This window comes from Pantoea sp. PvP021 (genome assembly GCF_054056055.1).
The window spans coordinates 57,210-114,565 of sequence record NZ_JBSRXX010000013.1 but is presented as its reverse complement, the minus strand read 5'-3'; the positions used below and the strand labels follow the sequence as shown (position 1 = coordinate 114,565).

The following is a 57,356-nucleotide window of genomic DNA, read 5'->3' as shown; positions in this document are numbered from 1 at the left end:
TTCGACATTTAATTAAATGTCTCCGATGGATTTCTATTGAGCATTAACTAATTTAAGGAAGATTAAAATGAAAGAACTAACTGTTGCTGAAACAGAATTAGTATCAGGTGCCGCCTCTACTGGGATCTTAGACAGCATCGGTGGTGCAGTTATCGGAATGTTTGCTGGCGGAATGGGCGTTGCATGGGCGGGCTGGAACATCTCTGCTAATACTAATGGCGTAACCAGTGGAATCCTGGCTCCAGCACAGGGTGTTTTAGGCGGCCTGTTTGGTGGCATTTGGGGCGTTGTTTTTGGTCTGGTAGTCGGTGCTGCGGAAGGTACTGCTGATTCAATGGCACGCGCAGATTCAGTCTGGACAAATATTTTGAACGCTGGCTGATAATGCTCTGATCGTCCGGGGCATCACCTGCCATTTTAAATATCAGGCGTGCTGCCCCTTTTTTCTCTATCCCTGTCTGAAGCTATTTTACTGGTAATCAGTCATCCGATGTTGCAATGGCTGAGAATGCTCAGCGACTCTTATTCCACGAATAACTGTAGCCATCGTCATCCAGAGATAAAAAAGCTCTTTTTTTTGCAAAAATAAGGACGTCCCGTTAATTGTTACTATCGGGCTGGATCTTCTGCTACTGGACTTTACATTATGCTGGCTGACGACCATTTCCGTCCGGCATATTGCCGGCAGGATAGTCCCTAAGGTCATCAGCCGTATTCACATTCAGGAATAGCGATTCATCATCATCCAGCAGCACCGCATGTCCACCCTGATCGCGCAGGAACTGCATCAGGCGACGCTCACCAGCCTGCAGGTATTCACCGAGTGGCGTACCGAGATCGCGATGAATAAGCGCCAGAGTAGGATGATCCCGGGTTTGTGAGCGCACCCACACTGCGGGGGCATCGCCTCGTTGTTGCATCAGCCGCTCCACGAAGTTGAGCGGGATAGCGGGGGTGTCGCAGGCGCTGAATACCGCCCATTCCCCTTCAATCTCACGCAATCCACTGTAGATACCGGCCAGCGGACCGGGATAATCATCAAAAACATCCTGAATAACCCGACATCCGCTTAACTGATAGCGATCAATATTACGATTCGCATTAATCATGACAATGTCGACTTGTGGCCTGAGCCGTTCAAGGACATGCTGATAAAGCGGCCTGCCATCCAGCTGTACTAACCCTTTGTCCTGACCACCCATACGGCGGCCCTGACCACCGGCCAGAATGATGCCGGTTAATATTGTCATGACTGTGCCCTCGCTGATGACGCACTGTGAAAGGAGAAATCTGAATGAAATGCCATCGTTTAAACGAGTTAATCGCGTTGCTGCAACCCGCCTGGCAAAAAGAGCCTGATCTTAATCTGGTCACATTTTTGCAGAAACTGGCTCAGGAATCTGGTTTCCGTGGCCCGTTAAGTGAATTAACCGATGATGTATTAATTTACCATCTCAAGATGCGTGACTCAGCCAGCGATGATGAGATCCCAGGCCTGAAAAAAGATTATGAAGTTGATTTCAAAACAGCACTGCTCCGCGCACGGGGTGTCATTAAACAGGACGAGTAGTGTTATCCTTGGCTGCTATTTGCAAGGGCAACTACAGGTAACATGATGAGCGACGCTGCTTTTAACTTCCAGACATTGAATCCCGACGTGTTGCTTGATGCGCTCTGGGAAACAGGAATTCGCGTCGAATCGGGTCTGACAGCCCTGAACAGCTACGAGAACAGGGTTTATCAATTCAGCGACGACGAAAAACGCCGCTATGTTGCGAAGTTTTATCGCCCACAGCGCTGGCGTGCCGAACAGATTGCTGAAGAACATCAGTACGCACTTGATCTGCTGGCTGACGAAGTGCCCATCGCGGCGCCACTGCGGTTAAAGGGTGAGACACTGCATTGTCACGCTGGCTTCTTCTTTGCCGTATTCCCCAGCCTGGGCGGACGGCAATATGAGACAGATAACGAAGATCAGATGGAGTGGGTAGGCCGCTTCCTGGGCCGCATTCATCAGACCGGGCGTAAAGCGCTGTTCAGGCATCGGCCTGCCATCGGTCTGGATGAATATCTGCATGAACCCCGGCAGGTGCTGGAGCACTCTCTGTTAGTGCCTGCATCGCTTAAAGTCGCACTGCTACAGGCTATCGATAAGCTGGGAAACACGCTGCAACAACAGTGGCACACCACGTGGCAGCCGCTACGATTACATGGCGACTGCCATCCGGGTAATATCCTGTGGCGTGACGGACCGCTGTTTGTCGATCTGGATGATGCCCGTAATGGCCCGGCCGTGCAGGATCTCTGGATGCTGATCAGCGGCGATCGTCAGGAACAGCGTATTCAATGGGATATACTGCTGGAGGCGTACAGTGAGTTCAGTGATTTTGATATTAATGAATTGTCACTGATTGAACCTTTACGCGCCATGCGCATGGTTTATTATCTGGCCTGGGTTGTCCGACGCTGGCAGGATCCCGCTTTTCCGCGCGCTTTCCCCTGGATGACAGATGAAGATTTCTGGCGCAGGCAAATTTCACTCTTTACCGAGCAGGAGAAGCTGTTGCAGGAACCTCCTCTGCAGCTGACACCGCAATATTAATGACGTAGTCAGGAGAATTTTTCACGATGAAAAAAATTTGGTTTGCACTGATGGGTTTAGTGCTGGCATTCAGCGCATCTGCTGCCCAGTTCACTGAAGGTAAACAATATGTGAGTCTGCCTAAACCTGTGGCCGGCGAACCTCAGGTGATGGAGTTCTTCTCCTTCTTCTGCCCGCACTGCTATCAGTTTGAACGTATTTATCACGTCAATGACGCGGTGAAAAAGAATCTGCCTGCTGACACTAAGATGGTGAAATACCACGTCGATTTTCTCGGTGGAGAGCTGGGGCCGGTCGTGACCCAGGCCTGGGCTGTCGCGATGGCGCTGGGCGTTGAAGATAAAGTGACAGCACCGATCTTCGATGGCATTCAGAAAACGCAGACCATCACCGATCCTGCCAGTCTGAAAGAGACCTTTGTCAAAGCGGCCGGTATCTCTGCGGCGGACTATGATGCAGCCTGGAACAGCTTCGCCGTAAAAGCGCTGGTTGCGCAGCAGCAAAAAGCCGCTGCTGATGTTGATCTGCGTGGTGTGCCTGCTATTTTCGTGAATGGCAAATACATGGTTAACAACGGCGGTCTTGATACCAGCTCTATGGATAATTTCGTCGCAGACTATGCGAACGTGGTTAAATTCCTGGTAAGCCAGAAGTAATCAGCCTCACACCCCCGTTAAACGCCAGCTCTGCTGGCGTTTTTTTTATGCCTTTGAACAACGGGCCAATTTTTGTCCATCTCCAGGGCATAAATTTAATATCCACACAAGGGATCGCGCTATTAAAAATAGCGATCGGGTCACGGAAATTAAATAAGCCAATGAAATTTATGGTTTTTATTCAAGTGCCGATTATTTATTTTCCTGAAAAACAGCGCGTTATAATTTTTACGCACAAAGTTATCCACAGAACGATCGTTGCGATCCTGTCCCCAAAAGCGTGAAAAACTCCAGACGTGGCACGCCTTAGTTCACCATTTCTGCCTGGTTGTGGCATCCTTATAGCCCAACTCATAGCAACGAAGACTACACAGACTTATGGCGCAAATAGCAGAAAATCCCCTGATTCTGGTCGATGGCTCATCCTATCTTTATCGCGCGTATCACGCGTTTCCGCCGCTGACCAACAGTGCAGGTGAACCCACTGGTGCCATGTACGGCGTGCTCAACATGCTGAAAAGCCTGCTGGCGCAATACAATCCGAGTCACGTTGCTGTGGTGTTCGATGCCAAAGGCAAAACCTTCAGGGACGAGCTGTTTGAGCATTACAAATCTCACCGTCCCCCGATGCCTGACGAGCTCCGTGCACAAATTGAGCCGCTGCATGAGATGGTGCGGGCAATGGGGCTGCCGTTGCTGGCTGTGAGCGGCGTCGAGGCTGATGATGTCATCGGTACGCTGGCGCTGGAAGCGGAGAAAAAGGGTCTCTCAGTACTGATCAGCACCGGCGACAAAGATATGGCGCAGCTGGTCACGCCCGCCATCACGCTGATTAACACTATGAGCAACACCATTCTGGGACCAGAAGAGGTTGAGCAGAAATATGGTGTTCCACCCGCATTGATCATCGATTTCCTTGCCATGATGGGTGATAGCTCCGATAACATTCCTGGCGTGCCAGGCGTCGGTGAGAAAACGGCACAGGCGTTGCTGCAGGGGCTGGGCAGCATGCAGACGATCTATGACAATCTGGACAAAGTGGCCGATCTCGGCTTTCGTGGTGCCAAAACCATGGCGACCAAACTTGAGCAGAATCGTGATGTGGCGTTTCTCTCTTATCAGCTGGCGACCATTAAGACAGACGTTGAGCTGGCGCTGCCCTGTGAAGAGCTCACAGTCACTGAGCCCGATACAGAGGCATTGCAGGCCCTGTTCAATCGTTACGAGTTCAAACGCTGGCTGAGTGACCTGCAGGACGGTAAATGGCTGCAGGGTAAAAAGAGCACTACGCAGGCGCAAAAAGCGCAGGCCGATGAACCGGCCCCGGTGGCTGAAACCAGCAGCGTGTTACCGACCGAGGGTTATGTCACCATTCTGGATCAGGATCTCTTTGATAGCTGGCTGGAGAAGCTGAAAAACAGCGAAGTCTTTGCGTTTGATCTGGAGACCGACGCGCTGGATACCCTGAGCGCTAATATCGTCGGCATCAGCTTCGCGGTGGCGCCCGGTGAAGCCGCCTATCTGCCGGTTGCCCATGACTATCTTGATGCGCCTGATCAACTGGATCGCGCTACCGTTCTGGCACAGCTCAAGCCCTTGCTGGAAGATGAGAGCGCATGGAAAGTTGGCCAGAACCTGAAATACGATCGCGGCGTGCTGAAAAACTACGACATTGAACTGGCCGGTATCAAATTCGACACCATGCTTGAGTCCTATATCCTCAACAGCGTGGTGGGCAAACATGACATGGATAGCCTGGCCGCTCGCTGGCTTAACCATAAAACCGTGACCTTCCAGGAGATCGCCGGTAAAGGCAAAAATCAGCTGACGTTCAATCAAATCGCGTTAGAGCAGGCATCCCATTACGCTGCCGAAGATGCAGATGTGACCCTGCAGTTGCATCTGAAGATGTGGCCAGAGCTGGAGAAAGAAGCGGGCCCGAAAAAAGTCTTTGAGCAGATTGAGATGCCGTTACTGACGGTGATTTCGCGCATAGAGCGCAACGGTGTGCTGATCGATCAGTCTATTCTGGCGCAGCATTCGAAAGAGCTGACGGCCCGACTGGCTGAGCTTGAGTTGAAAGCGCATGAGCTGGCGGGGGAACCCTTCAACCTCTCATCCACCAAGCAGCTTCAGGTGATCCTGTTTGAAAAACAGGGCATCAAGCCCACAAAGAAAACACCAGGCGGCGCGCCGTCAACCAGCGAAGAGGTGTTAGCCGAGCTGGCACTTGATTATCCGTTACCCAAAGTGATTCTGGAGCATCGCGGCTTATCCAAACTTAAGTCTACTTATACGGATAAATTACCGCTGATGATCAATCCGATCAGTGGCAGGGTACATACCTCTTATCATCAGGCCGTCACCGCAACCGGACGCTTATCCTCTGCCGATCCGAATCTGCAAAACATTCCGGTGCGTAATGATGAAGGACGCCGAATCCGTCAGGCATTTGTAGCGGCCAAAGGCCATCGCATTGTGGCGGCAGACTATTCACAAATCGAACTGCGTATCATGGCGCATCTCTCTCAGGACAAAGGATTACTGGACGCTTTTGCCCAGGGCGAAGATATCCACCGCGCGACGGCATCGGAAGTGTTTGGCGTGGCGCTGGATAAGGTCAGCGGCGAACAGCGTCGCAGCGCCAAAGCGATCAACTTTGGTCTGATTTATGGCATGAGCGCCTTTGGCCTGTCGCGTCAGCTGAATATCGGCGCGGGTGAAGCGAAAAAGTATATGGATCTCTACTTTGAACGCTATCCGGGCGTCCTGCGCTATATGGAGAACACACGCCAGCTGGCGGCGAGTAAAGGCTATGTCGAAACGCTGGAAGGCCGTCGGCTGTGGCTGCCCGATATTAAATCCGGTAACGCCATTCGCCGGAAAGCCGCTGAACGTGCCGCGATCAATGCGCCGATGCAGGGAACGGCAGCGGATATCATTAAGCGGGCAATGATTGCCGTGGATACCTGGCTGGAACAGCAAAACGACAATGCCGTCAGAATGATCATGCAGGTTCACGATGAACTGGTGTTCGAAGTCAAAGCCGGGGCGGTTGAAGAGGCGAGCCAGAAAATCCGTGCGCTGATGGAAGGTAGCGTGCAGCTCGACGTACCTTTACTGGTTGAAGTCGGTGTGGGTGACAACTGGGATGAAGCCCACTGATTCGATGCGTGTGGTCGGTTCTGAAGAACAGAACCGGCCCTGAATCAGGTATAAGAAAATCGTTTAGTTGACCGGTTTAGCGTGGTCAACGCTGGCACTGAGAGAAAACGCTTTTCTAACTGCTTATGGTCTAAACACTTTTTTCGTCATTAAACTACATCGCAACGCTATTTTTGTGACGTGCATGGTAAAAAAAGTCCTGTTTCATGTAAGTAAGCAACAAAAAAGCCTTTGTCACGCACAGAAAATCAGGTAAAGTTCGTCGCGTAGGGTACAGAGGTAAGATGTTCTATCTTTCAGACCTTTTACTTCACGTAATCGGATTTGGCTGAATTTAGCCGCCCCAGTCATTCTGTGACTGGGGCGTTTTTTATTGGGCTTTTTGTACCGTCAGCATCACCGGCACAAGGTTGCCACTCACTCTTCCGCGTCCTGATCTTCAACCGCAGGTTCAAGCGTATTAAACCAGCTGTCCAGCTTCTGACGAACCTTATCCACGCCGATTTTCTTCAGCGATGAGAAGAGCTCTACCTGCACATCACCAACAAATTCGAGTGCGGCTTCACGCACGACATTGAGCTGCGCTTTACGGGCACCTGAGGCCAGTTTGTCTGCTTTAGTGAGAAGCAACAGCACCGGAATGCCACTTTCCACTGACCACTGAATCATCTGCCGGTCGAGATCTTTCAGCGGATGACGGATATCCATCAGGATAACCAGTCCTTTCAGCGCCTGACGTTTTTGCAGATATTCACCTAACGCGCGCTGCCACTTCAGCTTCATCTCTTCCGGGACTTCGGCATAACCGTAACCGGGCAGGTCGACCAGACGCTTACCTTCTTTCACTTCAAACAGGTTAATCAGCTGCGTACGTCCCGGCGTTTTACTGGTACGCGCCAGACCCTTCTGATTGGTTAACGTATTCAGCGCACTCGATTTTCCCGCGTTCGAGCGGCCAGCGAAAGCCACCTCAATTCCGGTATCGGCAGGCAGATGGCGGATATCCGGCGCGCTCATGACAAAGTGGGTAACGTGGTAATTCAATTCAGACAAGGTGACACTCCAGAAAACGCATTAAGGCAATGCGGGCGATTATACGCGTTATGACGCGAAAGTGCTCAATCGCATCTCGGTAACAAACTTTGTAAGAGATTTGCCATTCACGGTGCGGGTTATTTCGCTTTTTACTTTAATTACTAAAAATAAAAAAATATGTAATTCAAACCCTTATCTTAAAACGTTCTTTTTTTGAACTAACTATTTTCGACACTGACTTGAGGCTTTTACCAGTTGGTCTACATTAGTGTGCAGTGCACGGCAGCACACATCAGGATGATGCGCTCAGGGATACCAGGAGGGTTATGAGCGATGGAATGGAACAGGGTCAGGGATGCGGCCAGACAGGGATAAGGAATAGCTCAGGAGTTGAGCAGGCGCGGGATTAACCGGGATGTTACGAGCCGAAAAGGATTTAAAACATGATTCCTTCTTATGAAGGTATGAAATAAGGCGACAGCTTGAGCTGTCGCCTTTTTTCTTTGTCTACTTTCTGCTAGATTTCGCCGCAATTCTATACTGAATAAAAAAAGCCGGGACCGAATACTATGAAGCAACCTGCACGAGCTGCTAACGGCAAACCTGCCGTCAAAGCCAAACGCAAATCGCGTGACGATATCAACCATGAAGCACGCGATCGCAAACGTGATAAAAAGCATCGCGGACATGCATCTGGCAGCCGTGCTAATCCGGCTGCGTCCGAAAACAATGGCGGACGTCAGGCGGACAGCGTCAAAGATCCGCGCATCGGGAGTAAAAAACCGGTGGTCCTGATCGCTGAAGGAAAAACCGCCGCCGTTAAACCAAAGAAAAGCGCAGAAAAACCGGCAGCAGAGAAGAAAGTGCGTCTGACACCAGAAGAAGAGCTGGCGAAGCTGGAAAATGACGAACGTCTGGATGCGCTGCTGGATCGGCTGGAAAATGGCGAAACACTGTCAGCTGAAGATCAGGGCTGGCTGGATGCCTCGCTGGATCGTATCGACGAACTGATGGAGCAGTTAGGCATTGTGATGGATGATGCCGAAGATGAGCAGGCTGAAGAAGATATGTACCGTCTGCTGAAAGGCAACTAAGCAAATTTGATCGGCATGCGTTACCCGCATGCCGCGCTTAACAGGTAAACGACAATGTTTTGGCCTGGATCAATTTTCGCGCTGCTGGCGACATGTTATCTGCTGTGGTTATTGTTTAAACTACGACGCCTGTCGCGTCTGAAGCAACGTTTACGTCGGGTCTCATCCCGCTCACCTTTTATCTCCTCTTCTTCGCGACCTTCTCTCAGACGACGTCACCGGAAGGAGTGAGCATGCCATCGCAGCAGATTGAGTGGGATCAGGCGTTAATTGAAAAGTACAATTATGCCGGCCCGCGTTACACCTCCTATCCCACTGCGCTGGAGTTCAGCGAGCAGTACGCGGAAAACGACTTCCAGCGTGCCGTGGCGCGTTACCCCGATCGTCCGCTGTCGCTCTATGTCCATATTCCCTTCTGCCATCGTCTCTGCTACTTCTGCGGCTGCAATAAGATAGTGACGCGTCAGCGCCACAAAGCGGACCGCTATCTGGATGTGCTTGAGCAGGAGATTATTCAGCGTGCGCCGCTGTTTCGTCAGCGTCAGGTCACGCAGCTTCACTGGGGCGGCGGCACGCCAACCTTCCTCGACAATGCGCAGATTTCCCGGCTGGTGGCTTTACTGAAGCAGCATTTCAGCGTGGCCGATGATGCCGAAATGTCGATCGAAGTGGATCCCCGGGAAATTGCGCTGGATGTGATTGATCACCTGCGATCGCTGGGATTCAATCGTCTGAGCATGGGGGTGCAGGACTTCAACAAATCGGTGCAGGAGCGGGTTAACCGGGTACAGGATGAAGAGGTGATTTTCGGGCTGATGGCGCGTGCCCGTGAACAGGGGTTCAGCTCGACCAGCATTGACCTGATCTATGGTTTACCCCTGCAGACGCCCGCCAGCTTCGCTTGGACGCTGGAGCGGGTACTGGCGCTGAGCCCGGATCGTCTTAGCGTCTTTAACTATGCGCATCTGCCGGCGATGTTCGCGGCACAGCGTAAAATCAAAGAGGGTGAACTGCCATCGGCTCAGCAAAAGCTGGATATTTTACAGCAGACCATCGCAACTCTGACTCAGCAGGGCTACCAGTTCATTGGAATGGATCACTTTGCGAAGCCGCAGGATGAACTGGCTATCGCGCAGCGCAAAGGCCAGCTGCATCGCAATTTCCAGGGATACACGACGCAGGGCGACAGCGATTTGCTGGGGCTTGGCGTCTCTGCCATCAGCATGATTGGCGACAGTTATGCGCAGAACCAGAAAGACCTTAATACCTGGTACAATTGTGTGGAACAGCAGGGAAATGGCCTGTGGCGTGGCATCGCCTTAACCGACGATGATTGCTTGCGTCGGGACGTGATAAAAACGCTGATTTGTAACTTCTCGCTGAATTTTGCCGCGACAGAAGCGCAATGGGGCATTCGCTTCAGCGACTATTTTGCTGAGGACCTGGCGCTGCTGAAGCCGTTGATAGCTGATGGGCTGGTGGAACAAACCGCTACGGGGCTGGAGGTGACGGGAATTGGCCGGTTACTGATCCGCAATATCTGCATGTGCTTTGATCGCTATCTGCGTCAGAAAGCGCGTCAGCAGCAGTTCTCCCGCGTTATCTGAAGAAACGGGCTGGCAGACTTCACCACCAGCCCGTACTGAACCGCTTATTCCATGCCCAGCTCTTTGAGCTTGCGCGTCAGCGTGTTTCGTCCCCAGCCCAGCAAACGTGCCGCTTCCTGTTTGTGGCCCTGCGTATGACGCAGCGCAGTGGTGAGCAGCGTGCGCTCCATCTCCGGCTGGGCTTCTGACAGCAGATTCTGATGACCGGAACGCAGAGCGCGATCGGCCCACTGTGCCAGCAGCGTTGCCCAGCTGTCAGGCAGCGACTGCACCGGATTCTCCGGCGTACTGGATTCAAACAGTTCTCCGGGCAGGTCCTGAATCAGGACTTCCTGACCCGCAGCCATCACGGTCAGCCAGCGACAGGTGTTCTCCAGCTGACGCACATTACCTGACCAGTGCAGTCGGGTTAACGCTGTCTCGGTTTCCGGATGCAGAATCTTCGCTTCCACACCCAGCTCACGCGCCGCTACCTGGAGGAAATAACGCGCCAGACGCGGGATATCCTCACGACGCTCACGCAGCGGTGGCAGATGCACACGAATCACATTCAGGCGGTGAAACAGATCCTCACGGAACTTGCCTTCCTGTACGCGTAATTCCAGATTCTGATGGGTCGCCGCGATAATACGTACATCCACTTTGACCGGCGCATAGCCACCAACGCGATAGAACTGGCCATCGGCCAGCACGCGCAGCAGACGGGTCTGCACATCCAGCGGCATATCACCGATCTCATCCAGAAACAGCGTGCCGCCATCCGCCTGCTCAAAACGGCCCTGACGGATCTGGTTCGCCCCGGTAAAGGCGCCTTTTTCGTGACCAAACAGTTCTGATTCAATTAAATCTTTGGGGATCGCCGCCATGTTGAGCGCGATAAAGGGCGCTTTGGTGCGTGGGCTGTGGCGATGCAGCGCATGGGCCACCAGCTCTTTACCGGTACCGGACTCGCCGTTGATCAGCACACTGATCGACGAGCGCGATAATCGCCCGATGATGCGGAACACATCCTGCATCGCGGGCGCTTCACCGATGATATCGGTGGTGGGTCCGCTGACCGGCTGATTACGTGGCTGCTGCTGCTCCTGATAATGGCTGATAGCACGCTCGACCAGCGCAACCGCTTCATCGATATCAAACGGCTTAGGCAGGTAATCAAAGGCACCCTGCTGATAGGCGCTGACGGCAGCGTCCAGATCAGAATGCGCCGTCATTATGATGACCGGAAGCATCGGATGACGCTGTTTAATCTGTTTCAGCAGCGCCAGGCCATCCATACCGGGCATGCGAATGTCTGACAGTAAAACGTCCGGGGTCTTGGTTGAGAGGGCATCCAGCACCTCGCTTGCGCTGTCAAAAGTCGCACAGCTCAAACCGGCTCCAGTGAGCGCGCGTTCAAGCACCCAGCGGATGGAGCTATCGTCATCGACGATCCAGACTATCCCTCGTTGCATAGAAACCTCACTGGCGAATAGGCAGGTAAACCGAGAATTCGGTGTGTCCCGGCCAACTGTTAAATTCTATTTTTCCTGAATGTTGATCAATCAGGCTACGGGCGATGGAGAGGCCTAAACCGGTACCGCCTTCGCGTCCGCTGACCATCGGATAAAACAGCGTATCCTGCAGCTGGGCCGGAATGCCGGGGCCATCATCTTCAATATCAATACGTGCCACCAGGCGATAACGCGTGCCGTGCAGCGTCAGCTGGAAAGCCGTGCGGGTGCGGATAATAATGGTGCCGCCATCGTCGCCCAGCGCCTGAAGCGCATTGCGCACCACGTTAAGCAGCACCTGTTCAATCTGATCGGGATCGTGCGGCAGTTCCGGCAGGCTGGGATCATAATCCCGTACCAGCGAGACATTCTCCGGCAGCTCCATCGACACCAGATTGACCACCCGTTCGGCCACCTGATGAATGCTCTGCGTGATGTGCATGCCCGGCTGCTGCGGCCCCAGCAGACGATCAACCAGATTCCGCAACCGGTCGGCCTGTTCAATAATCACTTTGGTATATTCATTCAGCGAGGGATCGGGCAGGGCGCGGGATAAAAGCTGTGCCGCGCCGCGCAATCCTCCCAGCGGATTTTTAATCTCATGGGCCAGGCCGCGAACCAGATCGCGAGCGGCCACCTGCTGGGCGTGCTGTAACTGCTCCTGACTGAGACGACGCTGATTATCCATCGGCGCCATTTCCATCAGGATTAAGCCATCGGGTAACCGCTGGGCGGTCAGCGACATAATGTGCGCGCGACCATCTACCACCAGCGTGACCTCACTGTCAGTAAATCCCTGGCCAGCCTCAAGACTCTCGCGCATCACCTCGATATTCAGCGAAAAGTAGCCGGTTAATTCCGGTAACGGCGTGCCGAACAATTTGCGTGAGCTTTGCGCCAGTAATTGCTGCGCCGCCGGGTTGGCGTAATGAATAACCAGATCGTTATCCACCAACAAAATACTGTTAATTAACGCGTTGAGAATCTGCCCTGCATCGGGCAGAGAGCCAGTTGCCATACAACGTTCCTCTGCACTAAAGAGGTGCATTTTAGTCTTTAAGCCGAAAAGAGGGCGAATGAACGGTGAATTCGCGGAGAAAAAAGCCCATCCGAAGATGGGCTAAAAGTTTCCACGGCAACAAAAAACGTCTGACCAGTTAAACGCTGTAGTAGAGCTCGAACTCAACCGGGTGTGGCGTCATGCGAACGCGATCCATCTCTGCTTTACGCAGTTCGATGTAAGCATCGATCGATTCGTCAGTGAATACTCCGCCGCGGGTCAGGAACTCGCGATCTTCGTTCAGTGCATTCAGCGCTTCTTCCAGAGAGCCTGCAACTTTTGGAATCTCAGCTTCTTCTTCCGGTGGCAGGTCATACAGGTTCTTGTCCATCGCATCGCCAGGATGGATTTTGTTGATGATGCCATCCAGGCCAGCCATCAGCAGTGCGGTGAACGCCAGGTATGGGTTAGCCGCTGGATCCGGGAAGCGCGCTTCGATACGACGCGCTTTCGGGCTGGCAACAACCGGGATACGGATTGAGGCTGAACGGTTACGGGCAGAGTAAGCCAGCATAACCGGTGCTTCGTAACCCGGGACCAGACGCTTGTAAGAGTTGGTGGTCGGGTTCGCCAGGGCGTTGATCGCTTTAGCGTGCTTGATGATACCGCCGATGTAGAACAGCGCCATTTCAGACAGGCCGCCGTACTTATCGCCGGCAAACAGGTTCTGGCCACCTTTGGAGAGTGACATATGGCAGTGCATGCCTGAACCGTTGTCGCCAAACATAGGCTTCGGCATAAAGGTCGCGGTTTTGCCGTAAGCGTGCGCAACGTTGTGAACCACATATTTGTAAATCTGAATTTCGTCCGCTTTTTTGGTCATGGTATTGAAGCGGGTTGCCACTTCGTTCTGACCCGCGGTCGCCACTTCGTGGTGATGCGCTTCAACAACCAGGCCCATCTGCTCCATGGTCAGACACATAGCAGAACGAATGTCCTGTGATGAGTCAACCGGTGGAACCGGGAAGTAGCCGCCTTTCAGACCTGGACGGTGACCTTTGTTACCGCCTTCGTACTCTTTACCGGTGTTCCATGCCGCTTCGATATCGTCGATAGCAACGTGTGAACCGGACGTCGATGAGCCGAAACGGATGTCATCGAACAGGAAGAATTCTGGTTCTGGTCCAAACAGTACGGTATCAGCGATGCCGGAAGAGCGCAGGAAATCTTCAGCGCGCTTAGCGATAGAGCGTGGATCGCGGTCGTAGCCCTGCATGGTGCCTGGCTCGAGGATGTCACAACGGATGATCAGCGTAGAATCTTCGAAGAAAGGATCCATGACCGCCGTGGTGGCGTCAGGCATCAGCACCATGTCTGATTCGTTAATGCCTTTCCAGCCGCCGATAGACGAACCATCGAACATTTTGCCTTCTTCGAAGAAGTCAGCGTTAACCTGGTGAGCAGGGATCGTAACGTGCTGTTCTTTACCTTTGGTATCGGTAAAACGCAGGTCAACAAACTTAACTTCATGCTCGTTCATCATCGAGAGAACGTGTTCAGCGGACATACTCAACTCTCCTGGAAATGGTCTTTCATTATCTACATGGCGAGGAAACGTCGTTTCCGGAATACGTTGCGGGAAAACAACTCCCTGACCAACCTCTTCCGGCACGCTCTTCAACCGACATCTGTCTGGCGTTTACGCTTGATTTAGATAAAGCGAATTCTGTGCCAACTTTTTTGATGATGCTTAAATCGCCTTGTGGTGCACCTTTTTGTCATAAAGCGGCTGCACCACGATCGTTTTATTGCACCAGTGTGGTGCTTAACGGTCGCCTGATGGCACTATTTTGGTGCATCAGACCAACTTAGTGCATTTTCTGCACCGGTAACAGGGCAAATTGGCCTCCATGCAATAAACTTTCAGTGAAAAGTGTGATCGTGTTCAGTCTTCCGCTTAATCAGTGTACAATAACGCGCTATTTCTAATGCCTGAGGCAAAGCTGTGATCGAAAATTTGCGTAACATCGCCATCATCGCGCACGTTGACCATGGAAAGACCACCCTGGTTGACAAACTGCTGCAACAATCCGGTACTTTTGATGCCCGTACCGAAGCAACAGAGCGCGTGATGGACTCCAATGATTTGGAGAAAGAGCGTGGGATTACCATCCTCGCAAAAAACACCGCCATTAAGTGGAATGACTACCGTATCAACATCGTTGATACCCCGGGACACGCCGACTTCGGTGGTGAAGTTGAGCGCGTCATGTCCATGGTGGACTCGGTGCTGCTGGTTGTAGATGCGATGGATGGCCCTATGCCGCAAACCCGCTTCGTGACCAAAAAAGCGTTCGCGCATGGTCTGAAGCCGATTGTGGTTATCAACAAAGTAGACCGCCCTGGTGCGCGTCCGGATTGGGTTGTTGATCAGGTCTTTGACCTGTTCGTTAACCTGGATGCTACTGATGAGCAGCTCGACTTCCCTATCATTTTCGCCTCTGCGCTGAATGGTATTGCTGGTCTTGAGCACACCGACATGGCTGACGATATGACCCCGCTGTATCAGGCGATCGTCGACCACGTTGCACCTCCGCAGGTTGAGGCTGACGCCCCACTGCAGATGCAAATCTCTCAGCTGGACTACAACAACTACCTGGGCGTGATCGGCATCGGCCGTATCAAGCGCGGTAAAGTTAAGCCTAACCAGCAAGTCACTATCATCGATAGCGAAGGCAAAACCCGTAACGGTAAAGTCGGTAAAGTCCTGACTCACCTGGGTCTTGAGCGTATCGACAGCGACCTGGCAGAAGCGGGCGATATCATTGCTATCACCGGTCTGGGCGAGCTGAACATCTCTGACACCATCTGTGATCCACAGAACGTGCAGGCGCTGCCAGCACTGAGTGTCGATGAGCCAACAGTTACCATGTTCTTTAACGTCAACACCTCACCGTTCTGCGGTAAAGAAGGTAAGTACGTGACTTCACGTCAGATCCTTGAGCGTCTGAACAAAGAACTGGTTCACAACGTGGCACTGCGCGTTGAAGAAACCGAAGATGCTGACGCGTTCCGCGTATCAGGTCGTGGTGAGCTTCACCTGTCAGTTCTGATCGAAAACATGCGTCGTGAAGGTTTCGAACTGGCGGTATCCCGTCCGAAAGTTATCTTCCGCGAAATCGATGGCCGTAAACAGGAGCCATTCGAGAACGTTACGCTGGATATCGAAGAGAACAACCAGGGTTCAGTCATGCAAGCCATGGGTGAGCGTAAGGGCGATCTGAAAAACATGGATCCGGATGGCAAAGGCCGCGTACGTCTCGACTACGTGATCCCAAGCCGTGGCCTGATCGGCTTCCGTAACGAATTCATGACCATGACTTCCGGTACCGGTCTGCTCTACTCTACCTTCAGCCACTACGATGACATTCGTGCGGGCGAAGTGGGCCAGCGTCAGAACGGCGTACTGATCTCCAACGGTCAGGGTAAAGCAGTTGCGTTTGCACTGTTCAGCCTGCAGGACCGCGGTAAGCTGTTCCTGGGTCACGGTGCAGAAGTCTATGAAGGCCAGATCATCGGTATTCACAGCCGTTCTAACGACCTGACAGTTAACTGCCTGACCGGTAAGAAACTGACCAACATGCGTGCTTCAGGTACTGATGAAGCCACGACGCTGGTTCCGCCAATCAAGATGACCCTTGAACAGGCGATTGAGTTCATCGATGATGACGAACTGGTAGAAGTTACACCACAGTCAGTGCGTATCCGTAAACGTCACCTGACTGAAAACGACCGTAAACGTGCATCACGTGGTCCTAAAGACGCATAATTGCGCCTTTAACTGATAAAGAGCCCCGCCTGCGGGGCTTTTTTTTTGCCTGAAATTCCTGCCTCTTCAGCCGGGCCAGCGAATATTTGTGGGATATGTCGCGCTTTTTACCTGCCCGCTGCCGTTTACGCTTTTCTCTCCGCGAGTGCCTGTTCAGCCTGCCCTTTTGCCGCTAGAGTGAATACTCCAGGGAACAGAAGGAGACACACCATGCTGTATATCTTTGATTTAGGCAATGTGATTATCGATATCGACTTTAACCGCGTGCTGGGTGTCTGGAGTGACCTTAGTCGTGTGCCGCTGGCCTCGCTGCAAAGCCATTTCCAGATGGATGAGGCGTTTGAACAACACGAACGTGGCGAGATCAGCGATGAAGATTTCGCGCTGGCGCTGTGTGAAAAGCTGGAAATCGCGCTGAGCTATGAACAGTTTGCCGCTGGCTGGCAGGCGGTATTCGTTGACGTACGTCCGGAAATCCTGGCGCTGATGAACCGGCTGCGGCTGGAAGGTCATCGGGTGGTGATCCTCTCTAACACCAACAAACTGCATTGCGAATTCTGGCCAACACAGTATCCGGACGTGCAGCAGGCAGCCGACAAGCTCTATCTCTCCCAGGAGCTGGGCATGCGTAAACCGGAAGCCCGGATATACCAGCATGTGCTGGACGCAGAAGGTGTGGCTGCCGATCAGGCGGTATTTTTTGACGATAATACACAAAACATTGAGGCGGCCCGCGCCCTGGGTATTGAAAGTGTACTGGTTACTGACAGTAAAACGGTACCCAACTGGTTTGCAGGTCAACAGTAATTCATGATGTCACGTAAATTTCGTCCCGGGCTGCATGCATTCTGGTTGTGGCTCAAACTGTTGTGGAAACGCATTGATGAGGATGGCATGACGACCCAGGCCGGTAATCTGGCTTATGTCTCATTGCTGGCGCTGGTGCCGCTGATTGCGGTGGTGTTTGCCCTGTTTGCGGCGTTTCCGGTCTTTTCAGATATCAGCGTGCAGTTGAAGCACTTTGTCTTTACCAATCTGATGCCGGCTGCAGGTAACACGCTGCAACGCTATCTTGAGCAGTTTGTGGCTAACGTAAACCGGATGACGGCGGTCGGAGCGGTCGGCCTGATTGTTACCGCCTTACTGCTGATGCATTCCGTCGATACCGCGTTAAACACCATCTGGCGCAGCAACAAGAAGCGGCCGATGGTCTATTCCTTTGCGGTCTACTGGATGATCCTGACACTAGGCCCGTTACTGGCCGGAGCCAGTCTGGCGATCAGCTCTTATCTGCTGTCGCTGCGCTGGATTAACGCGACAGGCGTCACCAGCCTGGTCGATCAGATGCTGCGAATTTTCCCGCTCCTGCTGTCGTGGCTCGCCTTCTGGTTGCTCTACAGCATCGTTCCTACCCAGCGAGTGCCGCCGCGCGATGCGCTGATTGGCGCGCTGGTTGCCGGTGCGCTGTTTGAGCTGGGCAAAAAGGGCTTTGCGCTCTATGTTACTATGTTCCCCTCTTATCAGCTGATCTACGGCGTACTGGCCGTGATCCCCATTCTGTTTCTCTGGGTCTACTGGACCTGGTGTATTGTGTTGTTAGGCGCTGAAATCACCGTTGCGTTAGCCGACTATCGGCAGTTAAAGCAGCAACACAAAGAGGAGCAACGCGAGGAAACATGATTGCATTGATTCAACGCGTACAGCGCGCCAGCGTCAGCGTCAATCAGGAAGTGGTCGGTGAAATCGATGCCGGTTTACTGGTTTTGCTGGGCGTGGAAAAGGACGATGACAACGCGCGTGCGGAACGTCTCGCAGAACGCGTATTGGGCTATCGCATCTTTAGTGATGAGCAGGGCAAAATGAACCTGAGTGTTCGCCAGGCGGGCGGAAGTGTGCTGGTGGTGTCACAGTTTACGCTGGCCGCAGATACCCAAAAAGGGATGCGTCCCTCCTTTTCGGGTGGCGCCGAGCCCGCTGAAGCCGAGCGGCTGTATGAATATTTCAGCGACTGCTGTCGCAAGCAGGGCATCACCACGGCTAATGGCCGTTTTGCTGCGGATATGCAGGTCTCGCTGGTGAATGATGGTCCTGTGACGTTCTGGTTACAGGTGTGAGAGCGTCAGCTGAGCGGCAGGGAACTGGCCACACATCCGAGCGGGAGAAACATTACATGTATCACCTTCGCGTGCCACAGACGGCGGAAGAGCTGGATATCTATTATCAGTTCCGCTGGGAGATGTTGCGTAAACCTCTGCGTCAGCCGCAGGGGTCGGAACGTGACGCCTGGGATGCGCTGGCGCATCATCAGATGGTGGTTGATGAGCAGGGAAATCCGGTCGCCATCGGCCGTCTCTATATTAATGCCGACAATGAGGCCGCTATCCGCTTCATGGCCGTTCATCCTTCGGTTCAGGGCAAGGGACTGGGTACTCTGGTGGCGATGACGCTGGAATCCGTGGCGCGTCAGGAAGGGGCTAAGCGGGTAACCTGCAGCGCCCGCGAAGATGCTGTCGCTTTCTTCGCTAAACTCGGCTACATCAATCAGGGCGAGATTACCGCGCCGCAGACGACGCCGGTGCGTCACTTTTTGATGATCAAACCGGTCGTCACGCTTGACGATATCCTGCATCGCGCCGACTGGTGCGGTCAGCTGCAACAGGCCTGGTATGATCATATCCCGCTCAGCGAAAAGATGGGCGTCCGTATTCTGCAGTTTACCGGGCAAAAATTTATCACCACCATGCCGGAAGCGGGCAACCAGAATCCACACCAGACGCTGTTCGCTGGCAGCCTGTTTTCGCTGGCAACGCTGACCGGCTGGGGATTGATCTGGCTGCTGCTGCGCGAGCGTCATCTGGGTGGCACCATTATTCTGGCGGATGCGCACATTCGCTACAGTCACCCCATCAGCGGACGGCCTGGCGCGATTGCCGATCTGGGCTCATTAAGCGGCGATCTCGACCGCCTGGCGCGCGGACGTAAAGCGCGTGTGCAGCTCGAAGTTGAGCTTTTTGGCAATGATGAGTGTGGCGCTGTGTTTGAAGGGGTCTATATCGTCCTGCCCGCCGATCCTGATGGGCCGCTGGAAGAGGGAGGTTCCGGCGCGCGTATCAACTAATCATCAGGGCCGCTTCAGCGGCCCAGATCTGTTGTTAACGTACCTCGCCAGCCTGCATGGTCTGCTGCAGTTGCTGACTGTCGGTTGTCACCGACAAACTGCCATTGATCGTCGGGCGAAGCGGCTGATTTGCGGTTAATGCACCGTTCAGCTGCAGCTGCATATTACTGTCACCGGTTAACGGCAACGCGGGCCATCCCCAGTTCTGTAACACATTCACAGGTACAGCACGACCCGTCAGTTGCAGCGTCAGCGGACGGGCTGGCTGCTGGCCTACGGTGGCCGTCCCTTCGAGCAGGCCCTTATTACTGAACGCACTCAGCTCCGTAACCTGAATCTGCTGCTGGTCAGCGCTCAGCGCAATCGACGGATGACGCAGGTCGGTGCGATTAAAGGTTGATTCTGCCGCGTTCAGGCTGAGCTTACCCGACCAGATCCCCCACTGGTGCTGCTGCGCCAGCAGCAGGTTTTCACCGGATCCATCCAGTGAGGTCAGCTGGAAGGGAAAAGCCGGATTGATGTCGATAATCAGGTTTCGGTTAGAGGTGAAGCGCGTCACCTCTACGCTATCCAGCCACGCGGGCAGTGTCGCCTGCCAGCGATCGCGCCAGTCCTGCGGCAGAGTGTATTCCAGTCCCGCCACCGCCAGGTTTTTCAGTGTCAGGCGTTTATCGCTACGCGACCAGTCACCGTCAGCCCGAATTACCCCATTTGCCCAGCGTGAACTGAACTGCGTCAGTGCCACGCCCTGCGGTGAGAAGTCCAGGTTAACGATGGGGTCATTTAGTTCGAATCCACCGTTGATAAAATTGCTGGCATTCAGCGCCAGCGAACCATCGTTACTCTGCCAGTCATCACCCTGCCAGTTAACGTTTCTCAGCGTCAGATCCAGATCCGTTACCGCCCAGTCAGGCCCCTGCAGGCGGGCATCGGTCATGTCGAGTCGCGTAATAGCAATCGAGGGGACAACCTGCAGGCTATGCAGGAAATCTTTCAGGCTGCTGGTGGTCTGCAGACGGATGTCGTTCAGGCGCAGCTGATTAATTTTCCAGTTGCCCTGGGCATCGCGCTCACCGTTGCCGGTCATGGAGCCACGCGCCAGGTCGGCACCAATATTGTCAAAGCGCATCCGACCCTGGGAGACACTGCCCTGGATCAGTACGTTTTCACCCGGCACATTATTCAGTGTCATGCTGCCTGCGCTCATCTGGAAGCGGGCATCGCGGCCCAGCATATCAAGGGCAGTGGGTTTCCACGGCAGAATGCCGCCATTAACCTGCTGAGCAAACAGCGGTAACGCGCTGTTGGGGCTGTCGATACGCATATTGTTGAGTTGCAGGCGATCGGCCTGAATCGGTAGCGCGCTGCCTGGCGCCAGATTGGCCAGATTCACTTCTCCGTCGCGCAGCTCAAGGCTGCTGAAATGCAGCGGATCGCTGAACTGAATCAGTGCCAGACCGAGATCGACCCGTTTCGCCACCAGAACTGCAGGCTGTCCATCGTGACCAAAGCTGAAGTCATCCAGAATGATGTGAGAGGGAGAGGAGAAATTGTGTTCAATTTTACTCAGGGAGAGATGCCATTCGGTTTTGTCACTCACCCAACGGCTAAACCAGCCTGCACCCCACTGTGTCTGCAACAGAACATAGATCACGACCAGGGTGAAAAGCAGCAGCAAAAGTAAGGTGAGGAAAAACTTTCCAATAAATTTCATAGCATCCTTCCCGAGTTAAATCCGGTGAGAGGTTGTTATGCCTGAATTACCGTTACAGCTCAACAGCCTGGATGTAAATCCGAATAATTAGCAGGCAGGCCGAAGCCTGCCTCTGGCCTTACTTCTCTGGCGGAAAAATCAGGTTGAGTGCGATAGCGGTAATACCGCCCGCCGCAATACCGGAAGAGAGCAGGGTTTTCAGCCAGTCAGGCGCAAACTGCAGGATCAGCGGCTGCTGGGAAACGCCCAGGCCCACCGCCAGCGACAGCGCAATAATCATGATGGCGCGGCGGTTAAGCGGCTCGCGTGACACAATGCGAACACCCGAGGCGGCGATGGTGCCGAACATCACAATGGTGGCGCCGCCGAGTACCGGTTCAGGGATCATCTGCACCAGTCCGCTGACCGCCGGGAACAGCCCCAGCACAATCAGCATCAGCGCGACAACAAAGCCGACGTAGCGGCTGGCAACACCGGTCAACTGGATCACGCCATTGTTCTGACCGAAGCAGGAGTTCGGGAAAGTATTAAACAGCGCGGAGACAAAGGAGTTGAGGCCATTCGCCAGCACGCCGCCTTTCAGGCGTTTCATATAGAGGGGCCCGCTGACCGGCTGCTCTGACACATCCGAGGTGGCGGTGATATCGCCGATAGTCTCCAGAGAGGTCACCATAAACACCAGCATCAGCGGGATGAGCAGATTCCAGTCGAAGCCCAGCCCGTAATAGAGCGGGGTCGGCACCACGATCAGCGGCTGATCGGTGGGGATGCCGGCGGCAGGCAGCATGCCCATCGCCCAGGCCAGCAGATAGCCCACCGCCATGGCAATGACCAGGGAGGCAACGCGCAGGTAGGGGTTCTTCTGCCGGTTAAGTAGCACGATCACCAGCAGCACAGCCCCTGCCAGCATCAGGTTTTTCGGCGCACCAAAAGTATGGTCGTTAATCGCGCTGAAACCGCCGCCAATGGAGGTCAGCCCCACCTGAATCAGCGACAGGCCGATAATCATCACCACGATACCGGAAACCAGCGGCGTGATGATCCGGCGCGCCAGGTGCAATACGCGTGACAGCACCATTTCGGTACAGGAGGCGACCATCAGCGTGCCAAACAGCGCCGCCATCATGGTAGGCACGTCAGCGCCGCCATTTTTTAGCGCCATGCCGCCCATAATCAAGGGCGTAACGAAGTTGAAGCTGGTGCCCTGAATCGACAGCAGGCCCGAACCCACCGGTCCCCATGTTTTGATTTGCAGCAGTGATGCCACACCCGATGCAAACAGCGACATGCTGATCACGTGCCGGGTATCCTCTGCGGGCAGCCCTAACGCCTGACAAATCAGAATCGCGGGGGTAATGACCGCGACAAACATCGCCAGCAGATGCTGACCGGCGGCAAACAGCGTTTGCGGCAGGGGAGGACGATCTTCAAGACGATAAATCAGTTCGCTTTGCGTGGCGGAAGGCTGTTCTGGCTGCGGATTAGTGGACATCTTCTGTTCTTCCCGAAAAATAATGTGGCGATTGTAATCATCCGCAGGCTAAAAGCAATCGTTTGCCCGGCAGGGATAAAAAAGCCGAATCAGAGGGGGGCGTTCAGACGTTGGTATAACGGGTGTTCTCTGGCAGCCAGCGTTCAATCAATGCGCTGGCCTGCTCGGGATAGTGCTGGTGGATGTGGCGCGCCACACGCTGAACTTCGGGCACCATCGCCGCATCGCGCAGCAGGTCGGCCACTTTAAATTCGGCATTGCCGGTCTGACGCGTGCCCAGCAGTTCACCCGGCCCGCGAATCTCCAGATCGAACTGGGCAATGACGAAGCCGTCATTGCTGTCGCGCAGCACCTGTAAACGCTTCTGCGCCGTCTTGCTCAGCGGCGCTTTGTAGAGCAGTACACAGTGTGATGCCACGGCACCACGGCCCACACGGCCCCGCAGCTGATGCAGCTGCGCCAGCCCTAACCGCTCCGGGTTTTCGATGATCATCAGGCTGGCATTCGGCACGTCCACACCAACCTCAATCACGGTCGTCGCCACCAGCAGCTGCAGTTCATTCGCTTTAAACGCCTGCATCACCGCCTGTTTTTCCGCAGGCTTCATCCGGCCATGCACCAGCCCGATGTTTAAGTCGGGCAGCGCCGTTTTCAGGGATTCCCAGCTGGCTTCTGCCGCCTGTGCTTCCAGCAATTCTGACTCTTCAATCAGGGTACAGACCCAGTAGGCCTGACGCCCTTCGCGGCAGGCATGCTCAACCCGCGCCACAATCTCATCGCGTCGGGTATCGGGGATAGCCACGGTGGTCACCGGTGTACGTCCCGGCGGCAGCTCATCGATGGTTGAGGTATCGAGATCGGCATAAGCGGTCATCGCCAGGGTGCGCGGAATTGGTGTGGCGGTCATGATCAGCTGATGCGGATGGAAGCCCTGCTCCTCACCTTTCTCCCACAGCGCCAGTCGCTGGTGGACGCCGAACCGGTGCTGCTCATCAATAATGACCAGTGCCAGACCGTTGAACTGCACCTGCTCCTGAAACAGGGCATGTGTGCCCACCACCATCGCCACCTGACCGCTGGCTATCGCTTCCTGCTGTGCCTGGCGGGCTTTGCCTTTCTGTTTTCCGGCCAGCCAGCCCACTTCAATGCCCAGCGGCGCAAACCACTGGCGGAAGTTACTGGCGTGCTGTTCAGCCAGCAGTTCGGTCGGCGCCATCAGGGCAACCTGCTTACCATGTGCGATAACGTTCAGCGCAGAGAGGGCGGCGACCAGTGTCTTACCCGAGCCGACGTCACCCTGCACCAGCCGCATCATCGGAAAGTCATTTGCCAGATCTTTCTCTATCTCCGCCACCACGCGTTTCTGCGCATTGGTCGGTGAAAAGGGCAGCGCAGCCAGCAGCTGGTCGCTAAGGTTGTGCCGGGGAAGCATCGGTAAAGCGTAATAGCGCTGAGCACCGGCGCGTACCGCCAGCATGCTGAGGTTGTGTGCCAGCAGCTCTTCCAGAATCAATCTGCGTTGTGCCGGATGACGACCACTCTCCAGCTCGCTGAGTTTTAGATCGGGTGGTGGACGATGCAGCGTGCGGAGCGCATCTGGCAGGCTGATTAAACCGCCGCTCAGTTCCTGCGGCAGCAGTTCGGCAATCGGGCAGCTCTCCAGCAGCGTCAGTGCCTGATCGGTGAGATTACGCAGCGTGGCCTGCCGAATACCTTCGGTGGTGGGATAAACCGGCGTTAAGGTCTCTTCCAGCGTCACATTGCTCTGTTCGCCCTGGATCCGGTATTCGGGATGGATAATCTCAGCGCCACGCTGACCGCGTTTAATTTCACCATACGCGGTGACGCGCCGGCCCGGCGACAGGTTGTTCTTCATCCCGGCATTGAAATTAAAGAAGCGCATCGTCAGTACGCCGCTGCCATCGCTAATCTGGCACACCATCATCCGGCGGCGACCAAAGGTGATATCTGTGTGCAGCACTTCGCCTTCTACTGTGGCCCAGATACCGGGCAGCAGATCATCAATGGCATAGAGTTGGGTACGATCTTCGTAGCGTAGCGGGAGATGAAGCAGGAGATCCTGAATGGTATGCAGGTCAATTTTGGCCAGCTTTGCCGCCTGGCTGGCACCGACGCCGGTCAGGGTACTGAGCGGGATGGCATCCAGCAGACGGCCTTTCATCTTCTTTTACCGGTCGATTGCATGGTTGCCCACCAGCTGGGATCGGCGTCGACTTCGCCCTGCGCATTGATGCGCGGATAGGGTAAACCTTTCTGTTTTGCGACCCGCGCCAGTACCGGGAATCCGCCTTCGAACAACAGGCGTTGCTGTTCATCTTCGTCCAGCAGGCTGTAGTCGCGCAGGTACAGACCCGCGTTCTGCCGCTGCCGCTGTGCTTCATACAGGATCAGCGCGCAGGCGACCGAGACATTCAGCGACTGCACCATGCCCACCATCGGAATCACAATCTGCCGATCGGCCAGCGCCAGCGCTTCTTCGGTGATGCCGGTTTTTTCCTGGCCCATCAGGATGCAGGTCGGAAGGGTATAATCGATCTCACGGAAATCCACGGCATCGGCAGAGAGATGGGTCGCTAAAACCTGCATCTTCTGTTGTTTGAGCTTTTTTACAGCATCGCCGATGGTGGGATGGGTGACCACTTTCACCCAACTGTTGCTTCCGGCAGATGCGGAAGCCTGAGTGCGCATCCGCTGGCTCGGCCAGACGGCGTGCACTTCGTGGATGCCGACGGCGTCCGCCGTGCGGATCACTGCGGAAACATTGTGCGGCTTATGCACCTGCTCCATACAGACCGTGAGATCGTGCTGGCGTAGTGCCAGCATCGCCTGAATCCGGGCAAATCGTTGATCGTTCATGCCTAATTACGGTTACGATGGACTTTGATCACATCCGGCATCACGCGAATTTTACGCATGATATTCGCCAGATGGACGCGATCACGTGCGGTCAGGCGGATAAAGGCGCTGTAAACGCGGCCATCACGCTCTTCGGTATTCAGGCTCTGAATATTGGAACCGGCCGTGTTGATTGCCGCCGTCAGGTTAGCCAGTGCGCCCTGATGGTTAAACATGTCGACTTTGATTTCCGCCACGAACTCCTGCTCGGTGACTTTATCCCACTCGACCGGCATGAATTTTTCGGGCTCTTTCTGGTAGCCGCGAATATTTCGACAGGATTCATGATGCACCACCAGCCCTTTGCCGGGACTGACATGGGCAACAATCGGGTCACCGGGAATCGGACGGCAGCATTTGGCGAAGGTAATCAACACGCCATCTGCACCTTTGATCGGCAGCTTACCGCGCTTGCTGTTGCTGCTGATGGCGTTGCTGTCAGCCTGCAACAGGTTCTTCGCCACCACCACGCTCATCGCATTGCCCAGACCGATTTCTGCCAGCAGATCGTCAAGCGAGGTCAGCTTCATACGATCCAGCTCCTGCCTGATATTCTCAGGCGGAATCTCAGCCAGTTTACGGCTGCCGCCCAGCGCATGGCTGAGCAGGCGGCGACCCAGATTGACGGAGTCTTCGCGCTTGAGGTTTTTCAGCAGCTGACGAATTTTTGCGCGGGCTTTGGAGCTGACGACAAAGTTGAGCCAGGCGGCGTTAGGACGGGCGCCTGGCGCGGTGATGATTTCAATCGTCTGACCGCTGGTCAGGGTTTGCGACAGCGGATAAGGCTGGCGGTCAACGCGTGCGCCAACGCAGGCATGGCCGATATCGGTGTGGACCGCATAAGCGAAATCCACCGGCGTCGCACCGGTTGGCAGCTCAACAATGCGGCCTTCAGGTGTAAAGACGTAGATCTCATCGGGAAAGAGATCGGACTTCACGCTTTCAATAAATTCAAACGAACTGCCCGCACTCTGTTGCAGCTCCAGCAGGCTTTGCAGCCAGCGCTGAGCGCGAATCTGTGCGGTGGTGCCACTTTCGCCCGCCTGTTTATAAGCCCAGTGCGCAGCGACCCCCATTTCCGCCATCTGATCCATATCCTCGGTGCGAATCTGTACTTCGACCGGCACGCCATGCGGACCAATCATTGAGGTATGGAGCGATTGATAGCCGTTCGCTTTGGGGATGGCGATATAATCTTTGACGCGGCCCGGACGCGGTTTATACAAACTGTGCATCTGGCCCAGAACGCGATAGCAGGTATCCAGATCTTTCACGATGACGCGAAAGGCATAGATATCCATGATCGAGTGAAAACGCTGCTCTTTCAGCGTCATTTTGCGGTAAATCGAGTAAAGATGCTTTTCACGCCCGCTGACGCGGCAGGGAATGCCCGCTTCCTGCAAACGGCCGTCGATCTCAGAAAGAATCTTCTGGATCATCTCTTTACGATTACCGCGCGCGGCTTTCACCACCTCTTTAATGACCCGATAACGGTTCGGATAGAGGGCCTCAAAACCGAGCTCTTCCAGCTCTGTTTTAAGATGATGAATACCCAGGCGGTGCGCCAGCGGACTGTAAATCTCTAACGTTTCCAGCGCGATGCGGCGACGTTTGTCCGGGCGTAATGAGCCGAGAGTGCGCATATTGTGGGTGCGGTCAGCCAGCTTGATGAGAATGACGCGGATATCCTGCACCATCGCCATAATCATCTTGCGGAAGTTCTCTGCCTGCGCTTCTTTCTTGTCGCGGAATTTCAGCTTATCCAGCTTGGAAACGCCTTCGACCAGTTCCGCCACGCTTTTACCGAACAGTTGTTCCATGTCCTGGTAAGTGGCAGGCGTATCTTCGATCACGTCATGCAGCAGCGCGGCCATGAGAGTTTCATGGTCGAGCTTCATTTCCGCCAGAATACAGGCCACGGCAACCGGGTGGGTGATATAAGGCTCACCGCTGGAGCGTGTCTGTCCCTCGTGGGCATCACGTGCGACAAGGTAGGCTTGCTGGAGGCGCTTGATCTGCTCCTCTGGCAAGTATTTTTCAATCAGTTGATTGAGACTTTCAAACAGATACAAGGGCGACCTGCAGGTGGCTGTTAACGACGACCTTCAGCGATAGCGGTAACGGCCTGTAACTCAGCGGCTTCCTGCTCTTGCTGTTCCTGACGATCACGCACATCTAAAATCTGATTGGTGACCAAACCTTCTTCGATTTCGCGCAGGGCGATAACGGTAGGTTTATCGTTCTCTTCCGGAACCAGTGGATCTTTGCCGCCTACCTGCATCTGACGTGCACGACGTGCAGCGACCAACACCAGGTCAAAACGATTACCAACTTTTTCTACTGCGTCCTGAACGGTTACGCGTGCCATAGGTGTGCTACTCCACAGATGAAGAAATGACTGCGCATCATACTGAAACTGTATTCAGACTGCCAACAGTTTGCTGATTAAAGCATCGTGACGCGCCTTCTGACGCGCCATACGCAGACGTTCTGCGCGAATAATGGTTTTCAGATCGGACAGCGCCAGATCGAAATCATCATTCACAATTAAATAGTCATACTCGGCGTAGTGGCTCATTTCCGCTACCGCCTGAGCCATGCGACGCGTGATCACCTCTTCGCTGTCCTGGCCACGACCGCGCAGACGGCGATCGAGCTCTTCTTTCGAAGGCGGCAAAACAAAGATGCTGCGTGCGCCAGGCATTTTGGTGCGAATTTGCTGCGCACCCTGCCAGTCGATGTCGAGAAATACGTCAACGCCGGTTGCCAGCACCTGCTCAATAGCATGGCGCGAGGTACCGTAATAGTTGTCGAAAACTTTGGCATGTTCGAGGAAAGCTTCTTCCGCGATCATCTGCTCAAATTCATGCTTCTCAACAAAAAAGTAATGTTCGCCATGGGTTTCACCCGGACGCATACCGCGCGTCGTGTGCGAAACAGAGACCTGCGTATCATACAACGGCTGGGTCTTTAACAGCGCCTGAATCAGGCTGGATTTACCTGCGCCGCTGGGAGCAGAAACAATATAGAGCGTGCCTTGAGCCATGGTTTTCTTGAATTGATTAAAAGCGGAGTCGATTTCCTGCACAGTATACACAGCTTCCCGCCGCCACGCAGCGTTTGCACAGCGGCAACACCCAACTTTTGCGCATCTTCGCGCAAATCTCTGTCGGACGACTGTAATTATCCCCTGATTGCGACGGCATTCCTTCCATAGCTGAACATCACCTCTGGCTGACGCTGAAGCACCGGTATTGAATGCTGCAAAACGTCAGGAGAGAGTTCATGAAAGGATTCGGCTGGCCGCTGTTTGCGGCTGCTCTGTGGATCGTCCTATGGCCTGCGCATAGCGCCCTTTGTCCGGTCTGGACACCCACCCGGGCGTCAGAAGAGATCCGTCGTCTGCAACAGCAGCTGCAGCACTGGGATGATGCTTACTATCGTCAGGGGCAGAGTCCGGTGGCTGATGCCGATTATGACAGTCTGCAGCAGCGACTGAATCACTGGCAGCACTGCTTTAACCTTCTGCAGCCCGCTTACGCACCGCAACTGCCGGGTGAGGGTGAGCACCTGCATCCGGTCGCCCACACGGGCGTAAAAAAGATGCGCGACAAGCTGGCCCTGGCTTACTGGATGCAGGGGCGGCACGACCTCTGGGTGCAGCCGAAAGTGGATGGCATTGCCGTTTCCCTGGTTTATCGCCACGGCAGACTGGTTTCACTGTTAAGTCGTGGTGATGGATTACGCGGTGAAGAGTGGCTGGCTAAAGCCGCCTGGATCCCTGCGATTCCGCTGCAGATCGAGACCGGACTTGAAGAGGTTGTGCTGCAGGGTGAGCTGTTTCTGTCGATGACCGGTCATCAGCAGGCGGTTGATGGCGGCAGGAATGCGCGCTCACAGGTCGCTGGTGCCATGATGAGAAAGCAGCGGGTTCCTCTGCTGGACTCGCTCGATATTTTTATCTGGGCCTGGCCAGATGGCCCCGCCACGATGACGGAACGCCTTCAGCAACTCAGCCGCTGGGGACTGGGCGTTGCCGCAAAATGGAGCCACAGCGTTAAAGACGAAGAGGAGGTTGCAGCGTGGCGGGAGCGCTGGTTTCATGCTGCGCTGCCCTTTGTCACTGACGGTGTCGTCGTTCATCAGAGCCTGCGACCTGCGGGCAAAAACTGGCTGCCTGGAGAGGGAACATGGGCCGTTGCCTGGAAATATCAGCCTCCGGAAGTCAGCGCTGAAGTGCTCTCCGTCGATTTTCCAGTCGGCCGAACCGGGAAGATAGCCGCGGTACTTAATCTGCAGCCGGTACAGCTGGATGATAAGACGGTCAGGCGGGTCAATGTTGGATCGCTGCGTCGCTGGCAGGAGAGCGATATCGTGGCGGGAGATGTCATCACACTGAGTCTGGCAGGCCAGGGCATTCCCCGGCTGGAGCGGGTGATCTGGCGCGTGGCAGAGCGGCACTATCCTCAGCCTCCCGACGCGTCGCGCTACACGCCGCTGAGTTGTTACACCTTCAGCGCTGAATGCCAGAAGCAGCTACTGGCAAAATTACGCTGGCTCAGTCAGAAAACGGTGCTGAATATTCCTGGCGTTGAGCGCAGCACCTGGCTGCACTTACTGGAAACCGGCAGTATGACGCACCTGTTCGGCTGGCTGACGTTAACACCGGAACAGATCGCCGCCGCAACGGGCCTCTCTCGGGAGCGGGCGGGTCAGCTCTGGCACCGTTTTAATCTCACCCGTCAGCAGCCGCTTCGTCGCTGGGTGGATGCCTTAGGTGTTTCACTGCCGCGGAAGGCCCTCAATGCGCTGCCCGATCAGCAGTGGGAGAGCTTAACGCAGCGGGATGTCAGGGACTGGCAAGCTTTACCGGGTGTCGGTGCGGCGCTGGCAAAACGCCTGGTTGCGCAGTTCCATGATGCCCGCCTGCAGGCGCTGATCGCTTTTCTGAGACAGCAGGGAATTCCCGCATCCTCAATGCTCGGGATGGGGATAGTTGAAAATCGGCAAACCAAGACGGAAGCGCAGCGCCAGTAAACGGGCGAAGAATCCGAACAGCAGGGTAATGATAATCACCGCTTCATGCGCCAGTGTGGTTTTCAGCAGCAGGATATACATCCAGCCAGAGGCGAAAGCGATACCGGCGTAGAGTTCCTTCTGAAACACCAGCGGAATGCGATTACAGAACATGTCACGCAGTACGCCGCCAAAGACGCCGGTAATGACCGCACTTATCGCGGCAATAATCATGGCGTGTCCTGAATCGAGCGCAACCTGCGCGCCGATAATAGAAAAGACCACCAGTCCTAACGCATCGAGCACCAGAAACACTTTGCGCAGATGCGTCATCAGAGGTGCCAGGAAAGTGGTCACTACCGCCGCCGCTGCAACAATCATGATGTATTCGGGATGTTTCACCCAGCCCAGCGGATAGTGACCCAGCAGGATGTCGCGCACCGAACCGCCACCAATGGCGGTCACGGACGCGATAATGATGACACCGAACAGATCCATTTTGCGACGCCCCGCCGCCAGCGCACCCGTCATGGCTTCAGCAGTAATACCAATAATGTAGAGAACGGTCAGTAACATAGCAGACTCCAGTAAGACGGCGGCAAGACTACGGCATTGCTTGAGAGACGGCGCCGAAGATTTTCTGGCAATCGGCGTCCGGGATGAGCGCAGTTTATACCAGCCAGCGCTGGCGTCATCATAGAAAGACTTTTTTGCGAAGGGACTGCGGCAGGTGATTGAAAAAGTTGAGAGGAAACAACGTACAGAGGGTTTGCGCGTTCCGGCGCGGGGTTTTCCGACCCAGGGCGGGCGGTGAACTGAAGACGATCGCCAGATAGCCGCTGGTCGAAAACCAGTTTATACAGGAGATAAAAAAGGGCTGGATGTTGCGGGAAAAGAATCGATCAGGTAAATATTGTGACAGACTAAATAAAAAGAAAAGGCGTGCTGGTTAACAGCACGCCAACGCATCGTTTCGGATGCTCAGAGCCCACCATACAGACTTATTTTATTATTTGTTTCTTGCACGAATTTTAGAAAATGCATTCAGGCTAAAACGGTATTCCGGCTGGAACCATGAACGACCGTAGTAGCAGTAAATCAGCATACGAATCGATGCCATGGCCAGATAACCCCAGATCGCACACAATACTGAAGGGGTCAGCCAGACGGTAAATAAGGTGACGGCAAGTCCGGCTAATACCGAGGAGGTTTCAGCAAAAGCGATACGGGTATATTGTTTTTCGCGCTGTAATATCGCACGGTAATGCTGACCCTGTGGGATGATAATAAACACCACTGAGACCATCTGCAGCATTAATGCCAGTTCAGGCTGATCAAAAAGGCTGGTCAGCAGATGGCTGCCAGTAAATAACAGACCAAACACCGCGACCCCCATCAACATATTACCCCAGTAGATCGTGGAGAGGTCATTGATAGAGAGAATCGAGCGGCGGATCAGCGTATTTGAGAAGCCCCGATCGGCCAGAGTATCGATAGCCAGTAAAGCTATCACGGCGATCGCCAGCAGATTGAGCTCATTCGCCTGCAGAATCTGCGCCAGCAACGAGAGTTGTAATACGCCGATGCCAATAATTTTGATTGAAGAGAGCAGAGACCATTTTGCGCCATTCAGACTGCTTTCACGTATTGCCATAATATACTCGTTAGAGTCCATCGACTCTGTGAGAATTAAATAGTTGTGTAACGGCAAGGAGAGGTTGCTGTAACACCGTTAGTTAGTGCAATTTTTCCGGCCGAAGTCCTGAAAACGCTTTACAGGCTTGCCATGTTATTATGGATTCAATCAAATGATGCCTGGATAAAAAAGATATCCCTGGTAAAATCGCTGTTTCGTGTCATGGCGGAATTCCCTTCAGCGAATAAGAATTCCGCCAGATCACGAATAAATCCTGTTGTAGTTTTATATTCTCCTGCCAGCATCCTTGCGGCAATCTCAACGCATTCTTTTTCTGATAACAAAGGATACGTTGAGCGGTCCATGACTTTTTTCCTGCTTTATCATTATGGGTATTGCTGTGTGTGGAATGATTTATACATTGTTTTATTTAATTTAACACCATAAGAAAAGTCTGATTACGCGACCGCAGAAATAAATGGTTTCACTTTATGCATGATAAATATTAAATCCCCAGCAGATTGCTAATAAACGATTGTTAATGATTAATGTATGGGTCAGTCAGAAATTGTTTGTGCGGCAAACAAGGAGGCCCGAAATCAGAGGGGGGCGCCTGCCTTTCAGAGGATTTTGCCAGGATTTTTCCTGGCAGCGATGCTTAAGCAGGGTTGGTGATAAATGCGTAAGGATGATGAGTAATCAGATAAGCGCTTTATGCTTTATCGTCGAAAGTTTTTCTATTTTTTTTCATTAACGGCCAGTGATAAATGCAGAGAAAAAGGCGCGCTAAGTCATTGATTTATTGTGTAAGAAGCTGGTTGAGTTTCTCAAGATCGTTGCTAACCCATTCAATATCCTGCTTAAATTTCTCATCTGAAGTAAATGGCTGGCGATAAACCGTTACCATCACCTCGGCGCCCTGTTCGTTTGCTATCACGCGCATCGGTACGTAGATCTCCTTTCCTGAGCCGCTATCAATCCAGTGATCCATTACCCCAAACGGATTATGTGGCGAGAACCGGATCTTCACATTGCCCTGGGGGCCTTTAGCACGCCAGCGATTGCCATCGGGTTCTAACGCGCTGTGCGTCAGCCCGGAAGCCCACTTTGGGAAAAACTCTGGCTTCCAGATGGTTTCATAAAGATCTAACCAGTGACGTGGAATCGTCAGGCTCAGAGTGCGAGAGGAGAGCATGTAACCTCCAGTGAATAAGCTAAAAAAGCATTAAAGCATGAGGCCAGGCTTGTTAAAACGTTGTAACAGCAGAAGTGTGGTGTTGAAAGGGTTTCGTACAAATGGCAGACAACGGATGATGCTGTCTGCCACTGACTCAGATGAAATTGCCGCGCGCAGAAACCACATGATCTTCGCTATGGCCGTTAGCGTGCCGCAGAACAAAGCCGTCCGACTGCGCCATCACGGCACAACTGTGATTAGGGAAAATACGCAGCAGCGTGCCGACTTCAGGGCGGCGATCCTGATAAAGCAGAAAACCGTGCTCCTCAGATAATTTTGTCACTTCATAAGTCTGACCCGCTTCGTCGGCTGCCACACCAAAGCCGCTGGCATTGGTGCCGTGTGGCCCTTTATCCGAACTCAGCATTTTTGACCCGGCATCTACAATCGCGAAATGATCGTTCACCGCCACGACACGGGTAATGACACTCATTGCCAGCTGATCGACGTGACTTAATCCGAGACGGCAGGCGGTAAGGTCCAGTAGTGCATAGTTTCCGGGCCGGATTTCATTAATGCAGGGTGCAATCTCTGCTGCCAGCGCCGTAGGCGTTGAACCTACAGAGAGAGGGCAGTCGGTAAAACCAGCCGCCTGCAGTTTTGCCTGTACTCGCTGCATCAATGCCGTTTCCTGCCGGGCGACATCCGCAATGGCCGCGGAATTACCGGCACCATAAGCGTGGCCAGCATGTGACACTAATCCGGCAAAGCGTAACCCTTTGTCCTGCAGCGCCTGAGCAATCAGCACCGCTTCATCTGTATCAGGATTGACACCTATCCGATGTAATCCAACATCCACCTTAATCGCTACCGCCAGGTCGCATTCCGGTTGCTGCTGGCAGGCATCAGCAATAGCCGCCACGCCCTGCAGCCTGTCCGCAATCAGGGTGAGCTTTGCCTGATGAAGCACGGCGTGGCGCAGCAATTCAGCCACGCTTTGCGGTTGCACAATCGGGTAGGCTAATAGCAGATCACGAACACCGCCCTGAATAAAGCTGATGCCTTCGCTGGGCTTAGAGACGGTAACACCCTGGGCACCGGACGCGATCTGACGCTGCGCAATCCAGACGCTTTTATGCGTTTTGATATGGGGTCGCAACGCGACGCCTGCCGCACTGGCTTTGCGCTGCATATGCTGCAGGTTCTGCTCCAGGCGCTCTGCATCCACTTCAATATAGGGCGTAAGGCGATCATCAATCAGCGGACGCTGCCACTGCTGTGTATCGTTGATATCCATAAGATTGTCCGGCATTGACGAGGTAAGAGGATTCATCATTCCTTAATTATCTCTTTGATACCAGCCTGCCGGACGCAGACAGGTGTGCTGAACAGCAGAAACTGTAGAGGTAGCTATAACGGCAGAGGCAGTATAAGAGCATAGCAAACGAGAATGAGAGAGTGGACGTAAAGCAGATGTCGTTCAGCAGATTAAAACAACAAAGCAGGCACGAGGCCTGCTTTATCAGTTAACTCAGACGTAGAGCGACTTTTCACCCGGTGGCCGGGTTTTGAAGCGACGATGCAGCCAAAGGTACTGTTCGGGTGCGCGAAGGATCTGATTTTCGATCACTTTGTTCATATAAGCTGCAGCAGCAGCCTCGTCCGTATGAGGATAATTTTCCAGCATCGGTTCGATGATCAAATGGTAGCCATCATTTCCTGGATTACGAATCAGCATAATCGGCACCATCGCTGGCTTCGCCAGACGCGACAAAACAAAAGTCCCGTTAGTCGTGGCGGCTTTTTCCACCGCAAACAGCGGCGCAAAGGTGCTGCCTTTAGGGCCGTAATCCTGGTCAGGCGCAAACCAGACCGATTCACCCTGTTTCAGGGCATTAACCATACCGCGTAGATCACGACGGTCGATCATCGCTTTATTTGAGCGCATCCGCCCTTTGGTCTGCACATACTCCATCGCCTGGTTATTGTGTGGGCGATACATCGCCATCATTGGCTGACAGAGTCCGCTGATGCGGCCGCCCAGCTCCAGTGACATGAAATGCACACCAATCAGCATCACGCCTCGCTTTTCTTTCTGCGCGGCATGCAGGTTTTCCATTCCCGACACTTTAAACAGACGTCTTACCGCACGGTCAGACCAGAACCAGGCAACACCGGTTTCAGCCAGCGCCATCCCGAGCGACGCAAAATTGCCGGCAATCATATGTTCTGTTTTTTCTTCGCTGATGCCCGGAAAGCAGAGTTCGATGTTACGACGGGTAATACGCTCGCGGCGCTGCAGGAAATGGCGAGAGATTTTGCCGGCACCGGCACCGAGACGCATAAGAACAGGATAGGGGAGCTGGACCAGCAGCCAGAGTACGCCAAGGCCAAACCAGGTAAACCAATAACGCGGATGCAGCAGCGAACTGCTAAATTTTCCGGTGTTTTTCATTAACAACCTTCATGGGATAGAGGGATGCATCGCACAAAGAGCACTTCCATGAGTCTTAAGGCGGTACAGCTGTACTGATTTCGACCAACATTTTATCAAAAAGTGCCTTCAAAGAAAGGGAAACTCCGGCATCTACAGGATTGACCTGTTTCATGGAGAGGAGTTAATACCGGCTATAAAAGTACATTAATCATATAAAATCATTATTTTTCAACTGCTTAATCTAAGCCTGAAAGCAGCTTTAATTGTAAGCGAGGCCGTTTCAGGAACAGTCTGGAAATGATTATTTATTTATCTTTACCTGATTCTGATGCTGGCCGCGCTGAAAAAGCGATCAATTCGCGGAAGGAGCTAACTCTTTAAGTGCTGACAGCGCCTGACAGGGGAACAAAGCGCTACTGCGAGCGCTTTGTTGAGTGGAAATTACTCGATATTCTGAATCTGCTCGCGCATCTGCTCAATCAGCACCTTCAGTTCAATAGCTGACGTAGTGATTTCGGCGTTGATCGACTTCGAAGCCAGCGTGTTCGACTCACGATTGAACTCCTGCATCATAAAATCGAGACGGCGGCCAACTGCTTCTTTCTTTTTCAGGATGTTGTAAGTCTCTTTAACGTGCGCATCCAGACGATCCAGCTCTTCAGAAACGTCAACACGCTGCGCCATCATCACCAGTTCTTGCTCAAGGCGATTGTTTTCCAGCTGGACTTCAGCATCTTCCAGTTTGGCGACCAGCCGCTCACGCTGCCATTTGATCACCTCAGGCATCTGCGCGCGCACTTTGCTGACTTCCTGCGAGACGCCTTCCAGACGCTGCTCAATCATCGCTTTCAGGGCGGTACCTTCGCTTTCACGTGCCGCAATAAAGTCATCAAGCGCACCATCCAGTGCCTGCAACAACTGGGTGTTGATGGCATCCAGATCCTGTTCCTGCGCAGACATCACACCCGGCCAGCGCAGAATATCCAGCGGATTAATCGCGCCTTCGTCGCTCTGCATTTTTACCCAGTTGGCAGCCTGCACCAGCTGTTTCGCCAGCGTTTCGTTGAGCATCAGTTCGCCCTGCGCGCTGGGATCGGCATCATAACGGAGGTTGCACTCAATTTTACCGCGCGTCAGACGCTGGCGAATGCGCTCGCGGATAACCGGCTCCAGCCCACGAAACTGTTCCGGCAGGCGGATGTAGGTTTCCAGATAACGCTGGTTCACGGAACGCAGCTCCCAGGCGGCGCTGCCCCATTCGCCTTTGGCTTCGCTGCGGGCATAAGCGGTCATACTGCGGATCATAAGCGGTACTCATTTGCGGAAAGATGGGTGAAGTATAGCGAGGCGAGCCACGGCATAACAGGCATAAGCGTCGCACAGGAAAATAACGAACCATTTCCGCTTTCAGCGACAGCCACTTATGATGACCATTGACCCTTTGTGAGGATGACTGATCTATGTCTCGCGTTATTGCCCTTCCTGTTGTGATGGCTCTGCTGCTGGCAGGTTGCCAGGCACGCCACTCGCCGCCCACTAAACCGCAACCTATCTGTGCGGGTGGCGACATGATGATGCAGACCACGTTGTGGTTTGGACTGAGCAAGCCTGATGGCGGCAGGGTGAGTTCACTCGACTGGATGAACTTCGTGGATAATGAGGTCACGCCACGGTTTAAAGCGGGCCTGTCGGTCTATGATGCCAAAGGGCAATGGCTGGGCGAGAACGGTCAGCTGGCACGGGAGAACAGTAAGGCGTTGATGCTGATCCACGGGATCGACCCCGCCACCAACGTTGATATTGAGGCGTTACGCAGCCTCTATAAAAAACGGTTTGGTCAGGAGTCGGTTATGCGGGTGGATGCACCCGTCTGCGTCGGATTCTAAGGCGAAAGCGGGCGGCAGAATTGCCGCCCGTTGAATAATCAGATAAACAGACCGGCAAAGGCTGCGGAGAGCAGACTGACCAGCGTGGAGCCATAGACCAGCTTCCAGCCAAAACGGGAAACCACATTTCCCTGTTTCTCATTCAGGCCTTTTATTGCGCCCGCCACAATGCCGATAGAGGCAAAGTTAGCGAACGAGACCAGGAACACCGACAGAATACCCAGTCCACGCGCACTCATGCCTGCCGCGACTTTCTGCAGTTCAATCATCGCCACAAACTCATTCGCCACCAGTTTGGTTGCCATGATGCTGGCCGCCTGCAGGGCATCGGCTTTGGGAATGCCAATCAGCCAGGCCAGAGGATAGAACAGGTAGCCGAGCAGTTGCTGGAAGCTGTAGCCGAACACCGCCGCAAACAGCGCGTTGACGGCAGCAATCAGGGCAATAAAGCCAATCAGCATGGCCAGAATAATCATCGCGACTTTGAAGCCTGCCAGGATGTACTCACCCAGCATCTCAAAGAAGCTCTGCTCTTCATGCAGTTTATCCAGCGCGATAGGCTGCTCATCCTGGCTTTTCATCGGGTTGATGATCGACAGGATAATAAAGGTGCTGAACATGTTAAGCAGCAGTGCCGCAACCACATATTTCGGTTCGATCATCGACATATAAGCACCGACAATCGACAGCGAAACGGTAGACATCGCGGTCGCTGCCATGGTGTAGAGCCGGCGCGGCGGGATATCACCCAGAATCCCTTTATAAGCGATGAAGTTTTCCGACTGCCCAAGAATCAGCGTGCTGACGGCGTTGAACGACTCCAGCTTGCCCATGCCGTTAATCTTCGACAGCAGCGTCCCGAAAATACGGATCAGCAGCGGCAGGATGCGCCAGTGCTGCAATATGCCGATCAGTGCCGAAATAAAGACAATCGGGCAGAGCACGCCAAGGAAGATAAATGCCAGCCCCTGTTTGCTCATTCCGCCAAACACGAACTCCGTGCCTTGTGCGGCAAAACCCAGCAGCGTTTCAAAGAAACCGGCGAACGAACCGACCAGCGCCAGACCCCCGGCAGAGTGAAGGAAGAACCAACCCAGCGCGGCTTCCACCACAATCAGTTGAACAATAAAGCGCAGACGAATCTGTTTACGGTCATGACTGACCAGCAGCGCAAGGGCAAAAATCACCACCAGCGCCAGCAGGAAATGAAGAATGGCGGCCATATGTCTTTTTTATCAGAGAGAAAGGAACGCGCATTTAGCCACAGCTGGCGGGGAATTTCATCTGATGCCTGCGTCAGACCAGCGCAAGAGACAGCGGGCAAGGAAGTCCGTATAATGCGCAGCCAATCATTAGCAAGCCGGAGAATACCCATGCGTCCAGCAGGCCGTAGCGCACAACAGGTGCGTCCAGTCACATTGACCCGCAATTACACCAAACACGCAGAGGGTTCCGTTCTGGTGGAATTCGGCGAAACGAAAGTGCTTTGCACTGCCTCGGTAGACGAAGGGGTTCCGCGTTTCCTCAAAGGCCAGGGCCAGGGTTGGGTAACGGCCGAATATGGCATGCTGCCGCGTTCGACGCACAGCCGTATGGCGCGTGAAGCCGCAAAAGGCAAGCAGGGCGGCCGTACGCTGGAGATTCAGCGTCTGATCGCCCGTTCACTGCGCGCCGCGGTTGATCTTAAAGCGCTGGGTGAATTTACTATTACGCTCGACTGTGACGTGATCCAGGCCGATGGCGGCACTCGCACCGCATCAATCACCGGAGCCTGTGTGGCGCTGGCTGATGCGCTGAACAAGCTGGTGGCCAGCGGCAAACTGAAAGCGAACCCGATGAAGGGCATGGTCGCGGCGATTTCAGTGGGCATCGTCAAAGGCGAAGCGCTGTGCGATCTGGAGTATGTTGAAGACTCAGCCGCAGAAACCGATATGAACGTCGTGATGCTGGAAGATGGCCGCATGATCGAGGTGCAGGGCACTGCCGAAGGCGAACCGTTCAGCCATGAAGAGTTGCTGACGCTACTGGCGCTGGCTCGGGGCGGAATTGAGGAATTAATTCAGGCGCAGAAAGCAGCGCTGGAAAATTGATGTAACAGGCGACCTCAGAGTCGCCTTTTCTTTATTTGAGGAGTGAGAAATGAAAGCCTGGCAGCGTCAGTTTATTGAATTTGCCCTGAACAAGCAGGTGCTGAAGTTCGGTGAGTTCACTTTGAAGTCCGGGCGTAAAAGCCCCTATTTCTTTAATGCTGGTCTGTTTAACAGCGGACGGGATTTAGCGCTGCTGGGACGCTTCTACGCGCAGGCGCTGGTGGATGGCGCTGTTGATTTTGATCTGCTGTTCGGCCCGGCCTATAAAGGCATTCCGATTGCCACCACCACGGCGGTGGCGCTGGCGGATCATCATGACCGCGATGTGCCTTACTGCTTTAACCGTAAAGAAGCGAAAGATCACGGCGAAGGTGGCCTGCTGGTTGGCAGTCCGCTGCAGGGCAAAGTGATGCTGGTGGACGATGTGATCACCGCAGGCACCGCAATTCGTGAGTCGATGGATATTATCGGCACGCACAACGCTACTCTGGCAGGCGTGCTGGTCTCGCTTGATCGTCAGGAGCGTGGGCGCGGAGAAATGTCGGCGATTCAGGAAGTGGAACGTGATTACGGCTGCAAAGTGACCGCGATTATAACGCTGGCAGACCTGATTGCCTGGCTGGAAGAGAAGCCTGAGATGGCCGATCATCTGGCCCAGGTACGTGCCTATCAGAAAGCGTACGGGATTTAACAGAGGCGGGCGCAATGCCCGCCTTCTTTTACGCTTTACGCCAGCTGGGCGGCAATCAGCGGCCAGCGAGCCTCAAAGTCTGCGGTAGGACTGAAACGAAACTCAGAACGAACATACCGTGACAGTAAACCCTCACAGAAAGCCAGCAACTGACTTGCCAGCAGCGCCTCATCAGCCTGAAAGGCTTCGCCCTCGCGCATTTTCCGTTCCCGCATCACCTGTCGCAGCTGCACTTCAATCCGCTCAAACAGCTGATTGATGCGTCCCTGCAGTCGGTCCTGCTCAAACATCAATGCATGGCCGGTCAGAATGCGCGTCAGTCCCGGATTACGCTCACCAAATCCCAGAATCAGTTGCACGATCAGACGCAGACGCGTCATGGTCTCTTTTTCATCCTTGAGGATCAGATTGATGCGGGTAATCAGACTGTCTTCGATAAACTCAATCAAGCTATCGAACATTCGTGTCTTACTCGGGAAGTGACGATACAGCGCCGCTTCGGAAACGCCCACCGTGGCTGCCAGTTTGGCTGTGGTAATGCGCTGACTGCCATCACCCGACTCCAGCATCTGCGCCAGCGCCTGCAAAATCTCTTCGCGACGATTCCGCTTCGCGACTTTTTTTTCTGCCATGACCTTAAAGACCCCTGAAATTCACCTAAAAACAGGCAACACCTACGCATCTGCCACAGGAACGCGTCCTGTGGCGATGAGGAAAAAATAACGGGCGTAAGTGAAAGTCGGTAATGCGGGTTACTGGCGACCGGAGTGGCCGAAGCCGCCTTCGCCGCGCAGGCTGGCGTCGAAATCTTCGACCAGGTTAAATTCCGCCTGCACCACCGGTACAAAGACCAGTTGTGCCATGCGATCGCCGGGTTGCAGCGAGAAGCTTTCCTGGCCGCGATTCCAGACCGAGACCATCAGCTGTCCCTGATAGTCGGAGTCAATCAGACCCACCAGGTTGCCCAGCACGATGCCATGTTTATGGCCAAGGCCTGAGCGCGGCAGGATCACAGCGGCCAGATCGGGGTCGGCAATATGAATCGCCAGGCCGGTCGGAACCAGCGTTGTGGTGCCTGGTGCGATGTCGAGAACATCATCAATGCAGGCGCGTAAATCTAACCCAGCGGAACCTGAAGTCGCGTAGGTCGGCAGTGGAAACTCTTTGCCGACGCGCGGATCCAGGATTTTAACGTCTATTTTTTTCATCATAACGGCTGACAATCTCGTCTATTAATTGTTGGCCAAGGAGTGACTTATCGCTGAGCGGTAAGCGTTTTTCTCCATCCTGCCAAAAAAGGTGAAGAGCATTGGTGTCGCTATTAAACCCCTGTCCGGCTTTAGCGACGTCGTTAGCGCAGATCAGATCCAGATTCTTGCGCACCCGTTTTTGCCGGGCGTATTCTTCCACATTCTGTGTTTCAGCAGCAAATCCAACGACGAACGGCCGGTTTTCCTGAAGTGCAGCGACGCCGGCAACAATATCGGGATTCTTTACCAGGTTCAGCGTGACGTTATCATCGCCGCCCTGTTTCTTGATTTTATCGGCCGCAATATCGGCTGCCCGGTAGTCTGCCACGGCTGCGCTTGCAATGAAAATATGTTGTTTATCTATCTCACTCATGACGGCGGCCTGCATCTCCAGCGCGCTGGTCACATCAATTCGCCGCACACCCGCTGGCGCAGACAGGTTGACCGGGCCGCTGACCAGCGTGACCTGTGCACCGCGTCTGGCGGCGGCGGCGGCAATAGCAAAGCCCATTTTGCCGGAGCTGTGGTTAGTGATGTAGCGCACCGGGTCCAGCGCCTCACGGGTAGGACCGGCGGTAATCATAATGTTGAGATGTTGCAGATCGTTGACGGGCGTAGCCCACTGCACCGCATGGTCAACAATCACCAGCGGGTCGAGCATCCGGCCCGGCCCGACATCGCCGCAGGCCTGGCTGCCGCTGTCCGGTCCCCAAATCAGCACGCCACGCGCCTGCAGGCTCTGCAGGTTATGCTGGGTCACCGCCGCACGATACATCTGCTGATTCATAGCGGGCACCACTGCCACGGGTGAGGCCGTCGCTAACACGGCGGTCGTCACCAGATCGTTTGCCATACCGGCAGTAATACGGGCAATCAGGTCAGCAGTGGCCGGTGCCAGCACAATAAGGTCGGCCCATTTTGCCAGTTCAATATGACCCATCGCCGCCTCCGCTGCCGGATCAAGCAGATCGTCAAATACCGGATAGCCGGAGACAGCCTGCAGGCTGAGCGGAGTAATAAATGCTTTCGCACCCTCTGTCATCATCACGCGGACATCAGCACCGCGATCGCGCAGGCGGCGCACCAGCTCAGGTGCTTTATAAGCAGCAATACCGCCGCTCACGCCAAGAAGAATTTTTTTGCCGGCTAATCCCATCATGATGTTGGCCTCACTAAGCTCTCTGCCGCTCGCGGCGGCGAATGCACGGACTTTATCACAAAAGCGTGGATGCGCCTTTTCACTGACTGCGTTTGCGAGCCGTCTCGTAGATTGCAGCTTCACTGATAGCTGCACTCTTCATGATGGGCCATGCTGAGGCTCATCTCAGGGAGAGCGGACATGAAAATAAAGGGACCACGGGAAAAACTCCGGAAGCTGGGTGCGCATGCCCTCAGCGATACCGAGCTATTGGCCATTTTTCTCCGTACCGGATCGCCTGGGCAGAACGTCCTGGAGCTGGCCGGTCAGATGCTGGACGGTTTTGGCTCGCTTTATCAGCTCATGACGTCAGACAAAGCGGCATTCGGTGAAATCAAAGGGGTCGGCGATGCCAAGCTGGCACAACTTCATGCGATTGCCGAACTGGCGAAGCGTTTTTTCGCCAGTAAGCTGGCCCGCGAAAGCGCAATGGAAAATCCACAAATCACGCGCCAGTATCTGCAAAGTCTGTTAGCCCATCAGGAGCGTGAGATCTTTATGGCACTGTTTCTGGATAATCAGCATCGGGTGCTGCGGGCACAAAATATGTTCTCTGGTTCCATTAACAGCGTGGAAGTTCACCCCCGCGAGATTGTCCGGGAAGCGCTGAAGCTCAATGCTGCCGCTCTGATACTGGCGCATAATCACCCGTCGGGCATGGCGGAGCCGAGCCGTGCAGACCGTGAAGTGACCCATAAAGTCAGCGAAGCCTGCCAGCTACTCGACATCCGTCTGCTCGATCATCTGGTGATTGGGCATGGCGAATATGTCTCCTTTGCCGAGCGGGGATGGCTCTGACAGGGGGGAATTTCACGCCAGGTGGCGGCTTTTTGCCCGATCATTCGGGATCTTTATCTGTTCGGGACTTGAGCACTTGGGCTGAGCGGCGTATACTACGCCACCTTTGAGAATCTCGGGTTTGGCGGTTAGGCCAGCTTAGCGGGTTCCATGGAATTCGCCTGGCGGGCTGCAAGCCTGACGAGGCGGCCCAAACCTAATTTTTAAAGCTCGAGCTGATTTGATTTTTGGAGATATTGACATGTCACGAGTCTGCCAGGTAACTGGAAAGCGTCCGGTGACGGGTAACAACCGTTCCCACGCAATGAACGCGACGAAACGCCGTTTCCTTCCGAACCTGCACTCACACCGTTTTTGGGTTGAGAGCGAGAAGCGCTTCGTTACTCTGCGTGTATCTGTTAAAGGTATGCGTATTATTGATAAAAAGGGCATTGATACGGTGTTAGCCGATATGCGTGCCCGTGGTGAGAAGTACTAAGGTACTAAGGAACTGAATCATGGCTAAAGGTATTCGTGAGAAGATCAAGCTGGTTTCCTCTGCTGGTACAGGTCACTTCTATACCACCACGAAGAACAAACGTACTAAACCAGAGAAGCTGGAACTGAAAAAGTTCGATCCGGTTGTACGTCAGCATGTGCTCTACAAAGAAGCTAAAATTAAGTAATTTTAGCGTTCTGCTAAAAACCCGGCTCCGGCCGGGTTTTTTGTTTGTGTAAAACGCTGAGGAGAAGGTATGCCAGAGTTGCCAGAGGTTGAAACCAGCCGTCGCGGTATCGAACCGCATTTGGTCGGTGAAACCATCCTTCACGCCGTGGTGCGTAATTCACGTTTGCGCTGGCCTGTTTCGCAGGAGATCCTGGCGCTAAGCGATCAGCCGGTGCTCAGTGTGCAGCGTCGGGCGAAATATCTGCTGCTGGAGCTGCCGCATGGCTGGATCATTATCCACCTTGGCATGTCCGGTAGCCTGCGCGTGCTATCAGAAGAGCTGCCAGCGGCGAAGCATGACCATGTTGATCTGGTCATGAGCAACGGCAAAGTGCTGCGCTACACCGACCCGCGCCGCTTTGGTGCATGGCTCTGGAGCAGCGATCTGGCGGGCAGCAGCGTGCTGGCACATCTCGGGCCGGAGCCGCTTAGCGAGGAGTTTGACGGCGCTTACCTGTTTGAGAAGTCACGCGGCAAGCGGACGCTCATCAAGCAGTGGCTGATGGATAACAAAGTGGTGGTGGGCGTGGGCAACATTTACGCCAGCGAGTCACTGTTTACCGCCGGGATCATTCCCGATCGTGCTGCCGGCAGTCTGTCGCAGGCCGAAGCGGAACTGCTGGTCAATACCATCAAAGCGGTGCTGTTACGCTCCATTGAGCAGGGCGGAACCACACTGCGTGACTTCTTACAGAGCGACGGTAAACCCGGCTATTTTGCACAGCAGTTACAGGTTTATGGGCGGGCAGGCGAACCCTGCCGGGCATGCGGTACGCCGATTGTCAGCGGCAGACACGGGCAGCGCAGCACCTACTGGTGCCCGAACTGCCAGCATTAAGCCAGTTTAGCCAGCAATGCCTGATGCACCGGCGCGGGCAGGAAGGCGGTCACATCGCCGCCGTGACGCGCCACCTCTTTGACCAGCGAAGATGAGATAAACGAGAAGCCTTCAGACGGCATCAGGAAAACACTCTCCAGCGTTGGCAGCAGATGACGATTCATCTGGGCCAGCTGCATTTCATATTCAAAGTCTGACACCGCACGCAAGCCACGAACCAGCACATTCGCCTGCTGGTCACGGGCAAAATTCGCCATCAGGTCGCTGAATCCGACCACCTCAACGTTGGGCAGATGGGCTATCACTTCACCAGCCAGCGCCACGCGCTCATCCAGACTAAACATCGGTTTTTTACTGGGGCTGGCGGCAACGGCCAGAATGACCTGATCAAACATCTGCGCTGCCCGCGTCACGATGTCGAGATGGCCGAGCGTCACAGGATCAAACGTTCCGGGATAGATGGCTTTCGTGATCATACTCGCCCTTTTGCCGAAGCATGATTCAGCGCCCAGAGGGCTGAATATTTATTGAAGGTATATTGCGCATTGACCACCGCCAGAATCCAGCCCTGTTTTCCGTCGAGAAAACCGGCACGCAGCAGCAGGGTTTTCATAAACGCGCCCAGCGTATGGCTGAACAGAGAAAACAGGCTGCAACGCTTACCGCGCCGATGGCGTTCCGTAGCCCAGGCTTCGGCATAAGCCAGCTGCTTGCGCTGAAAGGCGATTAAATCGCGGCAGGTCAGATGCTGCAGATCGCCGGGTAATGCCACCACCGGCGCGCCGTCACTTTGCAGTGATTCATGCACCAGATTGTCATTGTAGCGGAAGGTGCGTGGGTAGAGTCGCATGACGCGGTCAGGATACCAGCCGCTATGGCGCATAAAGCGGCCGAGAAACAGATTACTGCGGCCCAGGCTATAAACCGTACGGCTGGGTGGCGCGACCAGCACCTGCTCAATCGCGGCGCGCAGTTCAGGTGTCACGCGTTCATCCGCATCGATCATCAGAATCATGTCGCCGGTGGCATAGTGCTGCGCGCGCTGGCGCTGGATACCATAGCCCTGCCAGTCATCATTGAGGTAGACCTTCGCCCCAGCCTGCGTGGCGATCTCGACACTGTTGTCATGGCTGCCTGAGTCCAGCACGATAATTTCATCGGCCCAGCTGACCGAGGCCAGGCAGTCAGGCAGCAGTTCCGCTTCGTTTTTGGCGATCATCACCACGGAAAGACGTTGGCGTGCTGACATTAGTGGGCCCGTGGTGGCAGATGCGGTTCGAGTAACTGTAGCAGACGCTGTAGCGCACCCTGATTCTGGTGCAGCACGTCTACCGCATGACGTCCGTAATAACGGCGGTAATCATCATCCTGTAACAGGTTGGTGACCTCTTTTTCCAGCGAAATCACGTCGGTGACGGTGATCAGCCCCTGGCCTTCCTGCAACTTGCTGCAGATATCTTTGAAGTTCCAGATATGGGGTCCCATCAGAACCGGAAGCGCATGGGCAGCAGGCTCCAGCGGGTTGTGTCCACCCCGTTCAACCAGGCTGCCGCCGACAAAGGCCAGATCGGCAATACCGTATAGCAGCATCAGTTCGCCCATTGAATCTCCGATGACCACCTGCGTTGAGCCAGACGGGATCTCGCCGCTGCTGCGCAGGATAAAACTGAAGCCGCGTTCCTGCGTGAGTTCACGGGCATCGTTAAAACGCTCGGGATGGCGGGGCACCAGAATCAGCAGCAGATCCGGGAAGGTCTGCAGCAGGCGGCGATGGGCATCCAGCACAATGGCCTCTTCACCTTCGTGCGTGCTGGTGGCGATCCACACCGGACGGCGCGGCGCCCACTGACGACGCAGCGTCACCGCTCTGGCGGCCAGTTCTGGCGTCACGGAAATATCAAACTTCAGGCTGCCGGTAATCGTTAGTTGAGAACGTTTCAGGCCCAGGCTCAGGAAGCGGTCGCCATCTTCCGCATTCTGCGCCGCGATAAGCGTGATGCTCTGCAACAGTCGGCGCATGAATTTACCCAGCTTGCGGTAGCCTTTGGCCGATCGGGCCGAGAGGCGGGCATTGGCGATCACCAGCGGAATATTACGCTGGTGCAGAATGCGGATAATATTCGGCCACAGCTCGGTTTCCATGATGATCACCAGGCGTGGGTTGACCGTATCCAGAAAACGATTAATCGAACCCGGCAGATCATAAGGCAGATAGACGTGATGCACATCTTTGCCAAATGCAGATTGCGCGCGTTCAGAGCCGGTAGGCGTCATGGTGGTGACGGTAATCGGCAGGGTCGGGTAACGATGACGCAGAGCGCGCACCAGCGGGATCGCAGCCAGGGTTTCACCCACAGAGACCGAGTGCAGCACAATGCCGTCGGGCTTAACTTTGCCGACACAATAGCCATAGCGTTCTGCCCAGCGTTTGCGATAGGCAGGCGCTTTACGACCGCGCAGCCACAGGCGCAGCCAAATCAGTGGCTGAATTAAGTAGAGCAATGCGGTGTAAAAGGTCGTCATAGTTACCGTTACAGCAAATTCGCGTCTAAAAGCAGATTAAAATCAGATGGCGGCATGTTATCAGAAACCCCGCATGCACTCATCCCACATTGTCAGTTGCTGCTCAGGACCTGCTGATAAAGCGAAGTCAGCGCCTGCGCCAGCCGTTGTGGACCATAAGGTTCAATTTTGCGCCGCGCCGCGTCACCCATTCGTGAATCGACGGAAAGCGCCGGTAATGCATTAACAGCCTGATTTAACCCGTTGATATCCAACGCATCACAGACGAAGCCTTCCTGACCAGCGGTAATAAATTCTGCGCCACCGCAGCCAGTGCTGGTAATCACCGGTAAGCCGCAGGCCATCGCCTCCAGTACCACATTAGGAAAAGGATCGTAGAGGGTGGGCAGCAGCAGGCCATCAGCCGCGTGATAGAACGGCTGCACATCCTGCTGTACGCCGACAAAGCGCAGGCGGTCCAGACAGTTAAGCTGATTTGCCAGCTGCTGATACCGCTGCAGTTGCTTATCCTGACCCACCACAATCAGATAACGGTCGCTGGCAGCCAGCGCCTGTATCGCCGCTTTCAACCCCTTGCGTTCAAAGCCGGAGCCGACATAAATCAGTACGGTGGCCGCATCGGGCAGCGCCAGCTGCTGACGGGTGGCGCGACGTGCAGCTTCCGTGGCGGGCTGGAAACGGCTGGCGTCGATAGCATTATGAATAACGTGGATTTTTCCGGCATCGAGCGAGAAACAGCGCAGGATATCGCGCTTTACCATCTCAGAATTACAGATCACCGCTTTCAGCGTCGGAGAGTTAAACATCTCCGCTTCCGCCTGCAGGACATAGCGATGATAAGGGCTGAGCACAGCACTCAGTCGTTGCCACGATGAGACGATGCGGGCGCGCTGTTCCAGCCAGACGCGATGAACACCATCACCCGCGCGAAAAATATCACAGCCCGCGATGCGCTCGTGGCTTTGCACAATATCGAACTTTTCGCGCTCCCAGCAGGCGCGTGCTGCACGGGCAAAACCGCGCTCACGGGATACCCGGCCCAGCTTTGCAGGATTACAGATATGCAGATGCCAGTCAGGATTGGGTGTGCCCTGCCAGCTGCGGGTAATGATGTTGAGATCGAGCTGCTCGCTGCCCAGCGCTTCCAGCGCGCGCGAGATAAAACGCTCGGCACCGCCATCCGGACGATATTTCTGCCGGACAATCGCCAGCCGTAACTTACTCATTCAGATAGCTCCTCGCTGCCGCGACCACATCCTTCACCGGAATGGCCGACAGATAACGCTGGTCTGTTTTGGTGTCGATGGAATCGGGTGAGGGCAGCGGGCCATAATCCCCCGCCCAGATGACATGATTGTTGTCGCCCCATGGCCGCCAGTGCTGCAGCTTGGTCGGGCCAAACAGCGCAATACAGGGCGTTTCAAGTGCGGCGGCCATGTGCATTGGTGCAGAGTCGACACCAATAAACAGCCGGGCATGATCGATAAGCGCCGCCAGCTGCGGCAGAGTAAACTGACCGGCCAGCGAAACCACATCCGGCGACGCACACAGTGCCCGAATGCGGTTGATCATTGCCAGCTCCTGTTTGTCCGGCCCGGCGGTCAGCACCACTTTGCGGCCCGGCTGCGCCAGCTGATCGAGCGTGGCGGCAACACTCTCCTCTTCCCAGCATTTAAAGCCCCAGCGTGAGGTCGGCTGCACCACAATATAGGGCGCGGTTACCTGGTGTTCTGCCAGTCGGGTCAGCACAATTTGCTGGTCAGCGTCACTGTAGTGCATTGAGACACGTGCGCCGTCGCTGCTGATGCCGAGGGGTGCCAGCGCCGACATATTCTGCTCAACGGTATGCAGCTTGCTGTGATTGTGTGTGGAGACCAGCTGGTTGTGACACCATCGCCACAGGACGTTATCACGTTTTTTAAAAGCGAAACCGATACGTACTGGCGCCGCGGAGAGACGCGTAATCAGGGCAGCCCGCCACTGATCGGCCAGATTAATCACCAGATCATAATGTGCGTCACGTATGGCGCGAATTAATGCACGCTCATGGCCCAGCTTGCGCCAGGTGCCCTCCTGCTTCCATTTACGATCGATGACGTGCAAATGGCGGATAGCCGGATGCGCTTCCAGCATCGGACGCGTCTCCTGATAGAGCAACACGTCGATGCTGGCCTGCGGATAACGCTCATGAAGCGCATTGATGGCGGGCGTTGTGAGCAGCATGTCACCATGATGGCGCAGCTTAATCAGTAATATATTTTTTGGAGAGATGTTTGCTGGAGTCAGGCTGGCCATAAACAAGAGTTCTCAGAATTCAGTGAACCGATTGTAGGGCAAACCCTTTTTAGGATAAAGCCAGCCTCAAAGGTTATTTATCACGCCAGCGATAGAGCCGGGCCAGCCACAACAGCAACTGATACCACTGCTTAATTCCCCGGGCGTTGCGTAACATGCGCAGGTGTGTCCGGGTGGCGAACAGCTCGGCAATGATTGCCTGGCGTGCGCGGGCGTCAGGCTCACGTCTTACACTGTGGCAAACACTGAGCGCTTCATGGGTCACCTGATAGTGAAACGACGGGTAAATCTTCACGCGGTCACGATAGCGGTCATTGAGCTCTTCCAGCAGTCGCGCAATCTTCATGTAGTGGCGCTGATACTCAACGTTGCGCTCGCCGGTACGTTTGCGATTGCTGATTGAGGCGTCGTGCATATAGTAGCGATAGAGTACCGCTTCGGTATAACGCACGCGTTTTGCCAGCAGCATAAACTCGGTGGTCCAGGGAATATCCTGATGATGCAGGCCGGGTTCAAACTGCAACTGATGATGCTCAATCAGTTCCCGGCGATAGATGCCCAGCCAGACCACATGCATATAACGATGGGTTTTTAGCGCGGTATTCAGCCAGTCGGCACCGCTCAGCACCGGCGTGCTGCGCAGGCGATCCAGCGGAATCAGCGGTTTTACCCGCTGGCTGTGTTTGAAAAACCACTCGGCGTTGCACTGTGCCGCATCCAGATTATCTGCTTCCGCCAGCGTCACCAGCGTCTGATACATATCGGGTTGCATGGTGTCATCCGCATCAGGGAAGGTGACATATTTCCCGCGGGCAATCGCCAGCCCGGCGTTACGGGCGCGCGAGACGCCGCCATTTTCCTGATGAATCACACGAATATAAGAATGCTGCTGTGCATACTGATCGGCGCGCTCGCCTGAGCCATCGGTTGAACCGTCATCGACGATAATGATCTCAAGCAGAGTCAGCGTCTGCGCCAGCAGTGACTGCATGAACTCATCAAACATGCTGCCCGCATTGTACATCGGGGTAATGATACTCAGCAGAGGAGAAGTACTCATGACAATATCTGCACCAGCATTGTATTCACTGCGAAAGGGCGTTGCCTCGTCATAAATCATTTCCAAATCAGCAGAGTGAAATCAGGGAGTTCACAATTATAAAACGATGTTGCATCCCTGCTTTACTAAAAACCACGCCCGACAATAATAATGCGCTATATGCGCTTTTTTTACGCAATGTGGTCGTGCAGGTAAACAGATTATTATGCTGGCTTGCTGTCAGCGTCGTTATTACAGAGGTCGTGGCAAACAGCCGGCGGGATAAGTGACGGGAAAGTCAGGCGCTGAAATAACAGCGCCCGCATCAATCTGATAAACCTGAGTGTGCTATTGCTCACTCTGTTTAAAAAACTTGAGACTGACATACTTCATCATCCAGCTCAGGCTTTCAGCATACTGTTTCTGATGCCATTTTACGCGGGCGAATCGCTTCATTTCTTTATAATGCTTTGGCGTATCAAGCGGTTGTGAAGCCCAGGGGGAGCGCTGGTAATAGCTGTAGTAGCGCTGGGAAAGATCGCTGCCAGCCCATGCATGCCAGGGTTTGCATTTACCGGTGTAGTGAATCATTACCGTCTCTTCTGGCACGCTCGTGTGATCCCAGACTTTATTGGCGATGATGTCGTAAATGTGGTTATAGCGGTCTGGCAGGATCAGGACCTCATCCTCCAGCACGATATTCAGCGCATCCTGATCGGGAAAACCAAACTCTGCGCCCCGCGTTACCAGCACGTCGGTAATGCGCGCGGTGGTCTGCCTTTCGAGCCAGCGTGGAATATTAATCAGCATAAAGCCGGAGTTGAAATAGTGGTGGTGCTTCAGCCCCAGCCTTGCGCACTGGTTATGTCGCGCCCGCGGTGTGTCATTACAGGCCGCCAGCGTGTAATCAGTGATATCCAGCGTGAACAGGGGAGAGTAGTCGCCCACCACCAGGGTGTCAGCATCAATATATATCACCCGATCGCTGTAGCTCGCCACGGTTTCCGGGATCAGGAAACGGTAGTGGATACTTTTGGGATAGCGTCCGACCGCAGGCAACTGATCAACCCAGGCACGGTTAAAGATATGCAGCGTGATCGCCAGACGATGGCCCGTGGCCAGCGATCGCAGTTTTTCCACATCCTCTTCGCAAAGCGAGTCTGAAAAAACATGGGCGTGGAAAGCGGTATCAGGATGATGGCTGAGAAGTGAAAACAACGTAATGCCCAGGCCACGCGCGTAGGCGTAGTTGATGCCAAACGCAACATGAACCGGATTATCATCCGTGTCAGCAAGCGTGTTAACCAGCAGCTGACTTTGCTGAACGGCCTCAGCAAGAGGGGTAATTGCCATTACGCTTCACTATTCCAGATTATGAGTAATAAACGTTTGTATTCTAGTCAGTTTATCGTGATCCAGCCCGAATAATTTTTCAGCAGGCTGATCAAACTGAAAACGGGTGGCAAAAACGAACGTCGACGCAGCAATATTATCCGGTCCGATAAACAAAACGTTATTGACCGGACGCTGTTCCCGGACTTCACACGGCCCGTAAAGCATGATCACCGGTATCTGCTGCGCATCCGCAATATAAGCATTGCCAGAGTCAGAGGAGATGTAGAAATCCATCTGTGTAATGGCCCACGGAACCTCTTCCAGTTTTAGCTCACCAATCAGACTGACGATATTGTCTTTCGGGCCGGTCAGGCTCAGTAACTCATCCAGCCACGGCTGCTCAGCCGGTGGGCCAAACACATAAAAGGTGCAGGGCAGGTCAGCCAGCGACGCCATCAGCTGCTGCCAGATGCTGGCAGGAATGGTTTTAGCCCGGTTACCAGCAGAAATACTGATGCCAATTTTAATACCGCTGCGCGGATTAAGCAGCGCGGCGGGCGGCGCAGGCGGCTGCCAGAGCGGTGAGGTTGCATGCTTAGGGAAATCGGTGTAGCGGTAGTCACGATTAATCAGCTTCAGGTAGCTGTCGAGCGTTAAATCCGTTTTGGTGTGGTCGACAATACCGCTGGCGCTGCGATAGAAGGTCTTATGGTAGGACTTACGCACATAGGTGCGCAGAAACTGCTTGTTCGATGCGTTGCAGAGCGCGGCGAAAAACAGGTTCACGCTGTTTGGCTGTACCAGATAGACGTTGTCATAGCGGTTCATCAGCGTGAACGCGAGCTTCAGTTTGGCAAAAAAGCTGCGCTTCGCCTCTTCAATCAGGAAATAGCGGCTGACCGTGTCATCGTGACGCGCCAGCGGCTCCACCGCTTTGCTGATCAGCAACTCAGACTGACCCAGCGCGCGCAGCATCGGGGTGATATTAATAAAATCACCAATCTTTGCCGTCTGGATGATCAGGCTGCGTCCGGTTGGCCGGTAAAACAGCCGCATTACAGCCCGGAAAGGCAGCAACAGCAGGTAGATCAGCACATAGTTCATGGCATGTTTTCCGTAATAACGGCCCGCAGTTTCTCTGCCACCGTGTCAGCAGTCAGCTCTGCCAGATTATGATTCGGGGCGCTCAGTGCCTGTTGGTTCTGCCCGTAACCGCCAATCAATCCAGGATCGGTCGGACCATACAGCGTGAGGTTGGGGCGATCCAGTGCCGCCGTCAGATGGCTCAATCCGGTATCCACTGAGACCACCGCCCGTGCGCCCGCCAGCTGTTGTGCTATCGCTTCCAGCGTCAGCTTAGGCAGTACATCGACATGCTCAAATCCTTCTGCAAGGCGCTGCGCACGCTGATGCTCATGTTCAGCACCCCAGGGCAATTTCACTCGCAACCCGCTGGGCTGCATCTGCTCAATCAGCTGTCGCCAGTGTGATTCCGGCCAGTGCTTGTTGTCACGCGTTGTGGCATGCAGAAAGACCAGGTAATGATGTGCGTCAGCGGGCAGATGATGCAGGAAGTGTCCGGCAATGGCGTAGTCACCCTGACTTTGCGGCTTTTCATAGCCCAGGCTTTTGGCGAACAGTTCGCGCGTCCGCTCAACCGCGTGCTGTCGCTTACTGACCTCATGGCGGATGTCATACCACCAGCTGGCGAACGGCTCACGCGCGCTGCGGCTGTCCTGCCCATGTTTCACCCCTTTCGATAAGCGGGTGACCAGCGCGGCACTTTTGATCAGGCCCTGTGCATCAATCACGATATCGTACTCACGTGACTGTAACGCGCGCTTAAACAGCACGCGCTCTTCACGCTGCTGACTGCCAAACCAGTGTTTGCGCCAGCGGCGAATCGCAACCGGTAACACCTTATCTACTGCGGGATGCCAGCCAGGGATCTGTGCGAAATTCTCTTCCACTACCCAGTCGAAACGGATGCCGGGAATGGCATGCATTGCATCGGTCAGTGCCGGGAGCGAATGCAGCACATCGCCCATTGATGAGGTTTTAACAATCAGGACGTGCATGGCACCTCCTGTGGCGCGAGCAGTTCGCTCAGCGTCTGATGTACACGTTCAGGCTGAATATCGATCAGGCTCTGGTGATAGCCCTGTTCGGCATCGCCTTTGCGCACTTTGTGATAGCCGGTAATCAGGCGAATAATTCGCGCCTGCTTTGCCAGCGGCGGCGTAAAGTCAGGACTGCTTGGTCCATAGAGCGCCACCAGTGGACGATCCAGCGCCGCGGCGATATGCATCAGGCCGGAGTCGTTGCTGACCACGGCACGGCATTGTGCCAGCAGAATCACCGCCTGTTCCAGCTGGGTTTCACCCGCCAGATTACGGCAGTGGCCGCGAGCCTCTTCGGGCAGCGCCGCGATAATCTCTTCGCCGGTCGGGCGATCTTTGGCGGAGCCAAACAGCACGATCTGAAAGCCTTCAGCAATCAACTGGCGGGCCAGCGTGGCGTAGTGATAGTGCGGCCAGCGTTTGGCCGGACCAAATTCAGCGCCCGGACAAAAACCGATGACCGGACGGGTCGCGGCGAGCTGAAACTGTGCGGCCGTTTCAATTTTTTCCTGCTCTTCAACCTGCAGTTTTGGCCACAACAGCGGCTGGGGCAGCTGCGCCGCCGACGCAACAGGTGTGTCGTAGCCCAGCGCAACGTAGCGCTCAACCATCAGTGGAAATGCGGCTTTATCCAGCACGCGCAAATCATTCAGCAGGCCATAGCGCATTTCACCGCGCCAGCCGACGCGGCGTTTTATTCCGGCAAAGAAGGGGACCAGCGCCGACTTGAAGGAGTTAGGCAGCACATAAGCGCGGTCGTAGTGACTGGCGCGCAGCACTTTGCCCAACCGGCGACGCTCACCGATTTCCAGCGCGCCATGCCCAAGTGGCATCGCCAGCGCCTGATTCACCTCCGGCATGCGTGACAACAACGGACGGCACCATGCAGGTGCCATCACGTCAATCACCGCATCGGGATGTTCGGCCTTGAGGGTGCGATAGAGACTTTGCGACATCATCATATCGCCGACCCACGACGGGCCGATTACCAGAATTTTCATCGCCGGAGCAGCTTCCTTTATGCGTTACGGTTCAGCCAGACCATATAGTCAGCGACGCCCTGCGCCACCGTTTTAAATGGCTTGTCGTAGCCGGCGGCACGCAGCTTAGTGAGATCGGCCTGAGTATAGGCCTGGTACCGTCCTTTGAGTTTTTCCGGGAACGGGATGTACTCGATCTGACCTTTCTGGTGGAACTTCAGTACTGCGTCAGCCACTTCCTGGAAGGACTCGGCGCGGCCTGTGCCACAGTTGTAAATCCCGGAGACGCCATTTTCCCAGCACCACAGGTTCACTTCCGCAACATCATCAACGTGGATGAAATCACGTTTAAAGCCGTCGCTGCCTTCAAACAGTTTTGGATTTTCATCGTTGCTGATCTGCGTGTTCAGATGGAAGGCCACGCTTGCCATGCTGCCCTTGTGGCCTTCACGCGGTCCATAGACGTTGAAATAGCGGAAGCCGCATACCGGCGAGTTCGCTTCCGGCAGCATCTGACGGACGTAATGGTCGAACAGCATCTTAGAGTAGCCATAAACATTAAGCGGCTGCTCATACTGACGCTCTTCAATGAAATTCTCGTTGCGTCCGCCGTAGGTCGCTGCGGAAGAGGCGTAGAGGAACGGGATCTCGCGCTCAAGACAGAAGTGCAGCAGCTCTTTGGAGTACTGATAGTTGTTCTCCATCATGTATTTGCCATCCCACTCGGTGGTGGAGGAGCAGGCGCCCTGATGGAACACCGCTTCGATCGGGCCTAAATCATCGCCCGCCATCACGCTCATCAGGAACTCTTCTTTGTCCATGTAATCGACGATATCCAGGTCGACTAAATTGGCAAACTTGGTGCCATCCTTCAGATTATCCACCACCAGAATGTCGGTGTGACCGCGATCGTTCAGCGCTTTGACGATGTTGCTGCCAATCATTCCTGCGCCGCCAGTTACGATAATCATGTTGTTACCTTCAACGTTGTGGGGTGAAACAGGAGGTTTCACACACGAATACCTCACATCATAACATTTCATCAGGGTGCAGACAGCCAGATGACTCTGTAACGCTTTGTGCGTACATCCTTGTGGCGTGAACTATGCTGCAAAAATGACATTCTGTTGGGCGATTTATCGTGAAGAAGCGGCCTGTTCAGTAAGATATGCCAGATTTTTGCCATCTGAGGAGAGCAATGATGCCTGCGCAATTTTATCAACAACTTCGTCAGCAACTTGATGATGCACGTCAGGAAGGACTGTTTAAACAGGAGCGGATCATCACCTCTGCCCAGCAGACGGAGATCGCGGTTGGCGATAACCCGGCGGTGATTAACTTCTGTGCCAATAACTACTTAGGTTTAGCGAACCATCCGGCGCTGATTCAGGCGGCGAAAGAGGGGATGGATTCGCATGGTTTTGGTATGGCGTCGGTGCGCTTTATTTGCGGCACGCAGGATAGTCATAAGCAGCTGGAAAAGCGGCTGGCAGACTTTCTCGGCATGGAGGATGCCATTCTTTACTCCTCCTGTTTCGATGCCAATGGCGGTCTGTTTGAAACCCTGCTCGATGCGCAGGATGCCGTCATCTCTGATGCACTGAACCACGCTTCCATTAT

General features: G+C 54.4%; 56 protein-coding genes (1 of these 56 only partly in view). 22 read left to right on the top strand and 34 right to left on the bottom strand.

Annotated elements, in window-relative coordinates:
* Positions 1–67: 67 nt before the first annotated feature.
* Positions 68–382 carry a hypothetical protein gene (locus tag ACVKSX_RS22845; protein WP_010672113.1) on the top strand — a complete coding sequence of 105 codons (315 nt, stop codon included), beginning with the start codon at positions 68–70 and terminating at the stop codon, positions 380–382.
* 262 nt (positions 383–644) lie between these two features.
* Here the strand turns inward: ACVKSX_RS22845 and mobA are convergent, their stop codons facing one another.
* Complete coding sequence (mobA, locus tag ACVKSX_RS22840; RefSeq protein WP_354439607.1) at positions 645–1,250, bottom strand: molybdenum cofactor guanylyltransferase MobA; 606 nt, start codon at positions 1,248–1,250, stop codon at positions 645–647.
* Between the two features lie 44 nt (positions 1,251–1,294).
* Here mobA and ACVKSX_RS22835 point away from each other — a divergent pair, with 44 nt between their 5' ends.
* The 5 genes from ACVKSX_RS22835 to ACVKSX_RS22815 all read left to right on the top strand — a co-directional run bounded on the left by ACVKSX_RS22835 (position 1,295) and on the right by ACVKSX_RS22815 (position 6,755).
* Positions 1,295–1,570, top strand: coding sequence for a YihD family protein (locus ACVKSX_RS22835; RefSeq protein WP_003850728.1), 276 nt, complete (start codon positions 1,295–1,297; stop codon positions 1,568–1,570).
* Positions 1,571–1,615: 45 nt separating this feature from the next.
* Positions 1,616–2,602 (top strand): serine/threonine protein kinase, encoded by a 987-nt coding sequence (locus ACVKSX_RS22830; RefSeq protein WP_354439611.1) that lies wholly within the window; start codon positions 1,616–1,618, stop codon positions 2,600–2,602.
* A 26-nt stretch (positions 2,603–2,628) separates the two neighbouring features.
* Positions 2,629–3,258: a thiol:disulfide interchange protein DsbA gene (gene dsbA, locus ACVKSX_RS22825; protein ID WP_010672112.1), complete on the top strand. Its 630-nt coding sequence runs from the start codon at positions 2,629–2,631 to the stop codon at positions 3,256–3,258.
* A 378-nt stretch (positions 3,259–3,636) separates the two neighbouring features.
* Positions 3,637–6,423, top strand: a complete 2,787-nt coding sequence (gene polA / locus ACVKSX_RS22820; protein ID WP_167430620.1) for a DNA polymerase I — start codon at positions 3,637–3,639, stop codon at positions 6,421–6,423.
* Positions 6,424–6,707: 284 nt separating this feature from the next.
* Positions 6,708–6,755 carry a spot 42 RNA, inhibition of DNA synthesis gene (locus tag ACVKSX_RS22815; protein WP_071892919.1) on the top strand — a complete coding sequence of 16 codons (48 nt, stop codon included), beginning with the start codon at positions 6,708–6,710 and terminating at the stop codon, positions 6,753–6,755.
* A gap of 85 nt (positions 6,756–6,840) precedes the next feature.
* On the opposite strand, the gene yihA is transcribed toward ACVKSX_RS22815, so the two are convergent.
* Positions 6,841–7,476: a ribosome biogenesis GTP-binding protein YihA/YsxC gene (gene yihA / locus ACVKSX_RS22810; protein ID WP_010258448.1), complete on the bottom strand. Its 636-nt coding sequence runs from the start codon at positions 7,474–7,476 to the stop codon at positions 6,841–6,843.
* 551 nt (positions 7,477–8,027) lie between these two features.
* On the opposite strand from yihA, the gene yihI reads away from it, so the two are divergent.
* Both yihI and hemN read left to right on the top strand, forming a co-directional pair.
* Positions 8,028–8,552, top strand: a complete 525-nt coding sequence (yihI, locus tag ACVKSX_RS22805; protein ID WP_284671898.1) for a Der GTPase-activating protein YihI — start codon at positions 8,028–8,030, stop codon at positions 8,550–8,552.
* A gap of 233 nt (positions 8,553–8,785) precedes the next feature.
* Positions 8,786–10,159 (top strand): oxygen-independent coproporphyrinogen III oxidase, encoded by a 1,374-nt coding sequence (gene hemN / locus ACVKSX_RS22800; protein WP_187511605.1) that lies wholly within the window; start codon positions 8,786–8,788, stop codon positions 10,157–10,159.
* Positions 10,160–10,203: 44 nt separating this feature from the next.
* Here hemN and glnG read toward each other — a convergent pair whose 3' ends face one another.
* The 3 genes from glnG to glnA form a co-directional block, all read right to left on the bottom strand.
* Positions 10,204–11,613: a nitrogen regulation protein NR(I) gene (gene glnG, locus ACVKSX_RS22795; RefSeq protein WP_010258440.1), complete on the bottom strand. Its 1,410-nt coding sequence runs from the start codon at positions 11,611–11,613 to the stop codon at positions 10,204–10,206.
* Positions 11,614–11,620: 7 nt separating this feature from the next.
* A complete protein-coding gene (gene glnL / locus ACVKSX_RS22790) occupies positions 11,621–12,670 on the bottom strand; it encodes a nitrogen regulation protein NR(II) (protein WP_008926971.1) in 1,050 nt (349 codons plus the stop codon).
* Positions 12,671–12,809: 139 nt separating this feature from the next.
* On the bottom strand, positions 12,810–14,219 hold the full coding sequence (gene glnA, locus ACVKSX_RS22785; RefSeq protein WP_010258434.1) for a glutamate--ammonia ligase: 1,410 nt from the start codon (positions 14,217–14,219) through the stop codon (positions 12,810–12,812).
* A 438-nt stretch (positions 14,220–14,657) separates the two neighbouring features.
* Here glnA and typA point away from each other — a divergent pair, with 438 nt between their 5' ends.
* The 5 genes from typA (at position 14,658) to fabY (ending at position 19,599) form a co-directional block, all read left to right on the top strand.
* Entirely contained in the window at positions 14,658–16,481 is a 1,824-nt protein-coding gene (gene typA / locus ACVKSX_RS22780) for a ribosome-dependent GTPase TypA (RefSeq protein ID WP_010258429.1), read from the top strand.
* Positions 16,482–16,691: 210 nt separating this feature from the next.
* Complete coding sequence (gene yihX / locus ACVKSX_RS22775; protein WP_163640563.1) at positions 16,692–17,288, top strand: glucose-1-phosphatase; 597 nt, start codon at positions 16,692–16,694, stop codon at positions 17,286–17,288.
* 3 nt (positions 17,289–17,291) lie between these two features.
* Positions 17,292–18,161: a virulence factor BrkB family protein gene (locus ACVKSX_RS22770; RefSeq protein ID WP_010672108.1), complete on the top strand. Its 870-nt coding sequence runs from the start codon at positions 17,292–17,294 to the stop codon at positions 18,159–18,161.
* Positions 18,158–18,595 carry a D-aminoacyl-tRNA deacylase gene (gene dtd, locus ACVKSX_RS22765; protein WP_061704398.1) on the top strand — a complete coding sequence of 146 codons (438 nt, stop codon included), beginning with the start codon at positions 18,158–18,160 and terminating at the stop codon, positions 18,593–18,595. The genes ACVKSX_RS22770 and dtd overlap by 4 nt, the downstream gene beginning before the upstream one ends.
* A gap of 56 nt (positions 18,596–18,651) precedes the next feature.
* The gene (fabY, locus tag ACVKSX_RS22760) at positions 18,652–19,599 is read left to right on the top strand and encodes a fatty acid biosynthesis protein FabY (protein ID WP_010258423.1); all 948 of its coding nucleotides are present in this window, start codon (positions 18,652–18,654) and stop codon (positions 19,597–19,599) included.
* Between the two features lie 34 nt (positions 19,600–19,633).
* Here fabY and ACVKSX_RS22755 read toward each other — a convergent pair whose 3' ends face one another.
* The 7 genes from ACVKSX_RS22755 to gmk all read right to left on the bottom strand — a co-directional run bounded on the left by ACVKSX_RS22755 (position 19,634) and on the right by gmk (position 28,767).
* Positions 19,634–21,313 (bottom strand): AsmA family protein, encoded by a 1,680-nt coding sequence (locus ACVKSX_RS22755; RefSeq protein WP_354439603.1) that lies wholly within the window; start codon positions 21,311–21,313, stop codon positions 19,634–19,636.
* Between the two features lie 118 nt (positions 21,314–21,431).
* Positions 21,432–22,805, bottom strand: a complete 1,374-nt coding sequence (locus ACVKSX_RS22750; protein WP_122457462.1) for a nucleobase:cation symporter-2 family protein — start codon at positions 22,803–22,805, stop codon at positions 21,432–21,434.
* 103 nt (positions 22,806–22,908) lie between these two features.
* Entirely contained in the window at positions 22,909–24,987 is a 2,079-nt protein-coding gene (recG, locus tag ACVKSX_RS22745) for an ATP-dependent DNA helicase RecG (protein WP_010258417.1), read from the bottom strand.
* Positions 24,984–25,682, bottom strand: a complete 699-nt coding sequence (trmH, locus tag ACVKSX_RS22740; RefSeq protein ID WP_010258414.1) for a tRNA (guanosine(18)-2'-O)-methyltransferase TrmH — start codon at positions 25,680–25,682, stop codon at positions 24,984–24,986. Before trmH ends, recG begins: the two co-directional genes overlap by 4 nt.
* 2 nt (positions 25,683–25,684) lie before the next feature.
* Entirely contained in the window at positions 25,685–27,793 is a 2,109-nt protein-coding gene (spoT, locus tag ACVKSX_RS22735; RefSeq protein ID WP_089415153.1) for a bifunctional GTP diphosphokinase/guanosine-3',5'-bis pyrophosphate 3'-pyrophosphohydrolase, read from the bottom strand.
* A gap of 20 nt (positions 27,794–27,813) precedes the next feature.
* Positions 27,814–28,089 carry a DNA-directed RNA polymerase subunit omega gene (rpoZ, locus tag ACVKSX_RS22730; protein WP_003851346.1) on the bottom strand — a complete coding sequence of 92 codons (276 nt, stop codon included), beginning with the start codon at positions 28,087–28,089 and terminating at the stop codon, positions 27,814–27,816.
* 54 nt (positions 28,090–28,143) lie between these two features.
* A complete protein-coding gene (gmk, locus tag ACVKSX_RS22725) occupies positions 28,144–28,767 on the bottom strand; it encodes a guanylate kinase (protein WP_010258405.1) in 624 nt (207 codons plus the stop codon).
* A 239-nt stretch (positions 28,768–29,006) separates the two neighbouring features.
* On the opposite strand from gmk, the gene ligB reads away from it, so the two are divergent.
* Positions 29,007–30,758, top strand: coding sequence for an NAD-dependent DNA ligase LigB (gene ligB, locus ACVKSX_RS22720; RefSeq protein ID WP_354439599.1), 1,752 nt, complete (start codon positions 29,007–29,009; stop codon positions 30,756–30,758).
* Here the strand turns inward: ligB and ACVKSX_RS22715 are convergent.
* From ACVKSX_RS22715 to ACVKSX_RS22685, 7 genes are all read right to left on the bottom strand, one after another.
* Complete coding sequence (locus ACVKSX_RS22715) at positions 30,696–31,313, bottom strand: trimeric intracellular cation channel family protein (protein WP_010258398.1); 618 nt, start codon at positions 31,311–31,313, stop codon at positions 30,696–30,698. The two genes, ligB and ACVKSX_RS22715, sit on opposite strands and share 63 nt — an antisense overlap.
* Before the next feature lie 433 nt (positions 31,314–31,746).
* Positions 31,747–32,391: an oligosaccharide flippase family protein gene (locus tag ACVKSX_RS22710; RefSeq protein ID WP_010258395.1), complete on the bottom strand. Its 645-nt coding sequence runs from the start codon at positions 32,389–32,391 to the stop codon at positions 31,747–31,749.
* Between the two features lie 146 nt (positions 32,392–32,537).
* Positions 32,538–32,738, bottom strand: coding sequence for a hypothetical protein (locus ACVKSX_RS22705; protein WP_010258393.1), 201 nt, complete (start codon positions 32,736–32,738; stop codon positions 32,538–32,540).
* A 434-nt stretch (positions 32,739–33,172) separates the two neighbouring features.
* The gene (locus ACVKSX_RS22700; RefSeq protein WP_010258391.1) at positions 33,173–33,568 is read right to left on the bottom strand and encodes a hypothetical protein; all 396 of its coding nucleotides are present in this window, start codon (positions 33,566–33,568) and stop codon (positions 33,173–33,175) included.
* Between the two features lie 136 nt (positions 33,569–33,704).
* Complete coding sequence (locus ACVKSX_RS22695) at positions 33,705–34,847, bottom strand: alanine racemase (protein ID WP_354439609.1); 1,143 nt, start codon at positions 34,845–34,847, stop codon at positions 33,705–33,707.
* A 234-nt stretch (positions 34,848–35,081) separates the two neighbouring features.
* The gene (gene lpxP, locus ACVKSX_RS22690; RefSeq protein WP_010258386.1) at positions 35,082–36,005 is read right to left on the bottom strand and encodes a kdo(2)-lipid IV(A) palmitoleoyltransferase; all 924 of its coding nucleotides are present in this window, start codon (positions 36,003–36,005) and stop codon (positions 35,082–35,084) included.
* A gap of 423 nt (positions 36,006–36,428) precedes the next feature.
* Complete coding sequence (locus tag ACVKSX_RS22685) at positions 36,429–37,292, bottom strand: YicC/YloC family endoribonuclease (RefSeq protein ID WP_010258384.1); 864 nt, start codon at positions 37,290–37,292, stop codon at positions 36,429–36,431.
* Positions 37,293–37,447: 155 nt separating this feature from the next.
* Between ACVKSX_RS22685 and ACVKSX_RS22680 the strand changes: the two genes are divergently transcribed.
* A complete protein-coding gene (locus tag ACVKSX_RS22680; protein ID WP_010672099.1) occupies positions 37,448–37,873 on the top strand; it encodes a DUF3574 domain-containing protein in 426 nt (141 codons plus the stop codon).
* Positions 37,874–37,911: 38 nt separating this feature from the next.
* Here the strand turns inward: ACVKSX_RS22680 and ACVKSX_RS22675 are convergent, their stop codons facing one another.
* Positions 37,912–39,096, bottom strand: a complete 1,185-nt coding sequence (locus ACVKSX_RS22675; RefSeq protein WP_010672098.1) for a NupC/NupG family nucleoside CNT transporter — start codon at positions 39,094–39,096, stop codon at positions 37,912–37,914.
* Between the two features lie 150 nt (positions 39,097–39,246).
* Here ACVKSX_RS22675 and rph point away from each other — a divergent pair, with 150 nt between their 5' ends.
* On the top strand, positions 39,247–39,963 hold the full coding sequence (gene rph / locus ACVKSX_RS22670) for a ribonuclease PH (protein ID WP_010258378.1): 717 nt from the start codon (positions 39,247–39,249) through the stop codon (positions 39,961–39,963).
* A gap of 49 nt (positions 39,964–40,012) precedes the next feature.
* Positions 40,013–40,654, top strand: a complete 642-nt coding sequence (gene pyrE, locus ACVKSX_RS22665; protein ID WP_187501561.1) for an orotate phosphoribosyltransferase — start codon at positions 40,013–40,015, stop codon at positions 40,652–40,654.
* 35 nt (positions 40,655–40,689) lie between these two features.
* Here the strand turns inward: pyrE and slmA are convergent, their stop codons facing one another.
* The 3 genes from slmA to coaBC all read right to left on the bottom strand — a co-directional run bounded on the left by slmA (position 40,690) and on the right by coaBC (position 43,063).
* Positions 40,690–41,286 (bottom strand): nucleoid occlusion factor SlmA, encoded by a 597-nt coding sequence (slmA, locus tag ACVKSX_RS22660; RefSeq protein WP_010258372.1) that lies wholly within the window; start codon positions 41,284–41,286, stop codon positions 40,690–40,692.
* 120 nt (positions 41,287–41,406) lie between these two features.
* The gene (gene dut / locus ACVKSX_RS22655) at positions 41,407–41,865 is read right to left on the bottom strand and encodes a dUTP diphosphatase (RefSeq protein ID WP_022624903.1); all 459 of its coding nucleotides are present in this window, start codon (positions 41,863–41,865) and stop codon (positions 41,407–41,409) included.
* Positions 41,843–43,063, bottom strand: coding sequence for a bifunctional phosphopantothenoylcysteine decarboxylase/phosphopantothenate--cysteine ligase CoaBC (gene coaBC / locus ACVKSX_RS22650; protein WP_029519510.1), 1,221 nt, complete (start codon positions 43,061–43,063; stop codon positions 41,843–41,845). Before coaBC ends, dut begins: the two co-directional genes overlap by 23 nt.
* Positions 43,064–43,243: 180 nt before the next feature.
* On the opposite strand from coaBC, the gene radC reads away from it, so the two are divergent.
* From radC to mutM, 4 genes are all read left to right on the top strand, one after another.
* On the top strand, positions 43,244–43,900 hold the full coding sequence (gene radC, locus ACVKSX_RS22645) for a RadC family protein (RefSeq protein WP_010258361.1): 657 nt from the start codon (positions 43,244–43,246) through the stop codon (positions 43,898–43,900).
* Between the two features lie 241 nt (positions 43,901–44,141).
* Positions 44,142–44,378, top strand: coding sequence for a 50S ribosomal protein L28 (rpmB, locus tag ACVKSX_RS22640; RefSeq protein ID WP_006121249.1), 237 nt, complete (start codon positions 44,142–44,144; stop codon positions 44,376–44,378).
* Between the two features lie 19 nt (positions 44,379–44,397).
* Positions 44,398–44,565 carry a 50S ribosomal protein L33 gene (gene rpmG / locus ACVKSX_RS22635; protein WP_003024094.1) on the top strand — a complete coding sequence of 56 codons (168 nt, stop codon included), beginning with the start codon at positions 44,398–44,400 and terminating at the stop codon, positions 44,563–44,565.
* A gap of 69 nt (positions 44,566–44,634) precedes the next feature.
* Entirely contained in the window at positions 44,635–45,444 is an 810-nt protein-coding gene (gene mutM, locus ACVKSX_RS22630; protein ID WP_031591878.1) for a bifunctional DNA-formamidopyrimidine glycosylase/DNA-(apurinic or apyrimidinic site) lyase, read from the top strand.
* Here the strand turns inward: mutM and coaD are convergent.
* The 11 genes from coaD to rfaD form a co-directional block, all read right to left on the bottom strand.
* Positions 45,441–45,920 (bottom strand): pantetheine-phosphate adenylyltransferase, encoded by a 480-nt coding sequence (gene coaD / locus ACVKSX_RS22625; protein ID WP_010258279.1) that lies wholly within the window; start codon positions 45,918–45,920, stop codon positions 45,441–45,443. The two genes, mutM and coaD, sit on opposite strands and share 4 nt — an antisense overlap.
* Entirely contained in the window at positions 45,917–46,693 is a 777-nt protein-coding gene (locus ACVKSX_RS22620) for a glycosyltransferase family 2 protein (protein ID WP_163799710.1), read from the bottom strand. The genes coaD and ACVKSX_RS22620 overlap by 4 nt, the downstream gene beginning before the upstream one ends.
* Complete coding sequence (gene waaA / locus ACVKSX_RS22615; RefSeq protein WP_010258275.1) at positions 46,693–47,967, bottom strand: lipid IV(A) 3-deoxy-D-manno-octulosonic acid transferase; 1,275 nt, start codon at positions 47,965–47,967, stop codon at positions 46,693–46,695. The genes ACVKSX_RS22620 and waaA overlap by 1 nt, the downstream gene beginning before the upstream one ends.
* 92 nt (positions 47,968–48,059) lie before the next feature.
* Positions 48,060–49,193 carry a glycosyltransferase family 4 protein gene (locus ACVKSX_RS22610; RefSeq protein ID WP_010258274.1) on the bottom strand — a complete coding sequence of 378 codons (1,134 nt, stop codon included), beginning with the start codon at positions 49,191–49,193 and terminating at the stop codon, positions 48,060–48,062.
* Positions 49,186–50,262, bottom strand: a complete 1,077-nt coding sequence (rfaQ, locus tag ACVKSX_RS22605) for a putative lipopolysaccharide heptosyltransferase III (RefSeq protein ID WP_010258272.1) — start codon at positions 50,260–50,262, stop codon at positions 49,186–49,188. Before rfaQ ends, ACVKSX_RS22610 begins: the two co-directional genes overlap by 8 nt.
* Positions 50,263–50,335: 73 nt before the next feature.
* Positions 50,336–51,322, bottom strand: a complete 987-nt coding sequence (locus ACVKSX_RS22600; protein ID WP_284671903.1) for a glycosyltransferase — start codon at positions 51,320–51,322, stop codon at positions 50,336–50,338.
* Between the two features lie 327 nt (positions 51,323–51,649).
* A complete protein-coding gene (locus tag ACVKSX_RS22595; protein WP_033773154.1) occupies positions 51,650–52,654 on the bottom strand; it encodes a glycosyltransferase family 8 protein in 1,005 nt (334 codons plus the stop codon).
* 9 nt (positions 52,655–52,663) lie between these two features.
* Positions 52,664–53,740, bottom strand: a complete 1,077-nt coding sequence (locus tag ACVKSX_RS22590) for a glycosyltransferase family 9 protein (RefSeq protein WP_064690986.1) — start codon at positions 53,738–53,740, stop codon at positions 52,664–52,666.
* Positions 53,737–54,714 (bottom strand): lipopolysaccharide heptosyltransferase RfaC, encoded by a 978-nt coding sequence (rfaC, locus tag ACVKSX_RS22585; RefSeq protein ID WP_010258262.1) that lies wholly within the window; start codon positions 54,712–54,714, stop codon positions 53,737–53,739. Before rfaC ends, ACVKSX_RS22590 begins: the two co-directional genes overlap by 4 nt.
* Positions 54,702–55,757, bottom strand: a complete 1,056-nt coding sequence (rfaF, locus tag ACVKSX_RS22580) for an ADP-heptose--LPS heptosyltransferase RfaF (protein WP_010258260.1) — start codon at positions 55,755–55,757, stop codon at positions 54,702–54,704. The genes rfaC and rfaF overlap by 13 nt, the downstream gene beginning before the upstream one ends.
* Positions 55,758–55,774: 17 nt before the next feature.
* On the bottom strand, positions 55,775–56,707 hold the full coding sequence (gene rfaD / locus ACVKSX_RS22575; protein ID WP_010258257.1) for an ADP-glyceromanno-heptose 6-epimerase: 933 nt from the start codon (positions 56,705–56,707) through the stop codon (positions 55,775–55,777).
* Positions 56,708–56,937: 230 nt separating this feature from the next.
* Between rfaD and ACVKSX_RS22570 the strand changes: the two genes are divergently transcribed.
* Positions 56,938–57,356, top strand: the start of a protein-coding gene (locus ACVKSX_RS22570; RefSeq protein WP_010672085.1) for a glycine C-acetyltransferase. It continues 778 nt past the right edge of the window; the window shows 419 of its 1,197 coding nt (coding positions 1–419); its start codon is at positions 56,938–56,940; the stop codon falls past the right edge of the window.

Coding starts and splice junctions, on each gene's coding strand:
- ACVKSX_RS22845 (WP_010672113.1), top strand. CDS start 68: ATGAAAGAACTAACTGTTGCTGAAACAGAATTAGTATCAGGTGCCGCC.
- mobA (WP_354439607.1), bottom strand. CDS start 1,250: ATGACAATATTAACCGGCATCATTCTGGCCGGTGGTCAGGGCCGCCGT.
- ACVKSX_RS22835 (WP_003850728.1), top strand. CDS start 1,295: ATGAAATGCCATCGTTTAAACGAGTTAATCGCGTTGCTGCAACCCGCC.
- ACVKSX_RS22830 (WP_354439611.1), top strand. CDS start 1,616: ATGAGCGACGCTGCTTTTAACTTCCAGACATTGAATCCCGACGTGTTG.
- dsbA (WP_010672112.1), top strand. CDS start 2,629: ATGAAAAAAATTTGGTTTGCACTGATGGGTTTAGTGCTGGCATTCAGC.
- polA (WP_167430620.1), top strand. CDS start 3,637: ATGGCGCAAATAGCAGAAAATCCCCTGATTCTGGTCGATGGCTCATCC.
- yihI (WP_284671898.1), top strand. CDS start 8,028: ATGAAGCAACCTGCACGAGCTGCTAACGGCAAACCTGCCGTCAAAGCC.
- hemN (WP_187511605.1), top strand. CDS start 8,786: ATGCCATCGCAGCAGATTGAGTGGGATCAGGCGTTAATTGAAAAGTAC.
- glnG (WP_010258440.1), bottom strand. CDS start 11,613: ATGCAACGAGGGATAGTCTGGATCGTCGATGACGATAGCTCCATCCGC.
- glnL (WP_008926971.1), bottom strand. CDS start 12,670: ATGGCAACTGGCTCTCTGCCCGATGCAGGGCAGATTCTCAACGCGTTA.
- glnA (WP_010258434.1), bottom strand. CDS start 14,219: ATGTCCGCTGAACACGTTCTCTCGATGATGAACGAGCATGAAGTTAAG.
- yihX (WP_163640563.1), top strand. CDS start 16,692: ATGCTGTATATCTTTGATTTAGGCAATGTGATTATCGATATCGACTTT.
- ACVKSX_RS22770 (WP_010672108.1), top strand. CDS start 17,292: ATGATGTCACGTAAATTTCGTCCCGGGCTGCATGCATTCTGGTTGTGG.
- dtd (WP_061704398.1), top strand. CDS start 18,158: ATGATTGCATTGATTCAACGCGTACAGCGCGCCAGCGTCAGCGTCAAT.
- fabY (WP_010258423.1), top strand. CDS start 18,652: ATGTATCACCTTCGCGTGCCACAGACGGCGGAAGAGCTGGATATCTAT.
- ACVKSX_RS22755 (WP_354439603.1), bottom strand. CDS start 21,313: ATGAAATTTATTGGAAAGTTTTTCCTCACCTTACTTTTGCTGCTGCTT.
- ACVKSX_RS22750 (WP_122457462.1), bottom strand. CDS start 22,805: ATGTCCACTAATCCGCAGCCAGAACAGCCTTCCGCCACGCAAAGCGAA.
- recG (WP_010258417.1), bottom strand. CDS start 24,987: ATGAAAGGCCGTCTGCTGGATGCCATCCCGCTCAGTACCCTGACCGGC.
- trmH (WP_010258414.1), bottom strand. CDS start 25,682: ATGAACGATCAACGATTTGCCCGGATTCAGGCGATGCTGGCACTACGC.
- rpoZ (WP_003851346.1), bottom strand. CDS start 28,089: ATGGCACGCGTAACCGTTCAGGACGCAGTAGAAAAAGTTGGTAATCGT.
- gmk (WP_010258405.1), bottom strand. CDS start 28,767: ATGGCTCAAGGCACGCTCTATATTGTTTCTGCTCCCAGCGGCGCAGGT.
- ligB (WP_354439599.1), top strand. CDS start 29,007: ATGAAAGGATTCGGCTGGCCGCTGTTTGCGGCTGCTCTGTGGATCGTC.
- ACVKSX_RS22715 (WP_010258398.1), bottom strand. CDS start 31,313: ATGTTACTGACCGTTCTCTACATTATTGGTATTACTGCTGAAGCCATG.
- ACVKSX_RS22710 (WP_010258395.1), bottom strand. CDS start 32,391: ATGGCAATACGTGAAAGCAGTCTGAATGGCGCAAAATGGTCTCTGCTC.
- ACVKSX_RS22705 (WP_010258393.1), bottom strand. CDS start 32,738: ATGGACCGCTCAACGTATCCTTTGTTATCAGAAAAAGAATGCGTTGAG.
- ACVKSX_RS22700 (WP_010258391.1), bottom strand. CDS start 33,568: ATGCTCTCCTCTCGCACTCTGAGCCTGACGATTCCACGTCACTGGTTA.
- ACVKSX_RS22695 (WP_354439609.1), bottom strand. CDS start 34,847: ATGGATATCAACGATACACAGCAGTGGCAGCGTCCGCTGATTGATGAT.
- lpxP (WP_010258386.1), bottom strand. CDS start 36,005: ATGAAAAACACCGGAAAATTTAGCAGTTCGCTGCTGCATCCGCGTTAT.
- ACVKSX_RS22685 (WP_010258384.1), bottom strand. CDS start 37,292: ATGATCCGCAGTATGACCGCTTATGCCCGCAGCGAAGCCAAAGGCGAA.
- ACVKSX_RS22680 (WP_010672099.1), top strand. CDS start 37,448: ATGTCTCGCGTTATTGCCCTTCCTGTTGTGATGGCTCTGCTGCTGGCA.
- ACVKSX_RS22675 (WP_010672098.1), bottom strand. CDS start 39,096: ATGGCCGCCATTCTTCATTTCCTGCTGGCGCTGGTGGTGATTTTTGCC.
- rph (WP_010258378.1), top strand. CDS start 39,247: ATGCGTCCAGCAGGCCGTAGCGCACAACAGGTGCGTCCAGTCACATTG.
- pyrE (WP_187501561.1), top strand. CDS start 40,013: ATGAAAGCCTGGCAGCGTCAGTTTATTGAATTTGCCCTGAACAAGCAG.
- slmA (WP_010258372.1), bottom strand. CDS start 41,286: ATGGCAGAAAAAAAAGTCGCGAAGCGGAATCGTCGCGAAGAGATTTTG.
- dut (WP_022624903.1), bottom strand. CDS start 41,865: ATGATGAAAAAAATAGACGTTAAAATCCTGGATCCGCGCGTCGGCAAA.
- coaBC (WP_029519510.1), bottom strand. CDS start 43,063: ATGATGGGATTAGCCGGCAAAAAAATTCTTCTTGGCGTGAGCGGCGGT.
- radC (WP_010258361.1), top strand. CDS start 43,244: ATGAAAATAAAGGGACCACGGGAAAAACTCCGGAAGCTGGGTGCGCAT.
- rpmB (WP_006121249.1), top strand. CDS start 44,142: ATGTCACGAGTCTGCCAGGTAACTGGAAAGCGTCCGGTGACGGGTAAC.
- rpmG (WP_003024094.1), top strand. CDS start 44,398: ATGGCTAAAGGTATTCGTGAGAAGATCAAGCTGGTTTCCTCTGCTGGT.
- mutM (WP_031591878.1), top strand. CDS start 44,635: ATGCCAGAGTTGCCAGAGGTTGAAACCAGCCGTCGCGGTATCGAACCG.
- coaD (WP_010258279.1), bottom strand. CDS start 45,920: ATGATCACGAAAGCCATCTATCCCGGAACGTTTGATCCTGTGACGCTC.
- ACVKSX_RS22620 (WP_163799710.1), bottom strand. CDS start 46,693: ATGTCAGCACGCCAACGTCTTTCCGTGGTGATGATCGCCAAAAACGAA.
- waaA (WP_010258275.1), bottom strand. CDS start 47,967: ATGACGACCTTTTACACCGCATTGCTCTACTTAATTCAGCCACTGATT.
- ACVKSX_RS22610 (WP_010258274.1), bottom strand. CDS start 49,193: ATGAGTAAGTTACGGCTGGCGATTGTCCGGCAGAAATATCGTCCGGAT.
- rfaQ (WP_010258272.1), bottom strand. CDS start 50,262: ATGGCCAGCCTGACTCCAGCAAACATCTCTCCAAAAAATATATTACTG.
- ACVKSX_RS22600 (WP_284671903.1), bottom strand. CDS start 51,322: ATGAGTACTTCTCCTCTGCTGAGTATCATTACCCCGATGTACAATGCG.
- ACVKSX_RS22595 (WP_033773154.1), bottom strand. CDS start 52,654: ATGGCAATTACCCCTCTTGCTGAGGCCGTTCAGCAAAGTCAGCTGCTG.
- ACVKSX_RS22590 (WP_064690986.1), bottom strand. CDS start 53,740: ATGAACTATGTGCTGATCTACCTGCTGTTGCTGCCTTTCCGGGCTGTA.
- rfaC (WP_010258262.1), bottom strand. CDS start 54,714: ATGCACGTCCTGATTGTTAAAACCTCATCAATGGGCGATGTGCTGCAT.
- rfaF (WP_010258260.1), bottom strand. CDS start 55,757: ATGAAAATTCTGGTAATCGGCCCGTCGTGGGTCGGCGATATGATGATG.
- rfaD (WP_010258257.1), bottom strand. CDS start 56,707: ATGATTATCGTAACTGGCGGCGCAGGAATGATTGGCAGCAACATCGTC.